Source organism: Methylobacter tundripaludum, assembly GCF_002934365.1.
Classification (GTDB): domain Bacteria; phylum Pseudomonadota; class Gammaproteobacteria; order Methylococcales; family Methylomonadaceae; genus Methylobacter_A; species Methylobacter_A tundripaludum_A.
Genome location: NZ_PTIY01000013.1, coordinates 1 through 57,341, shown reverse-complemented (window position 1 = coordinate 57,341; position 57,341 = coordinate 1). Strand labels below are relative to the sequence as shown.

At 50.2% G+C, this 57,341-nt stretch carries 54 protein-coding genes, 1 tRNA gene and 1 pseudogene (1 of these 56 running past the window's edge); 40 read left to right on the top strand and 16 right to left on the bottom strand.

Going from position 1 to position 57,341, the window contains the following annotated elements; translation table 11 throughout:
• On the top strand, window positions 1–1,022 hold the 3' portion of the coding sequence (gcvT, locus tag B0F88_RS15055; protein WP_104424757.1) for a glycine cleavage system aminomethyltransferase GcvT. Its footprint begins 82 nt before the window's first position; only the last 1,022 of its 1,104 coding nucleotides appear in the window; its start codon lies beyond the left edge, outside the window; the stop codon is at window positions 1,020–1,022.
• Window positions 1,023–1,219: 197 nt separating this feature from the next.
• The gene (gene gcvP / locus B0F88_RS15050) at window positions 1,220–4,117 is read left to right on the top strand and encodes an aminomethyl-transferring glycine dehydrogenase (RefSeq protein WP_104424756.1); all 2,898 of its coding nucleotides are present in this window, start codon (window positions 1,220–1,222) and stop codon (window positions 4,115–4,117) included.
• Between the two features lie 162 nt (window positions 4,118–4,279).
• On the opposite strand, the gene B0F88_RS15045 is transcribed toward gcvP, so the two are convergent.
• Together B0F88_RS15045 and B0F88_RS15040 are read right to left on the bottom strand one after the other, a co-directional pair.
• Window positions 4,280–4,717 (bottom strand): NUDIX domain-containing protein, encoded by a 438-nt coding sequence (locus tag B0F88_RS15045; protein WP_104424755.1) that lies wholly within the window; start codon window positions 4,715–4,717, stop codon window positions 4,280–4,282.
• Between the two features lie 101 nt (window positions 4,718–4,818).
• Window positions 4,819–5,118: a DUF2288 domain-containing protein gene (locus tag B0F88_RS15040; RefSeq protein WP_104424754.1), complete on the bottom strand. Its 300-nt coding sequence runs from the start codon at window positions 5,116–5,118 to the stop codon at window positions 4,819–4,821.
• Between the two features lie 120 nt (window positions 5,119–5,238).
• On the opposite strand from B0F88_RS15040, the gene B0F88_RS15035 reads away from it, so the two are divergent.
• Window positions 5,239–6,051 carry a TPR end-of-group domain-containing protein gene (locus tag B0F88_RS15035; protein WP_104424753.1) on the top strand — a complete coding sequence of 271 codons (813 nt, stop codon included), beginning with the start codon at window positions 5,239–5,241 and terminating at the stop codon, window positions 6,049–6,051.
• Window positions 6,052–6,055: 4 nt separating this feature from the next.
• Entirely contained in the window at window positions 6,056–6,478 is a 423-nt protein-coding gene (locus B0F88_RS15030; protein ID WP_258076687.1) for a lysozyme inhibitor LprI family protein, read from the top strand.
• Between the two features lies 1 nt (window position 6,479).
• On the opposite strand, the gene B0F88_RS15025 is transcribed toward B0F88_RS15030, so the two are convergent.
• Together B0F88_RS15025 and B0F88_RS15020 are read right to left on the bottom strand one after the other, a co-directional pair.
• A complete protein-coding gene (locus B0F88_RS15025; protein WP_104424752.1) occupies window positions 6,480–7,046 on the bottom strand; it encodes a DUF1415 domain-containing protein in 567 nt (188 codons plus the stop codon).
• Between the two features lie 71 nt (window positions 7,047–7,117).
• Entirely contained in the window at window positions 7,118–7,594 is a 477-nt protein-coding gene (locus B0F88_RS15020; protein ID WP_104424751.1) for a CBS domain-containing protein, read from the bottom strand.
• Between the two features lie 200 nt (window positions 7,595–7,794).
• On the opposite strand from B0F88_RS15020, the gene adk reads away from it, so the two are divergent.
• From adk to B0F88_RS15005, 3 genes are all read left to right on the top strand, one after another.
• Window positions 7,795–8,433: an adenylate kinase gene (gene adk, locus B0F88_RS15015; protein WP_104424750.1), complete on the top strand. Its 639-nt coding sequence runs from the start codon at window positions 7,795–7,797 to the stop codon at window positions 8,431–8,433.
• Between the two features lie 124 nt (window positions 8,434–8,557).
• Complete coding sequence (locus tag B0F88_RS15010) at window positions 8,558–9,580, top strand: aspartate-semialdehyde dehydrogenase (RefSeq protein ID WP_104424749.1); 1,023 nt, start codon at window positions 8,558–8,560, stop codon at window positions 9,578–9,580.
• A gap of 69 nt (window positions 9,581–9,649) precedes the next feature.
• Window positions 9,650–13,030 (top strand): FimV/HubP family polar landmark protein, encoded by a 3,381-nt coding sequence (locus tag B0F88_RS15005; RefSeq protein ID WP_258076686.1) that lies wholly within the window; start codon window positions 9,650–9,652, stop codon window positions 13,028–13,030.
• Window positions 13,031–13,081: 51 nt separating this feature from the next.
• Here the strand turns inward: B0F88_RS15005 and B0F88_RS19780 are convergent, their stop codons facing one another.
• On the bottom strand, window positions 13,082–14,026 hold the full coding sequence (locus B0F88_RS19780) for an Hpt domain-containing protein (protein ID WP_104424747.1): 945 nt from the start codon (window positions 14,024–14,026) through the stop codon (window positions 13,082–13,084).
• Window positions 14,027–14,158: 132 nt separating this feature from the next.
• On the opposite strand from B0F88_RS19780, the gene B0F88_RS14995 reads away from it, so the two are divergent.
• The 16 genes from B0F88_RS14995 (at window position 14,159) to B0F88_RS14925 (ending at window position 27,095) form a co-directional block, all read left to right on the top strand.
• On the top strand, window positions 14,159–14,656 hold the full coding sequence (locus B0F88_RS14995) for a flagellar basal body-associated FliL family protein (RefSeq protein ID WP_104424746.1): 498 nt from the start codon (window positions 14,159–14,161) through the stop codon (window positions 14,654–14,656).
• A gap of 3 nt (window positions 14,657–14,659) precedes the next feature.
• A complete protein-coding gene (gene fliM / locus B0F88_RS14990; RefSeq protein WP_104424745.1) occupies window positions 14,660–15,655 on the top strand; it encodes a flagellar motor switch protein FliM in 996 nt (331 codons plus the stop codon).
• A 55-nt stretch (window positions 15,656–15,710) separates the two neighbouring features.
• Window positions 15,711–16,091, top strand: a complete 381-nt coding sequence (gene fliN / locus B0F88_RS14985; protein WP_104424744.1) for a flagellar motor switch protein FliN — start codon at window positions 15,711–15,713, stop codon at window positions 16,089–16,091.
• The gene (fliO, locus tag B0F88_RS14980) at window positions 16,091–16,549 is read left to right on the top strand and encodes a flagellar biosynthetic protein FliO (RefSeq protein WP_104424743.1); all 459 of its coding nucleotides are present in this window, start codon (window positions 16,091–16,093) and stop codon (window positions 16,547–16,549) included. Before fliN ends, fliO begins: the two co-directional genes overlap by 1 nt.
• Window positions 16,542–17,300 carry a flagellar type III secretion system pore protein FliP gene (fliP, locus tag B0F88_RS14975; protein WP_104424742.1) on the top strand — a complete coding sequence of 253 codons (759 nt, stop codon included), beginning with the start codon at window positions 16,542–16,544 and terminating at the stop codon, window positions 17,298–17,300. The genes fliO and fliP overlap by 8 nt, the downstream gene beginning before the upstream one ends.
• Window positions 17,301–17,334: 34 nt before the next feature.
• Entirely contained in the window at window positions 17,335–17,604 is a 270-nt protein-coding gene (gene fliQ, locus B0F88_RS14970) for a flagellar biosynthesis protein FliQ (protein ID WP_104424741.1), read from the top strand.
• Window positions 17,605–17,607: 3 nt separating this feature from the next.
• Window positions 17,608–18,381 (top strand): flagellar biosynthetic protein FliR, encoded by a 774-nt coding sequence (gene fliR / locus B0F88_RS14965; RefSeq protein WP_104424740.1) that lies wholly within the window; start codon window positions 17,608–17,610, stop codon window positions 18,379–18,381.
• 3 nt (window positions 18,382–18,384) lie between these two features.
• On the top strand, window positions 18,385–19,515 hold the full coding sequence (gene flhB / locus B0F88_RS14960; RefSeq protein ID WP_104424739.1) for a flagellar biosynthesis protein FlhB: 1,131 nt from the start codon (window positions 18,385–18,387) through the stop codon (window positions 19,513–19,515).
• A gap of 6 nt (window positions 19,516–19,521) precedes the next feature.
• Window positions 19,522–21,621, top strand: a complete 2,100-nt coding sequence (gene flhA, locus B0F88_RS14955) for a flagellar biosynthesis protein FlhA (protein ID WP_104424738.1) — start codon at window positions 19,522–19,524, stop codon at window positions 21,619–21,621.
• Between the two features lie 16 nt (window positions 21,622–21,637).
• On the top strand, window positions 21,638–23,203 hold the full coding sequence (gene flhF / locus B0F88_RS14950; RefSeq protein ID WP_104424737.1) for a flagellar biosynthesis protein FlhF: 1,566 nt from the start codon (window positions 21,638–21,640) through the stop codon (window positions 23,201–23,203).
• A gap of 31 nt (window positions 23,204–23,234) precedes the next feature.
• The gene (locus B0F88_RS14945) at window positions 23,235–24,068 is read left to right on the top strand and encodes a MinD/ParA family protein (RefSeq protein WP_104424803.1); all 834 of its coding nucleotides are present in this window, start codon (window positions 23,235–23,237) and stop codon (window positions 24,066–24,068) included.
• On the top strand, window positions 24,065–24,793 hold the full coding sequence (locus tag B0F88_RS14940) for an RNA polymerase sigma factor FliA (RefSeq protein ID WP_104424736.1): 729 nt from the start codon (window positions 24,065–24,067) through the stop codon (window positions 24,791–24,793). Before B0F88_RS14945 ends, B0F88_RS14940 begins: the two co-directional genes overlap by 4 nt.
• A 31-nt stretch (window positions 24,794–24,824) precedes the next feature.
• Window positions 24,825–25,580, top strand: coding sequence for a flagellar motor protein (locus tag B0F88_RS14935; protein ID WP_104424735.1), 756 nt, complete (start codon window positions 24,825–24,827; stop codon window positions 25,578–25,580).
• Between the two features lie 3 nt (window positions 25,581–25,583).
• Window positions 25,584–26,435 carry a flagellar motor protein MotD gene (gene motD, locus B0F88_RS14930; protein ID WP_104424734.1) on the top strand — a complete coding sequence of 284 codons (852 nt, stop codon included), beginning with the start codon at window positions 25,584–25,586 and terminating at the stop codon, window positions 26,433–26,435.
• A gap of 76 nt (window positions 26,436–26,511) precedes the next feature.
• A complete protein-coding gene (locus B0F88_RS19410; protein ID WP_181049917.1) occupies window positions 26,512–26,676 on the top strand; it encodes a hypothetical protein in 165 nt (54 codons plus the stop codon).
• Window positions 26,676–27,095 carry a DUF2802 domain-containing protein gene (locus B0F88_RS14925; RefSeq protein WP_104424733.1) on the top strand — a complete coding sequence of 140 codons (420 nt, stop codon included), beginning with the start codon at window positions 26,676–26,678 and terminating at the stop codon, window positions 27,093–27,095. Before B0F88_RS19410 ends, B0F88_RS14925 begins: the two co-directional genes overlap by 1 nt.
• Window positions 27,096–27,170: 75 nt before the next feature.
• Here B0F88_RS14925 and B0F88_RS14920 read toward each other — a convergent pair whose 3' ends face one another.
• The gene (locus tag B0F88_RS14920) at window positions 27,171–27,839 is read right to left on the bottom strand and encodes a Bax inhibitor-1/YccA family protein (RefSeq protein ID WP_104424732.1); all 669 of its coding nucleotides are present in this window, start codon (window positions 27,837–27,839) and stop codon (window positions 27,171–27,173) included.
• A 139-nt stretch (window positions 27,840–27,978) separates the two neighbouring features.
• Here B0F88_RS14920 and B0F88_RS14915 point away from each other — a divergent pair, with 139 nt between their 5' ends.
• Window positions 27,979–28,374: a group II truncated hemoglobin gene (locus B0F88_RS14915; RefSeq protein ID WP_104424731.1), complete on the top strand. Its 396-nt coding sequence runs from the start codon at window positions 27,979–27,981 to the stop codon at window positions 28,372–28,374.
• A gap of 87 nt (window positions 28,375–28,461) precedes the next feature.
• Window positions 28,462–29,172 carry a M48 family metallopeptidase gene (locus tag B0F88_RS14910; protein ID WP_308555386.1) on the top strand — a complete coding sequence of 237 codons (711 nt, stop codon included), beginning with the start codon at window positions 28,462–28,464 and terminating at the stop codon, window positions 29,170–29,172.
• Between the two features lie 11 nt (window positions 29,173–29,183).
• Here B0F88_RS14910 and B0F88_RS14905 read toward each other — a convergent pair whose 3' ends face one another.
• Both B0F88_RS14905 and B0F88_RS14900 read right to left on the bottom strand, forming a co-directional pair.
• The gene (locus B0F88_RS14905; RefSeq protein ID WP_104424730.1) at window positions 29,184–29,858 is read right to left on the bottom strand and encodes a copper resistance protein B; all 675 of its coding nucleotides are present in this window, start codon (window positions 29,856–29,858) and stop codon (window positions 29,184–29,186) included.
• Window positions 29,851–31,479 (bottom strand): copper resistance system multicopper oxidase, encoded by a 1,629-nt coding sequence (locus B0F88_RS14900; protein ID WP_258076685.1) that lies wholly within the window; start codon window positions 31,477–31,479, stop codon window positions 29,851–29,853. The genes B0F88_RS14905 and B0F88_RS14900 overlap by 8 nt, the downstream gene beginning before the upstream one ends.
• Window positions 31,480–31,782: 303 nt before the next feature.
• Here B0F88_RS14900 and B0F88_RS14895 point away from each other — a divergent pair, with 303 nt between their 5' ends.
• Together B0F88_RS14895 and B0F88_RS14890 are read left to right on the top strand one after the other, a co-directional pair.
• Entirely contained in the window at window positions 31,783–33,219 is a 1,437-nt protein-coding gene (locus B0F88_RS14895) for a hypothetical protein (protein WP_104424728.1), read from the top strand.
• Between the two features lie 10 nt (window positions 33,220–33,229).
• A complete protein-coding gene (locus tag B0F88_RS14890) occupies window positions 33,230–34,699 on the top strand; it encodes a DUF1254 domain-containing protein (RefSeq protein ID WP_181049916.1) in 1,470 nt (489 codons plus the stop codon).
• Between the two features lie 92 nt (window positions 34,700–34,791).
• On the opposite strand, the gene nhaD is transcribed toward B0F88_RS14890, so the two are convergent.
• Window positions 34,792–36,405: a sodium:proton antiporter NhaD gene (nhaD, locus tag B0F88_RS14885; RefSeq protein ID WP_374953588.1), complete on the bottom strand. Its 1,614-nt coding sequence runs from the start codon at window positions 36,403–36,405 to the stop codon at window positions 34,792–34,794.
• Window positions 36,406–36,633: 228 nt separating this feature from the next.
• On the opposite strand from nhaD, the gene B0F88_RS14880 reads away from it, so the two are divergent.
• The 9 genes from B0F88_RS14880 to B0F88_RS14835 all read left to right on the top strand — a co-directional run bounded on the left by B0F88_RS14880 (window position 36,634) and on the right by B0F88_RS14835 (window position 46,275).
• Window positions 36,634–37,146, top strand: a complete 513-nt coding sequence (locus tag B0F88_RS14880) for a transcriptional repressor (RefSeq protein ID WP_104424726.1) — start codon at window positions 36,634–36,636, stop codon at window positions 37,144–37,146.
• Window positions 37,147–37,260: 114 nt separating this feature from the next.
• Entirely contained in the window at window positions 37,261–39,306 is a 2,046-nt protein-coding gene (locus tag B0F88_RS14875) for a TonB-dependent receptor (RefSeq protein WP_104424725.1), read from the top strand.
• Window positions 39,307–39,461: 155 nt separating this feature from the next.
• Window positions 39,462–40,670, top strand: coding sequence for a zinc metallochaperone GTPase ZigA (gene zigA / locus B0F88_RS14870; RefSeq protein ID WP_104424724.1), 1,209 nt, complete (start codon window positions 39,462–39,464; stop codon window positions 40,668–40,670).
• Complete coding sequence (locus B0F88_RS14865; protein WP_104424723.1) at window positions 40,657–40,863, top strand: hypothetical protein; 207 nt, start codon at window positions 40,657–40,659, stop codon at window positions 40,861–40,863. Before zigA ends, B0F88_RS14865 begins: the two co-directional genes overlap by 14 nt.
• A 226-nt stretch (window positions 40,864–41,089) precedes the next feature.
• Window positions 41,090–41,875, top strand: a complete 786-nt coding sequence (locus B0F88_RS14855) for a ZIP family metal transporter (RefSeq protein WP_104424721.1) — start codon at window positions 41,090–41,092, stop codon at window positions 41,873–41,875.
• Window positions 41,876–41,883: 8 nt separating this feature from the next.
• A complete protein-coding gene (locus tag B0F88_RS14850) occupies window positions 41,884–42,552 on the top strand; it encodes a DUF1826 domain-containing protein (RefSeq protein ID WP_104424720.1) in 669 nt (222 codons plus the stop codon).
• A gap of 45 nt (window positions 42,553–42,597) precedes the next feature.
• Window positions 42,598–43,587: a CobW family GTP-binding protein gene (locus B0F88_RS14845; RefSeq protein WP_104424719.1), complete on the top strand. Its 990-nt coding sequence runs from the start codon at window positions 42,598–42,600 to the stop codon at window positions 43,585–43,587.
• 1 nt (window position 43,588) lies between these two features.
• The gene (locus B0F88_RS14840; RefSeq protein WP_104424718.1) at window positions 43,589–45,283 is read left to right on the top strand and encodes a formylmethanofuran dehydrogenase subunit A; all 1,695 of its coding nucleotides are present in this window, start codon (window positions 43,589–43,591) and stop codon (window positions 45,281–45,283) included.
• Between the two features lie 5 nt (window positions 45,284–45,288).
• On the top strand, window positions 45,289–46,275 hold the full coding sequence (locus B0F88_RS14835; RefSeq protein WP_104424717.1) for a CobW family GTP-binding protein: 987 nt from the start codon (window positions 45,289–45,291) through the stop codon (window positions 46,273–46,275).
• Window positions 46,276–46,460: 185 nt separating this feature from the next.
• On the opposite strand, the gene B0F88_RS14830 is transcribed toward B0F88_RS14835, so the two are convergent.
• The 5 genes and pseudogenes from B0F88_RS14830 to B0F88_RS14810 all read right to left on the bottom strand — a co-directional run bounded on the left by B0F88_RS14830 (window position 46,461) and on the right by B0F88_RS14810 (window position 51,738).
• Entirely contained in the window at window positions 46,461–48,182 is a 1,722-nt protein-coding gene (locus B0F88_RS14830; RefSeq protein WP_104424716.1) for a bifunctional protein-serine/threonine kinase/phosphatase, read from the bottom strand.
• Window positions 48,183–48,225: 43 nt separating this feature from the next.
• Window positions 48,226–48,669 carry a cyanase gene (gene cynS, locus B0F88_RS14825; RefSeq protein WP_104424715.1) on the bottom strand — a complete coding sequence of 148 codons (444 nt, stop codon included), beginning with the start codon at window positions 48,667–48,669 and terminating at the stop codon, window positions 48,226–48,228.
• 86 nt (window positions 48,670–48,755) lie between these two features.
• Window positions 48,756–49,565: a formate/nitrite transporter family protein gene (locus B0F88_RS14820; protein ID WP_104424714.1), complete on the bottom strand. Its 810-nt coding sequence runs from the start codon at window positions 49,563–49,565 to the stop codon at window positions 48,756–48,758.
• Between the two features lie 419 nt (window positions 49,566–49,984).
• Window positions 49,985–50,137 (bottom strand): annotated as a pseudogene (locus B0F88_RS19775) (IS110 family transposase); the annotation flags it as partial.
• A 68-nt stretch (window positions 50,138–50,205) separates the two neighbouring features.
• A complete protein-coding gene (locus B0F88_RS14810) occupies window positions 50,206–51,738 on the bottom strand; it encodes a hypothetical protein (RefSeq protein WP_104424712.1) in 1,533 nt (510 codons plus the stop codon).
• Window positions 51,739–52,245: 507 nt separating this feature from the next.
• Between B0F88_RS14810 and B0F88_RS14805 the strand changes: the two genes are divergently transcribed.
• From B0F88_RS14805 to rsmA, 4 genes are all read left to right on the top strand, one after another.
• Entirely contained in the window at window positions 52,246–53,565 is a 1,320-nt protein-coding gene (locus tag B0F88_RS14805; RefSeq protein ID WP_219820874.1) for an esterase, read from the top strand.
• A gap of 194 nt (window positions 53,566–53,759) precedes the next feature.
• Window positions 53,760–53,836 (top strand) — tRNA-Asp (locus tag B0F88_RS14800).
• A gap of 116 nt (window positions 53,837–53,952) precedes the next feature.
• Window positions 53,953–54,942, top strand: a complete 990-nt coding sequence (gene pdxA, locus B0F88_RS14795; RefSeq protein ID WP_104424711.1) for a 4-hydroxythreonine-4-phosphate dehydrogenase PdxA — start codon at window positions 53,953–53,955, stop codon at window positions 54,940–54,942.
• The gene (gene rsmA, locus B0F88_RS14790) at window positions 54,943–55,722 is read left to right on the top strand and encodes a 16S rRNA (adenine(1518)-N(6)/adenine(1519)-N(6))-dimethyltransferase RsmA (protein WP_104424710.1); all 780 of its coding nucleotides are present in this window, start codon (window positions 54,943–54,945) and stop codon (window positions 55,720–55,722) included.
• Window positions 55,723–56,003: 281 nt separating this feature from the next.
• On the opposite strand, the gene B0F88_RS14785 is transcribed toward rsmA, so the two are convergent.
• On the bottom strand, window positions 56,004–56,558 hold the full coding sequence (locus tag B0F88_RS14785; protein ID WP_104424709.1) for a cytochrome b: 555 nt from the start codon (window positions 56,556–56,558) through the stop codon (window positions 56,004–56,006).
• A 182-nt stretch (window positions 56,559–56,740) separates the two neighbouring features.
• A complete protein-coding gene (locus B0F88_RS14780) occupies window positions 56,741–57,178 on the bottom strand; it encodes a GNAT family N-acetyltransferase (protein ID WP_104424708.1) in 438 nt (145 codons plus the stop codon).
• Window positions 57,179–57,341 lie beyond the last annotated feature (163 nt).

The following is a 57,341-nucleotide window of genomic DNA, read 5'->3' as shown; positions in this document are numbered from 1 at the left end:
TGCAATACGGTAAAGGCACGCTGCACGAACACCTGCACTGTCGCAGCCATGCCGGTTTTTTCGATATTTCCCATATGGGGCAGTGCCTGATTCTGGGCGACGAGGCGGTTCATGAAATTGGCCAACTGATAGTCAGCGACATTGCCGGGCTTAAAGCCGGAGAGCAGAAATATACGGTATTAACCAACAGCGATGGCGGGATTATCGATGATATCGTCATTACCCGTATCGATTCGGGCTTGATGATTATTGTAAATGCCGCTAGTAAAGACAAAGTCTTTAAGTATTTTTACAGCCATTTATCCGGCCGGTGTTGTTTTAACGAATTGACAGGGCAGTCTTTATTTGCCTTGCAAGGACCTGCCGCCGCAGCAGTCATGAAAAAATTTTCCGCACAAGTCGCTGAGCTTTCCTTTATGCAGGCCTGCGGCGCCTACATCGACGGCATAAAATGCAACGTCAGCCGTAACGGCTATACCGGCGAGGACGGTTTTGAGATTCTGGTAGGCAATCATTATGCCGAACAAGTTGCCCGCCTGCTGCTGGACGAAGACGAGGTTGAGCCTATAGGCTTGGCCGCCAGAAACACCTTGCGCCTGGAAGCCGGGCTATGCCTTTACGGTCACGAAATCGATGAATCGATTACGCCGGTAGAGGCGGGTCTCCATTGGCTGCTTAAAAAAAACCATGACCAATTTCCCGGGGCCGACAAGATTCTGGCTCAATTGCAATACGGCGCGGAAAAAATCCGCGTGGGTTTGCTGGTCGATAGCAAAATACCGGTGCGGGAAGGCAGTATCATTTGTAACAGCGAAGGTATCGGTGTAGGTTATGTGACCAGCGGCAGTTTTTCTCCCAGCTTGGGCTATCCGGTTGCTATGGCGCTGCTTGATCCGTATACCGTTGACTTGGGCAATCCGTTATATGCTCAAGTGCGTGATCATCGGATTGAAGTTGCCGTGACCCCGCTGCCTTTTGTCCCTCATCGCTATTACAGAAAGAATGGGGATGCTCCAGCATAGCCGGTTCCGCAATGGAACCTGGATGGCGGCGACCGACATGGCGGCCGGGGAAAGGCTTTATATTGGGGCTTGAAGCGGTGTGAGAAGCCGTCATTCATGCCGGGTTGCACATGCTCACCCGCTAACAGATTTTTTTCGTGCTTTTCGTGTCTTTCGTGGACAATGCTGTTTCCCAAACTGCTGAGTAGGTAAAAATCATGACCCCATTTCGTCCCAGCCTGGCCCAATTGGAAATGCGCGGTAATTTCATCAACCGCCACATCGGTCCCAATTCGCAGCAAATCCAAGAGATGCTGGCGGAGCTGGGCTTAAATGATCTGGAAGACATTATCGATCAGGCCATTCCGGCCGATATTCTGAACCATGAGCCGTTAAAGTTGACCGAAACGGTCAGCGAGCGCGCGGTGATCAAGCATCTGCGCAAAATGCGCGAACGCAATAATGTGTTCACTTCGATGATAGGCATGGGCTATTACGACACCGTCATGCCGGCGGTGATTAAGCGCAATGTGCTGGAAAATCCCGCCTGGTATACGGCGTATACGCCTTATCAGTCCGAAGTCAGCCAGGGGCGGCTGGAAGCATTGCTTAACTTTCAACAAGTCATTATCGACTTGACCGGCATGGCGCTTGCCAACGCCTCGCTGCTCGATGAAGCCACGGCGGCGGCGGAAGCCATGTCCATGTCGCGGCGCTTGTCCAAGAGCCGGGCCAACAGTATCTTCGTGGACCGGGACTGCCACCCGCAGACCATCGCGGTGATCAAGACCCGCGCCCGTTCCCTCGGGTATGAAGTTATCGTCGCCGATCCTTACCGGGAGCTGGAGCAACATGATTTTTTTGCGCTGCTGCTGCAATATCCCGGCTGCACCGGCGAAATAAGAGATTTAACGGAAGTCACCGCGATAGCCCAGGCCAAGTCGGCGCTGGTTACGGTCGCGGCGGATTTGCTGGCGCTGGTGCTGCTTAAACCGCCCGCCGAATTCGGCGTCGATATCGTCGTCGGCAATTCCCAGCGCTTTGGCGTGCCGATGGGGTATGGCGGGCCGCATGCCGCGTATTTTGCGACCAAGGACGAGTACAAGCGCTCGGTTCCCGGACGCATTATCGGCGTGTCCAAAGACAGTCACGGACAGATTGCGTTGCGCATGGCGCTGCAAACCCGCGAGCAACATATCCGCCGGGACAAGGCCACCAGCAATATCTGCACCTCCCAGGTGCTGCTTGCCGTAATAGCCGGATTTTACGCGATTTATCACGGTGCAAAAGGCTTGCGCCTGATTGCCGGCCGGGTGCATCGCTATACGCAGATCCTGGCGGCGGGCATCACCCAACTGGGCCATCAGGTGCTGAGCGAATGTTATTTCGATACCCTGGTTATCAGCGCCCCGAACCGGGCGAAACGCATCGCCGCCCAAGCCACGGAAGCCAATATCAACCTGCGTGTTATCGACGCGGATCATATCGGCATATCGCTGGACGAAACCACTACGCGGGAAAACTTAAGGGATGTCTGGCAGGTGTTTGCATCGGCCACGGCCGATCTCCCGGACATCAATGTGTTGGATGCCGCATTGGGCGAGTGCATCCCTGAAGCCTTATTGCGGAACGATCAAATCCTGCAACATCCGGTTTTCGACCGTTATCATTCCGAAACCGAAATGATGCGTTATATGCGCCGTCTGGCCAAGCGCGATATAGCGCTGGACCGCTCGATGATACCTCTGGGTTCATGCACGATGAAGCTGAACGCCGCGACCGAAATGCAGACCATTTCCTATTATGAATTTAACGCATTGCACCCGTTCGCGCCGCAGTACCAAACCCACGGCTACCAACAAATGTTTGCCGAGCTGGAAGATATGCTGTGCGACCTGACCGGTTTCGATGCTTTTTCGCTGCAACCCAATGCCGGTTCCCAGGGCGAATACACCGGCTTGTTAGTCATCCGCAAATATCATGAGGTCAGGGGCCAGGCGCAGCGCAACATCTGCCTGATACCCGCTTCCGCGCACGGCACCAATCCGGCCAGCGCCACGATGGCGGGGCTTAAGGTCGTGGTCGTCGCCTGCGACGAAAACGGCAACGTCAGTCTGGATGATTTGCGCGCGAAAACCGCCGAATATCGCGACACCCTGGCCGCGTTAATGATTACCTATCCGTCCACGCACGGCGTGTTCGAGCAGGCGTTCCGGGAAATCTGCGACCTGATCCACCGCCACGGCGGACAGGTTTACCTGGATGGCGCCAACTTCAATGCGTTGGTGGGTTTGAGCCGTCCCGGCAAAATCGGCGCCGACGTCGCCCATCTTAATCTGCATAAAACTTTCTGCATTCCGCATGGCGGCGGCGGTCCCGGCGTCGGTCCGATAGGCGTAGGGGCGCACCTGGCCCCTTTCCTGCCCGACCATCCGGTCGTCGAGGGCGTTAATCCTGCGAAGGGTGAGCACGGCACTATCGGCGCCGTGTCTGCCGCGCCTTGGGGTTCGGCCAGCATCTACACTATTTCCTGGGCCTATATCGCAATGATGGGCGCAGCCGGCTTGAAACGCGCAACCTTGACCGCGATCCTGAACGCCAACTACATCGCCAAACGGCTGGCGCCGTATTACCCGGTTTTATATACCGGCAAAAACGGCTGGGTCGCGCATGAATGTATTATCGATTGCCATGCGTTTAAAAAGACCTGCAACGTCACCGTGGAGGACATCGCCAAGCGATTGATCGATTACGGTTTTCATGCGCCAACGGTGTCGTTTCCGGTCGCCGACACCTTGATGATAGAACCGACGGAAAGCGAGGATAAGGCGGAGATCGACAGATTCTGCGCGGCACTGATCGCTATCCGCGAGGAAATCAGGGCCATAGAAACCGGCGAATCCGATGCGGAAAACAATCTGCTGCATCATGCGCCGCATACCCATCGCTTGTTATTGGAAGAATGGAATCTGCCTTACTCCAAGCAACAAGCCTTTTTTCCAAATAACGATCAGCATGACGATAAATATTGGCCGCCGGTCGGGCGTATCGATAATGTTTACGGCGACAGGCATGTGTTTTGCAGCTGTCCGCCGCCGGTGGTGGATGATGAATAACTGATGTTATGTAAACTAAAAAATTCACCACGAAGACACGAAGAGCTCGAAGTTTTTTACTCTATTTTCCTTCGCGTTCTTCGTGTTTCGACAACTGCTCCATGCGTTGCTCCACCTCCTGCATCCATGCAAGTCGTTCGTGGTGAATAATTTATCTCCCGATTACACCCGCAAGGGTGTAACTTTTCCTGTCATCCGGTAATTCCGGTAATCTTCGACAACCTGGGCATGGTCGAATGCCAGCACGACCGGAAGAGTGTCGAAGGTAAAAATACCGAAATTTTTGGCATCGTCGGCGGCCCGCGGCATTCCGGCCGCTTCGGCAATATAGACGGCGGTGACCGTATGGTTGCGGGAATCGCGTGCGGGATTGGAGTAGAGGCCGAGCAAAGCCGTCAGGGTAATATCCAAACAGATTTCTTCCTTGGCTTCTCGAATCGCGGCATGTTCTACGGTTTCGCCAATATCGACAAAACCGCCCGGTATGGCCCAGCCGTATGGCGGATAGGCGCGTTCGATCAACACGAACGGCCGCTCGGGCTGGTCGGTCAGCTCGATTAAAATATCGGCCGCCAATAAAGGGGTGACGGGTTTTGGCATGTTATCTCCTGAAAGCCGTGGGTGAGTGGTTGAAATTTCTGGCGGAGCTGAATGTGGAGCCATCTTGCGGGCTTTTCGCACCGATTCGCGCGGAGGGTCGTTTACTTCTGAACCAGTATCCAGGGTTTCACTACAACAGCCCATACATCGGCATCTTCCTCAAGCCAGGCAATGGCCTGTTGATCGGAGACCAGGGCAAGCTGATTGTTTTGCATCCATGATGCGACTTGGTCTTTATTGTCGATCGAAAACTGGTAGGCCACCTCGACCAAATCCAGGTCCGGGGCGACAAATACCGCCGAGCCGCTTGCAAAAAAGCGTTGCAATTCCTTCCAGGCGATTTGTGAGGTTTCCAGATTGACTTTTTCTCTGTCAATATCGCAAGTGTTTGATTCGTACATGACTTTCTCTTTATTGTCGGTCGGTAATGCGTTATTTACACATTTGAATGGTGTCGTTATCAGCTCAGCTGTTATTCTATAGCCTGCGATTATAAATTACTAAGTCAAGAGAGATAAATCATGTCGTTTTTTGAGTCAATAACAAAGAAATCCAAGTTGAAGGCCGCTATCAAGCAAACGATGGACGCACGCAGCAGCGAAGGCGGTACGGCCGACCAATTATTCAAAAAAGTCTATCAGGACTATGCCGAGGTTGTCGCTAACGAGCCGTTGATTGCCGAAGCCTTATATAACTGGGGGCTTGCGTTGCTGCACCAGGCGAGAACCAAATCGCGGGAGCAGGCGGCCAGTCTTTATCAGGATGCTATCGCCAAATTCTCTTTTTGCCTGACTATTGAGCCCGCCTATCTTGGCGCGGCATTGGATGGCGGTGTGGCTTATATGGAATTGGCCCGCGTTAAAGCGGTTGAACCCAATGACAGTCTATACGAAAGAGCCAAAAACTATTTTGAAAAGGCCAATGCGATTCAGGCCGGTTCGGCTTCTTATAATGTGGCTTGTATTTATGGTTTGCGGGGCGAAAAAGAGGCTTGCCTGAATGCGCTGGAAATTTCTAAAAACAAGGGTTATTTACCGGTTGTCGCCGATATTCTTGCCGACCCGGACCTTAATCGCGTTAAAGACCAGGATTGGTTTGCCGATTTTATAGAGTCGTTAAATAAAAAACCCGAGCCTGCTGCCGAAATTAGCGAGGCGGTTGCCGAAAGCGCCGCTGAATCTGGCGCCACAGATGAGCCTAAAAAGGCCGAAATAGAGCAGGGTTCTGTGGAAAATGCCGCTGTTGTTGCCGAACCCGAGGCCGTTGTTGAGCATAAAGCCCAAGCCGATGAAGACGCGGCTGAAGCGGATGCCGTAGCGGAAGGCGTTAAATAGTGGTATGACGGCAGGAAGAGAAATAGCGATGTTTTGCTTTAAATACGCGGTGGTTGCCGGGTTGATGGCGGGATTCGTTCAACCGGTTTTCGCGGCTGATGACGGCCTAAGTCAGACCTTTTCAAACTGCATGAATCAAGCCGGTGGCGGTACCCAATCAATGGTTGAGTGTATCGGCGCTGAAACGGAGCGGCAGGACCTCAGGTTGAATAACGCTTACAGGGATATTATGGCCGGACTTTCTGCTGAACGTAAGAAGCAGTTGCAGGAAGCCCAATGGTTATGGATTAAATACAGAAAGGCTAACTGCGACTTTTATTATGATCCCGAAGGGGGAACGATAGCCAGGGTCAATGCCAATGACTGTTTCATGTCCGCTACTGCGGCGCGGGCTAAGGAGTTGGAGGCTTTAAAACCCCAAGATTGAGTTATCGGTCAACCGGAAAACATGCCGCTAATAAGGCTTGCATTTTGGACAAGCCTAATTTTCGGGTTAACTCAATATTGTGTTGCGGGATGCTTTCCGGGTCGGGGTGGCTGGCTACGGCCTGAGCTATGCTGGTTTCCCGCAGCAGATGCAGCATGGGATAAGGTGAGCGGTTGGTGTAATTTGCCGCATCGTCCGCTTCCGCGCCTTGAAAACAGTAATCGGGATGGAAGCTCGCCAGCTGGTAGACGCCTTCATAGCCCTGTTCAGCCAACAGGGACTCGGCGATTTCAAGGAAATCCAGGTAGTCGTCAAATTCTGCAAAGGCATCGGCATAAATCAGTAGCGTGGTTTCAATGCCGGGTTCCGCATCCAGTCTATCGCATTCAAGCATCAGGTGTAGCAGGCATGGCTCTATTTTCGTATCGTGATTGACGCTGAAATAAACACTGCCTCGTTCCAGTTCGCGCTGTGCGAACGGGCAGATGCCGTATTCAATGATGACGGATTTTAACCAGGCTTGTGTCGCGGTTATAACGTTTTGGTCTGGAGGGGTTTTATCGGTCATGGTCGGTTGCCGGTTAAAACAAAAAAGCCCCGTTGTATGGGGGCTTTTGAAGGGCGCAAGTCTATATTATTTTATTTATGACTGGTGCCGGCTACGATTCTTTTCTCTCTTTCTTCGCTGGCTTTTTCGATCTTTGAAAAAACCCGGAGTATGTCGGTGGACGATAAAATGCCGAGCAGCTTGTTGTCTTTATCGACGACAGGTAATGCACCGATTTTATTGTCGGCCATTTTTGCCGCCGCTTCCGATGCGTAAGTTTCAGGGGTAACGGTTATCACGCCGCGGTGCATGATATGTTGTACTTTTTTCGGTACTACATGCAGTTCTGTCGCGCCTGTGCCGGTTGCCGCTTCAATTGCGTTAGAGTTGCTTTTAGGTCCGAGTGCTTTGTATAGGTCCCGGTCCGATACAATGCCGATAACTTTGCCTTTTTCAACGACGGGTAAGTGGCGGATTCTTTCGTAATGAATTAAGAAAAAGACACGATCAATCAAATCGTGTTGCTCGACTGTAAATACTTTTGAAGTCATTAAATCTTCAACACGCATTATTATTCTCCATGATTGTAAAAAACTGAGTAAGAATAGGGAAATAAACGTATTTTTACAAGAGATAAAATTTGATGTGTTATAAAATAATCGGTCACGGTTTTGTTTGGTTTTTGCAGGTCTGAGTATGTTGAATCGATCTGCACGAGTGTTATTTAGAGTCTAAATCTGTCTTAGCGACACACACAATGGAGTTAGTTATGCGCGTCATCCTGTTAGGAAGCCCCGGTTCCGGCAAAGGAACTCAAGCTCAATTTATTACTGAAAAGTACGCTATTCCGCAAATTTCAACGGGTGATATGTTGCGCGCCGCAGTGCGGGAAGGAACGCCGTTGGGCATTGAAGCAAAAAAAGTGATGGATGCCGGCGGCCTGGTTTCCGATGACATTATTTTAGGATTGATTAAGGAACGCATTGCCCAAGCCGATTGCGCCAACGGCTTTTTGCTGGACGGCTTTCCCCGCACGATTGCCCAGGCTGAAGGCCTGAACGAAATGGGCGTTATCATCGATACGGTTATTGAAATCGTCGTCGAGGATGAGGAAATTGTAAAACGGATGGCGGGCAGAAGAGTGCATTTGCAATCCGGCCGCACCTATCATGTCGATTTTAACCCGCCTAAAGCTGAAGGCGTCGATGACGTGACTGGCGAGCCGTTGATTCAGCGCGATGATGATAAAGAAGAAACCGTGCGTAAACGGCTCAGTGTTTATCATGAGCAGACTAAGCCGTTGGTAGGGTTTTATTCGGCGCCGGGACAAAAAGTCAAGTTCAGTTCGATAACGGGTGTCGGCAGTGTCGATGAAATCACCAAAAAAGTTTTTGCCGTTCTGGGATGATGGTTTTTTATTCCTCTCCCAAAGGCGTTTAAATTTCAGGATTACAGGTTTTTAAAATTCATGATAAAGAAAGTTGCAGTTTTACCGGCTGATAGTTATTTCGTTGTACGGAAGGGTGGCTAAGATGACCAAGTTATATAATGTTGCGGTGGTTGGCGCGACCGGTGCGGTAGGCGAGGCCATGCTGTCTATTCTGGAAGAGCGCGACTTCCCTGTCGGCGAGGTGTATGCCCTGGCCAGCAGCAATTCAGCCGGTAAAAGAATCCCTTTTAAAGGCGGCTCTTTAGTCGTACAGGATTTGGCTACGTTTGATTTTTCAAAGGCGCAAATCGGTTTGTTTTCGCCGGGCGCATCCGTTTCGGCGGAATATGCGCCCAAGGCTGCCGCGGCCGGCTGCGTTGTTATCGATAACACTTCGCAGTTTCGCTATGACGGTGATATTCCGTTGGTAGTGCCGGAGGTCAATCCTGAAAAAATCGCCGATTATAAAAATCGCGGCATCATCGCCAATCCGAATTGCTCAACTATCCAGATGCTGGTGGCGTTAAAGCCCATATACGATGCAGTCGGGATTGAGCGAATCAATGTCTGCACCTATCAGGCCGTTTCGGGGACCGGTAAGGAAGCGATAGAAGAGTTGGTTAAGCAAACGACCAGTCTGCTTAATATGCAGCCCATTATCACCAACGTCTATCCTAAACAGATCGCTTTTAATGTATTGCCGCAGATCGATGTGTTCATGGATAACGGTTATACCAAAGAAGAAATGAAGATGGTTTGGGAAACCCAAAAGATCTTGGGTGATGACAGCGTGTTGGTTAATGCGACCGCAGTACGGGTGCCGGTTTTTTACGGACACTCCGAGGCCGTGCATATCGAGACCCGTAAAAAAATTGATGTGGCTACAGTCAGGGCTTTGCTTGGGCAAGCGCCCGGTGTGACGCTGATGGACGAGCGCAAGGATGGCGGCTATCCGACGGCTGTGACCGAGTCGTCAGGCAACGACGATGTGTTTGTAGGGCGTATCCGGGAAGATATATCGCATCCCCGAGGCATAGATTTATGGGTGGTGGGCGACAATGTTCGGAAAGGCGCCGCGCTTAACAGTGTGCAAATAGCGGAAGTGCTAGTAAAAAAATACATCTAGGCTAAGCTTGTCTACATATTTGACTGGACGCGGTAAGAGATTGTGGGAACTATTGTGAAGAAAGGCAAGGTGCGACTGTTAACTAAAACGTTAGCAGTTGTGTCTTTGCTGGCGCCTGTTAGCGGCCATTCGTTAGGGATTGGCGATATTAAGTTACATTCGGCTCTTAATCAAAATCTGGATGCTGAAATTTCGTTATCACTGTCCGGCGAAAACGTATCCGACATCAAGGTCAATTTGGCTCCACCTGAAAAATTTAGTGAGGCAGGAGTATCATGGAACTATTTCCTGTCGAAAATTAAATTCGAAACGGTTACTCGTTCTAATGGCTCGGCAGTCATTAAGCTGACTTCGAAGGAAGCGTTAAAAGAACCTTTTTTGGATTTCCTGCTCGAAGTCAGCTGGCCTAAAGGCAGTTTGTACCGTGAATTTACCGTATTGGTGGACCCTCCATCAGTTTATAACCAGGCAAGCAGTCCCATTTCAACCAGTATTGACAGCTATGCGCAAACGCCGGTTGCCGCGCCTCAACGGCAAGCGTATACAAATGGGCAAAGTAGTGACGGAGAATATGGCCCTACACTTGGAAACGATACGCTTTGGAGCGTGGCCGAACGCGCAAGAGGACAGAGCGACGTTTCTGTGGAGCAAATGATGATGGCGATTTTTGAAGCCAATCCTCATGCCTTCTATAAGGGGAATGTTTATGCATTGACCACTGGAAAAATGCTCAAGATTCCTGAAAGAGAGGCCGTTCTAAAATTATCGCGAAACCAGGCATTAGAGGAGTTCAACCGACATACGAGAGCCTGGAAAACTCGCTCGGTTCCAGTCCAGGCGGAAACGGCAAAGAAAAAGCCGGTCTCGAGTCAAGTCGAAGAGCGCGTCCAGAGCAAAGCCGAAGAGATTGTCGATAATCAGTTAAAGCTGGTTGCCCCGGCCAAAGCGGTGGTCGCTGACCATGCCGTTGTCGCGCCGGTGAATGAGCAGGTAAGCGCCGAAAAGAAAACAGCCGATGCGTCGAAAGTAGTTAGTGGCAAGGCTGAAGGTGCGAGTGAAACCGCACCGGCAGATAGTGAGATACAAAGCAAGATAGCAGCGCTGGAAAAACAACTGGTGATGATGCAGGAGTTGATTGCGTTAAAAGATCAACAGCTGGCGGCTTTGCAGAACCAAGTCCAAGTTCAGGCAAATCCTGTTGTTCAAGAGCGGGTAGTGCCTGCCGAGGCGGTAGCCAAACCTGTAGATCAAGCTGCGGTCGCTTCCCAACAAGCGGTTCCTAAACCCGCTGAGCAAACGCAACAAACGCAACAAACGCAACAAACGCAACAAACGCAACAAACGCAACAAACGCAACAGGCGGCCCAACCGGGAGTGGACAGCTCATCTGACTTCTACTCGTTGGGCATGGGCGGCGCCGGAGCGATAGTTTTAACGCTGCTTGGCTGGCTTTGGTGGCGAAAACGTAAGGTCGATGAGGAAACGAATACCGAGAGTATGTTTGCCTCCACTCTGATTAAAATGCCTGAAGTCGATGAGCCTCTTACTGCACCGGTTGTCGAAGAGGGTGTGGTTCATAATGCGGGTACCGTCGGGGAAAGTTCTTTCTTAAGCGAATTTACACCGAGTGATTTTGATTCATTCGACACCGACCAGGGGGAAATCGATCCTATATCCGAAGCTGATGTGTATCTTGCTTATGGCCGTTATCAGCAAGCTGAGGAATTGATACGGCAGGCGATTAAAGATCAGCCGAATCGTGATGAATGTAAGCTGAAGTTACTGGAGATTTTTTACGCCAACGAAGACAAAGCCGCTTTTGACGCCTACGCCAATGAACTGGCGGAGGCGGGCAAACGAAATGAGGCCGAGTTTTGGGAGCAAGCGACCGAAATGGGGCGTGATATTTGTCCTGATTCGCCATTGTTTTCTTCCGGTGACGATCTATTTGCGGTGGCTGGCGATGCGGACCTTGAGCATGGCGATGGAGGTATCGTTGTCGAAGGCGTCAACAGGGAAGCTGCAAATACGGGAGCGGTTTCTTTTGAGACGTTAGTCAATGAGAATGTTGTTAAGGAAGCAGTCGATGTTGACCGAGTTAAACATGATTCTTTTGTTGACGATCAGAAAAATAATGACGGCATAGATTTTGATTCAAGTTTGTTTTTGGCGGGTCTTAAAGAAACAGATGAAGCGGAAAAGGGCGTCATCGCTTCCGCCCCGCAATCGCATGCCTCTTCAGTAGCGCAGGTAGAAAATATTGATTTTGACTTAAATTCGTTTTCGACGGGCGCTGACGTTGAAACTGCGGATGAAGCGGAAAAGGACGACACGGCTTTCAGTTCGCAGTTAGACGACCTCGATTTTGATTTGAGTTCGTTTTCGACGGACGTTAAAGCGGCGGATGAAGCGGAACAGGACGACACGGCTTTCAGTTCGCAGTTAGACGGCCTCGACTTTGATTTGAGTTCGTTTTCGACGGACGTTAAAGCGGCGGATGATGCGGAACAGGACGACACGGCTTTCAGTTCGCAGTTAGACGACCTCGACTTTGATTTGAGTTCGTTTTCGACGGACGTTAAAGCGGCGGATGAAGCGGAACAGGACGACACGGCTTTCAGTTCGCAGTTAGACGACCTCGACTTTGATTTGAGTTCGTTTTCGACGGACGTTAAAGCGGCGGATGAAGCGGAACAGGACGACACGGCTTTCAGTTCGCAGTTAGACGACCTCGACTTTGATTTGAGTTCGTTTTCGACGGACGTTAAAGCGGCGGATGAAGCGGAACAGGACGACACGGCTTTCAGTTCGCAGTTAGACGGCCTCGACTTTGATTTGAGTTCGTTTTCGACGGACGCTGAAACTGCGGATGACGCGGAAAAGGGCGGCGCAGCTTCCAGCATGCAGATAGACGGCATTGATTTTGATTTAAGTTCATTTTCGAGTGGTGCTCAGGAAGCGGATGAGAAGACCGATAAAGATATTAATGCATCCGGTGGATTGTCGGGTATCACCTCGGTAGAAACAAACCCGGCCAACAAGAAGCAGGCGTTTGAATCGTATGAGTTTGATTTCAGTCCCAATCATGAAAGCGACGGCCTTGATTTCAGTGCTTTGGAATCTGGCGATAAGAGCAGCAAGAATGTTGACTTTGATGCGGATAGAATCTTAGATTTTAATGATGATTTGGAAGGGGTGGGCGGCTTTGACTTTGATTTTGACTTGGACCTGCCTCTAACAACAAAAGGGAAGGATTCCAATCAATATGACGCCTTTGGCGTTTCCGATCTTACCGATATGGACGAGTTGGAAACCAAACTGGACTTGGCTAAAGCGTATATCGATATGGGGGATGCGGATGCCGCCAAAGATGTTGCTAGAGAAGTGCTTGAGCGGGGCACGGCCGAACAGAAAAAGACGGCCCAAGGATTACTTGACGAGTTGGATTAGTTGGATTTTGTTTCCCACAAAAAAAGCCCTAGAAGGGCTTTTTTTGTGGGACTAGGATTGGCCGAGAATACTCAGGATGGCTTTTTGGTGGCGAGTGAAATTTAAGATGCATTGCTGCAGCGTTAAAAAGTGCTGATGAGTGTCGGCATAATTGTTGTTTAACAGGCGGATTTCCAGATCGTTTGCCGGCTGTCGAATCTCGAGTAAGCCGCAAAAACTTACAGATCCGTTCAGTTTATGGGTAACTTCCCGGGCAAGATCATATTGACTGTTTTCCAGTGCATCTTTAATTTGAATAAGTTGTAGCGGTAATTCCTCGAACAGTTTTTCAAAAATGGTTAAAGCAAGATGAGGGTTGTTTTTGGTTTTGCCCAGGATTATTTGGGTATAATTAAAAACCGAAGCCTTTGTTTGCCAAATATCCAGGATCTCGTTAAGTCGTTCTTCCGTTATCGGTTTAATCAGCCAATCATCAAACTCCACTGGATATTGCTTCTCGTTTTGGGGCTTTTCCTTCCGATCAATGATAGCTATGATCGGTGTCTTGCTGTTTATACCGAGTGGATCTTTGAGGTAATCGATAAGCTCAGACTGCCTGGAGTGGCCATTTACAGTCAAGTCCAGCAGTATCAGGTCGAATTGAGTCGTTGCAATGAGTCTTAAAATGTCATCATGTTCGTTGGCGACAATAATGTTTTGATTGTGGCGTTTTAATGGCGAGCGGACCGTGTCGCCGGTTAGCAAGGCAATAAATTGTCCAGGCTGCTTGGTTTTTAAAGGCATTTTTATGTTTCCTGATAGAGGTGTCGGTTTTATGACGCTTTCATATTTTAAGATTGTGCCTCTTGCTGAATTTATTTGCTTAACTATTCGATACTTATAGATGACGCTGAATGTAGTTAATTGTTGACATTTACAAGCATTCCTATCCTGTTCTTTTAAAAGGATCTTTTTTCTTGTATGATTTGGTTTTCTGATGTGGATCCATGATAGCATTCAACTGTTAATTAATGTTAGCGCAGGGATGAGCAGATTGAAGTTGCAATATAAATAATTGTTTATATATGTGTTATTGTTTTATGGTCTTTAAATTGCGTATTTATGGATTAAAATCGGAGGGGTTGCAACATGGCTGAACTTGAGCAAGAAGACGGAGAGGAAAAGAAATCTCCTAAAAAACTTATCATTATAATTGCCGCCGCATTGATTTTATTGATTGCCGGGGGCGGTGTCACTTTCTTTCTTATGAAAGGGGATTCGTCTAAAGGGGAAAAAGTTGCACATGAAGACGGGGCCGCAGTTCATCCAGAAAAGCTCTATTTTGATATGAGTAAGCCCATTATTGTTGATTTTCCCTCCGGTTCAGCAGTCAAACATGGGAGGATTACGGTTTCCATGTTGGTTGAAGGCGCCGAAACTATTGATGTTCTGAAGAAAAATGAACCCATGATACAAAACAATTTGTTGATGTTGATTGGCGCGAAGGACAGCAGTGTGCTAAATACCGCTGAAGGCAAAGAGATGTTGCGTAAAGCCATATTAGATGATGTGACCGCCGTTTTAGTAAAAATGTCAGGGAAGGGCAAGGTTGATGAAATATTTTTTACTTCGTTTGTAATGAAATAACTTATGAGTGATTTACTCTCACAGGCGGAAATTGATGCGTTGCTGAACGGTGTCAGCGACGGAGACATCGAAACAGAGGATGAGTCCGAGTTTTATTCTGAAGCGGATGACGAAGAATTTCATGAAAAAGGCGTTGTCAGGGAATATGACTTTGCCAGCCAGGAAAGAATTGTTCGCGGGCGTATGCCGACCTTGGAAATGGTTAACGAACGGTTTGCCAGGTTTATCCGTATTTCATTATTTAATTTCTTGCGCCGTTCGGCGGAAATTTTTATATCGGGCATTCAGGTTCAAAAGTTTTCCGAATATATACAAGGGTTGCTGGTTCCCACCAATCTGACGATTGTCCGGTTTAACCCCTTGCGCGGCAAGGCGTTGATCGTCATCGATCCGCGACTGGTTTTTACGGTGGTGGACAATTTTTTTGGCGGCGCAGGACAATTTTATAACCAGACCGAAGGCAGGGAGTTTACGCCGACCGAGATGCGTGTGGTCAGAATTATCATTGATATGATTTTCAAAGACTTGAAGGAAGCTTGGAAGCCGGTTATGGAGCTCGATTTTGAATATGTGGGCGCAGAAATCAATCCGCGGTTTGCCAATATTATCGGCCCTGGTGAGATTATTGTAATTTCCACTATTCATGTCGAGTTGGAAGGCGGAGGCGGCGATGTCAACATTGCTATGCCTTATGCGATGCTGGAACCGATCCGGGAATTGCTGGATGCCATCAGTAGCGACAGTGGCGAGGTTGACGGCAGCTGGCAGGCTGCTTTGCGCGGCGAAGTGCTGAGAGCGGAAGTGAGTATAAACAGTCTTCTGGTCGAAAAAAACATGACCATAAGAGACGTTATGCGGTTAAAAAAAGGCGATGTAATACCTATCGATATGCCGGAAACGGTGACTCTGAAAGCGGAAGGAATTCCCGTTTTTGAAGGCAAGGTTGGTATATCGGACGGCAATTATGCAATACAGATTATTGATAAGGTAAGATCTTGAATCAACCCGATGCACGCCGGGGTTTGATGGTAACAATATTAAATTGGGAAATAAGATGAGCGAATATCCAAATGCACCTGATGATGGGGAAACGGTTGATGATTTTGAGGCCGCCGCATTTCAGGAATTTAATAACCAGTTTGAAGATAAAAGATCGTCCTCGGTCTCAAGTGATGAAGTTAACCTGGATGTGATTTTGGACGTTCCGGTTACGATTTCGATGGAAATAGGCCGGACCCAGATTAACATCAGGAATCTTTTGCAGTTAAATCAAGGCTCTGTGGTTGAATTGGAGCGTTTCGCCGGGGAGCCGCTTGATGTGTTGGTAAACGGCACTCTGATTGCGCACGGTGAAGTGGTGGTGATCAATGATAAATTCGGTATTCGCTTAACCGATGTTATAAGCCCGTCGGAACGGGTTAAAAGATTAGCCTGATGCCTGGAAAAAAGTGCGTCGCTTGGTTGTTGTTCTTGTGGTTTTCTCCCAGCTTTGCCGCACCGGGCGCTGATGTACCGAAGCAAACCGTCAGGACAATTTCTTCCGGGGACATGCTCCATTGGGGGATTGGCCTGCTGATAGTTTTAGGCATTTTTTTTCTTTGTGTTTGGAGTATGCGCAAGTTAAGCGGGATTACCGCCTACGGCGCGGGAAAAATGCGTATTATCGGCAGCCTGTCGTTGGGTGTACGGGAAAGAGTTATTTTGCTCCAGATTGGAAAGAAACAGCTCGTTTTAGGCGTGACGCCGGGGCGTATAGACGCCTTGCATGTGCTGGAGGGCGACGATTGCCTGAGCACCTCTGCCGGAATGCAGGAGGCATCTCCATCTGCCGGCATAGACAACGGATTTGCGCAAAAATTGATGCAAGCAATGAAAGGACGGTCTGATGGCTAAAAACATTTTATTTCGCTTGCTGCTTATAGGCATTGCTTTTCTGTTTATCGAAACCCCCGCTTTCGCCGCCGCAGGGATTGAAGCGGTCACCGTGACTACAGGCAAGCAAGGCGCACAGACCTATACGGTAACAATCCAGATTCTGGCGTTAATGACCCTGTTAACGGTGTTGCCGGCGCTGTTGTTGACCATGACCTCGTTTACCCGGATCATGATTGTGCTGAGTTTGCTGCGAACAGCTCTAGGAACCGGGCAGGCGCCGAGCAATCAGGTGTTGTTAGGTTTGTCCATGTTTTTGACTATTTTCATCATGATGCCGGTCCTTGACAAGGTGAATGCAGAAGCCGTCCAGCCTTATCTTGAAGAGAAAATTGACGTGACTGTCGCCATGGAAAAGGCTTCAGAGCCATTTCGGCAATTTATGCTGAAACAGACCCGAGAGGCCGATCTGGAATTATTTATCAGGATTTCCGGCAATGATGAGTTGCAGTCAGCCGAAAATGTGCCGTTTTCGTTATTGCTGCCGGCTTTTGTAACCAGTGAATTGAAAACGGCATTCCAGATAGGTTTTCTGATTTTCCTGCCTTTTTTGATCATCGATCTGGTGGTCGCCAGCGTACTGATGTCCATGGGTATGATGATGTTGTCGCCGATGGTTATTTCCCTGCCGTTTAAAATCATGTTGTTTGTTCTTGCTGATGGCTGGTCTTTGATCATGGAAATGCTGGCGGCGAGTTTTTATGTTGTGTAGGGACGGCCGGCTGGCCGCCCATTCGAGGTAGTTTATGGCGCCGGAAACTGTTTATATGGTTGGGCAGGAAGCGATGATTGTTGCGGTCAAGCTGACTGCGCCGGTGTTGATTCCATCTTTGGCAGTAGGCCTGATTATCGCGATGTTTCAGGCGGCCACCCAGATTAATGAGTCGACGCTGACGTTTGTACCCAAGTTAATCGTTATAGCGATAGTTTTGATGCTGATGGGGCCGTCGATGCTGCAAATGTTCCTTGATTATTTTCAAGAATTGATCAGGGACATTCCACATTTGATTGGTTAAACATTGAACTTCACCGAAGAGCAGATTCTCGGTCAAACGGCGTCATTTATCTGGCCGTTAATGCGCATCAGTGCGATGTTTGTGTCCGTGCCGTTGTTTAGCATTCAGTCCGTGCCGGCCCGGGTCAGGCTGGTGCTTTCGGTGGCGATAACACTGGTCGTCATACCGTTGCTTCCGCCTTTGCCGACTGTCGAAATGTTCAGTTACACCGGATTGATGATGGCTATTGCCCAGGTCATGATCGGATTAACCAGCGGTTTTATTTTACAGCTGGCTTTTGCGGCGGTCGTTTTTGCCGGTCAAGGCATAGCATTAAGCATGGGCCTGGGCTTTTCGATGATGGTCGACCCGCAAAGCGGACAACAGGTGCCGGTAGTTGCGCAACTTTACACCGTCACCGCCACGTTAATTTTTATCAGTTTGAACGGACACTTGGTGTTGATACAAATGCTGCTGGACAGTTTTAAAACTTTGCCCATTAGCGTCGAGGGTATCAATGCGACCGGTATTTGGTCAATTATCGTTTGGAGCAGCCAGATGTTCTCCGGCGGGTTGTTGTTGTCCATGCCTATCGTCGCCAGCCTGTTGTTGGTTAATGTCATTTTTGGGGTTGCGGCCAGAGCGGCTCCGCAATTACAAATTTTTTCGGTAGGCTTCCCGGTGACGTTGATGCTGGGATTGCTGTTGGTTTGGAAAACGTTGCCTGATGTGCTGGATCAGTTTTCCGGAATGTTAACGGATGCCTACGAGTTGATCGGGCAGTTGTTGAGGTTGTAAGTTGTGGCTGAAGATTCTGATGAAGATAAAACCGAAGAACCCACCGGTAAGCGTTTAGAAGACGCTAAGAAAAAAGGTCAGATTGCCCGCTCCAGGGAGCTTAATACCTTTGCGATGATGATAGTAAGCGCCTCATTATTGCTTATGCAGGGAGAGAAAATCGGCCATGAACTGTTGGCAATGATGCGGACGGAGTTTCAATTGAGCCGTGCAAGTATTTTCGATCCGGCCACAATCATTGTGCATTTTAAACAAACGATGATTGACGGCGTCGTGATGTTTGCGCCGTTTTTTGCGCTAATGATTGTTGTCGCCATTATTGCCCCCATATCGATGGGCGGGTGGCTATTTAGCTGGGATGCGGTTTCACCGAAGTTCGGCAAAATGGATCCCATTAAGGGCATACCCCGGCTGTTTGCGATGCGGGGACAGATAGAGATGCTGAAAGCGATGTTGAAGATTTTATTGGTTTTTGGCGTCGCGGTTGCTTTGTACAGGTCCTATATAACCGAGTTGCTTGGCTTGGATGCCGAGCCGCTGGAACAATCGGTCGGCCATGCGCTAAATATCATCGGCATGTGTTTTTTACTGCTCAGCGCCTCGTTGGTCGTGATTGCGATGGTTGATGTGCCTTATCAGTTGTGGGATCACAATAAGAAACTGAAAATGACCTTGCAGGAAATCAAGGATGAGCATAAAGAATCCGAGGGCAGTCCCGAGGTGAAGGGACGGCAGCGCAGAATGCAAATGGATATGGCGCAAAACCGGATGATGGCGGAGGTGCCGAAAGCCGATGTTATTGTGACCAATCCCAGCCATTATGCGGTGGCCTTAAAGTATGACCAAAGTTCCAATAGTGCGCCGAAGCTGGTTGCCAAAGGTGTTGATTTGATAGCCGCGCAAATCCGTAATGTCGCTATAGGCGCCGATGTGCCGTTGGTGGCGTCGCCGCCTTTAGCCCGAGCCTTGTATTATTCAACCGAGCTGGACAGAGAGATACCGCAGGGGCTTTATTTGGCGGTAGCTCAAATACTCGCCTACGTTTATCAGTTAAAAGCGGCGCAGAAAAATGACTGGAGAGCACCATTGCCGCCGGAAGACATTAACGTGCCTGACGAATTTAAACGGGATTAACAGGGTATGGATTTTACTAAATTAAAAGCAGCATTGGGGGTATTGGGTAAGGCTGAGTTGGGCGCCCCATTAGTTATCGTGATGGTTTTGTCGATGTTGATAATTCCGTTGCCGGCGTTTGTGCTCGATCTGTTTTTTACCTTTAATATCGCCTTTTCGTTAATCATCCTGTTGGTTGTTGTTTATACGCTTAAACCGCTGGAGTTTGCATCATTTCCAACCGTTATTCTGCTGGCAACGATATTGCGCCTGGCGTTGAACGTGGCTTCGACGCGTGTCGTATTGATGGAAGGGCATAAGGGCGGCGACGCGGCCGGTAAGGTGATTGAGGCTTTCGGCGCTTTTGTTATCGGCGGCAACTTTGCCGTGGGTCTGGTGGTTTTTGCGATCCTCGTAATCATCAATTTCATGGTCGTTACCAAAGGCGCCGGGCGGATTGCGGAAGTCGGGGCTCGGTTTACGCTGGATGCGATGCCGGGCAAGCAAATGGCTATTGATGCGGATTTGAATGCCGGGTTGCTGACTCAGGACGAAGCCCGCGAGCGGCGCGCCGAAGTGGCGACCGAAGCGGATTTCTACGGTTCTATGGACGGTGCGAGCAAATTTGTCCGGGGCGATGCGATTGCCGGGATTATTATTTTATTTGTCAATATGATCGGCGGTTTGGCCATCGGCGTGCTTCAACACGATTTGAGTTTTGCCGAGGCTGGAAAAATTTATGTCTTACTGTCTATCGGTGACGGTTTAGTCGCTCAAATCCCTTCCTTGTTATTGTCGGTGGCATCGGCTTTGGTTGTGACCAAGGTCGGCAGCACCGGTGAGAATATCGGTCAGCAAGTTACCGCGCAGCTATTTGCGAATCCCAAGGCTTTGACGGTGACCGCGGCAGTGGTCGGCGCGTTGGGTATTATTCCGGGCATGCCTAATTTGGTTTTTATCTTGCTGGCTGGGGCTTTAGCCGGCGCCGCCTATTTAATTGAAAAGAAACAGAAAGACGCTGAATTGGTTACTCTTGATTATCCTCAGGAGATGACTCAGAACCTGCCTCCCCCTGAAACCAAGGAACTGGGCTGGGATGATGTAATGCCGGTTGATGTGGTCGGCCTGGAAGTGGGTTATCGGCTGATTCCGTTGGTGGACAAGAATCAGGGCGGGCAACTGATGGTCCGTATCAAAGGCGTAAGGAAAAAACTGTCCCAGGAATTGGGTTTTTTAATTCCGTCGGTGCATATTCGCGACAACCTTGACTTGAGTCCGACAGCCTACAGGATTTCTCTGATGGGCGTGACCGTAGGTGAAGCCGAAATCATGCCGGACATGGAAATGGCGATTAATCCGGGGCGTGTTTTCGGCACCTTAAAAGGCAGGGAGTGTCGGGATCCGGCTTTTGGCCTGGATGCGGTGTGGATAGAACCCAACCAGAAAGATCATGCGCAAACCCTGGGTTATACGGTGGTTGATCCCGGAACAGTGGTGGCGACCCATTTGAGTCATCTTTTGCAGTCGCATGCTCATGAGTTGTTCGGTTACGAAGAGGCACATAAAATACTCGACAATCTGGCTAAGTCAGCTCCCAAGCTGGTAGAGGATCTGGTGCCGAAAACATTACCGCTGGGTGTGGTGGTCAAGGTATTGCAAAACCTGCTACAAGAGCATGTGCCCATTAGGGATATGCGCAGCATAGTCGAAACTTTGGCGGAGTACGGGCTTAGAAGTCAAGATCCCGACATCTTGACGTCGGCGGTACGCTCGGCATTAGGCCGGTTAATTATTCATGAAATCAGTGGGATGCAGGATGAATTGCCGGTTATTACATTGGATCACGAGTTGGAACAGTTGTTGCATAAATCTCTGCAAACGGCAGGTGAAAGCGGTGTTGGGATCGAGCCGGGGTTAGCAGAACAAATGCATACGTCATTGCAGGAAAGTATGCAAAAAATGGAAATGGAGGGACAGACGGCGGTGTTGCTGGTTTCTTCATATATCCGTCCGTGGTTATCCCGGTTCGTTCGCCACTCCATTCCCGGATTACATGTCTTGGCATACAATGAAATACCGGCGGATCGGCAGATCAAAGTAGTTTCAACAGTCGGACGACGAACATAGCACATGGGGCTAAATTATGAAGATTAAACGTTTTTTTGCAGCGGATATACGCCAAGCCATGCGAATGGTAAAAGAGGAGCTGGGCGCGGATGCAGTCATCATGTCAAACAAGTCTGTCGACGGCGGTGTTGAGATCGTTGCAGCGCGAGACTTTGATGAGCAACTGATTCAGAGCAAGTTGCAAAAACAGGCCGCAGAGCAACAGCCTCCTGCTCCTGCTCGGTCGTATCGCGATGCTTCCAGTCATGAAACTAGAAAACTCGATTTGCCTGATTTTGAAACGGAAAAAAATCATTTGCATGTGTTAAGCAGTCAAAGAAAACAAAGCGCGGAAGGATTCGTGCCCGAGCGCGCTCCGGTGCGGCAGCAACAACGATTCTCTAGCGATCACGAAACTTCATCCCTCCATAGCAACCGGGCGAATCGATTCCTTGCCGACTCCAATACTTCCAGCATTGCTAGTGGCCGCCGGAATATTGACGAATATGTGGGTTATGCGGAAAAAGTACATCTACGCGGCGCCTCTGAAACAGCAAGAGTCTCCAAACCGGTTGCGCCTGTTGCAAAAGAAAGGCCTATTCAACCTGCCAAGGCTGCGGCTCAGGCCTCTCGCGTGTCTTCTGTAGCGGAAGCAACCGAAAAACAGAACACTCTGGCGGATAACTTGTTAATGGAAATGAGCAAGGAACTGAAATCTTTAAGATCCGCGATGGATTCCAAATTGTCCAACGTCAGCTGGGCCGCCATGTCTCAAGCCAACCCGGTCAGGGCTGATTTGCTACAGCGTTTGGCCGGCATGAGTATTTCGAGAAAATTGAGTGTCAAAATCGCCAATCGCTTTGCCAACCACACCGACGCCGAACTGGTTTTTAGCCAAGCTCAAGAGCTGCTGGCTAAAGTATTGCCGGTGGCTGACGACGACTTGCTTCAGCACGGCGGTATTGCCGCGCTGGTAGGGCCTACCGGCGTCGGAAAAACCACAACGATCGCCAAACTGGCCGCCAAGTTCATTTTGAAACACGGACCAAGACAGGTTGCATTGATAACCACCGATAACTACCGTATCGGCGCTCATGAGCAATTGAGCACCTATGGACGTATACTTGACGTTCCGGTTCGGGTGGCGTCCAGCGCTGCGGAGTTACGCAATCTTATCGATGGTTTTGCAGACAAACGTCTTATTTTGATCGATACTGCCGGTATGAGCCAACGCAATATGAAGCTGGCCGAGCAGATTAATACCTTGCAACAAAGCGGACAACCTATTAGATCTTATCTGGTGATGTCGGCTGCGACTGAATACAAAGCTATGAATGAAATTATCAAAGCCTTCGAGGTTTTTGAGCCGCAAGCCAGTATTTTGACTAAACTTGACGAAGCGGCAACGATTGGCTCGGCGGTTTCTTCAATAATAGAGAATAACCTGCCGTTGTCGTTTATTGCCGACGGCCAGCAAGTGCCTGAAGATATGCACAGCCCTTGTGCCCGGACTTTAGTCGCGCGATGTGCGGCTGAGCTGGATGAGGAAAGCGATTATAACGATGAAAATAACGAAGCTTGGGTGGCGCAAGGCTATGCATAATCCACCTGACCAAGCAGCCGGAATAAGAAAAATGAATAAAATAAAACCTGTCCGAGTCATCGCAGTCACCAGCGGCAAAGGTGGAGTGGGCAAAACAAATCTATCGGTTAACGTCGGTATAGCGCTGTCTCAAATGGGGCAGAATGTAGTGTTAATGGATGCCGACATGGGTTTGGCTAATGTTGATATTCTGTTAGGCGTGTACCCCCAGTTCAACCTTTCCCATGTGCTGTCAGGCGAGAAAACATTAAATGAAATCATGATGGAAGGGCCGGCAGGTTTGAGAGTGATCCCCGGCGCTTCGGGCATTCAGAAAATGTCTGAGCTGACCACAATCGAACAAGCCTCAGTGATTCATGCGTTTAGCGAAATCGATCAAAATATCGACGTATTGATTGTCGATACCGCGGCCGGTATATCGGCAAGCGTGGTCAATTTTGCCCGCGCCTGCCAGGAAATTATCGTGGTTGTCTGCGATGAACCGACGTCGTTAACCGATGCTTATGCGTTCATTAAACTGCTTAACCGGGATTACGGTTTGTCCCATTTTCATGTGATAACCAATATGGTTCAAAGCGTTCAGCAAGGGCATGCGTTATTTCAAAAATTAAGCAAAGTAACCGATCGTTATCTCGATGTTACGCTGAAGTTTGCCGGTGCGGTGCCTTACGACGAATATTTGCGTAAGGCCGTTCAAAAACAAATGCCCGTAGTAATGGGCTTTCCCAGAAGCAAGGCCGCGCTTGCGCTGAAAACGATAGCCGCAAGAATTGACAGCTGGCCGCTGAAATCCCAGGCGGGCGGTTACATTGAGTTTTTTATTGAGAGAATGATTCAATACGGTTCCCAAAAGGATGTCGCATGAGCGGTGTGGCAATGTACACAGCGGTGCAAGCTGGAGGCACGGATGAACGTGTCATGCAGCATGCACCGTTAGTCAAGCGCATTGCCTACCACTTATTGAGCAGACTGCCTGATTCGGTCCAAGTCGATGACTTGATTCAGGCCGGGATGCTCGGCTTGCTGGAAGCCATCAAGAATTATGATGTTTCGCAGGGAGCCAGTTTTGACACCTATGCCGGTATCCGTATTCGGGGTGCTATGCTGGATGAGGTCAGGCGCAGCGACTGGACGCCTCGTTCCGTGCATAAAAAATCACGCATGGTTTCGGAGGCCATACGCACCATCGAGAACAGCACCGGCCGCGAGGCCAGAGACGCCGACGTGGCTGAGCATTTAGGCATAGCCATCGATGAATATAACCGCATACTCCAGGATTCAAGCAGCTGCCGCGTGTTCAGCGTCGAAGAATTGGCGCAAGATGGAGACCATTATCTCGATGAAGCCGTGGATCATGAAGAAGGTCTCGCGGACGCTTTAAGCCGTGAAGGTTTTGAGCAGGCGTTGGCAAACGCGATCGCAAGTTTGCCCGAACGTGAGCGTCTGGTTATATCGTTGTATTATGATGAAGAACTTAATTTGCGCGAAATCGGCGAAGTTTTGAATATTAGCGAATCCAGAGTCAGCCAAATCAGCACCCAGGCCGTACTGAGGCTGCGTTCAAGAATGTCCGAATGGACAAGCGATTAATGGTCTTCAGTCGCTCATCTGAAAACTAAAAATGGATATTTTAAGTATTGCCGGCATCTTGGTCGGTGTCGGCGCAATTCTGTTGGGAATCATACTGGATGGCGGCGACATCGATTCGTTGGTGAACGTGCCCGCGCTTATCATTGTGTTTGGCGGCACATTGGGGGCGACGCTGTTGCAATTTCCACCGGCTGTTTTTGTCAGAAGCGTCAAGATGCTGTCGTGGGTGTTAATCTCAAAACAAGTCGATCTGTCGGCGCAAATTGACAAGGTCATTTACTGGAGTCATCTGGCGCGCAAGGAAGGCTTGTTAGGTCTTGAAAATGCGATACCCGATGAGAAGGACCCGTTTATAAAAAAAAGTTTGCAGTTGCTGGTTGATGGAAATGAGTCCGACGCCATCCGCAACATATTGGATCTGGATATAGACGCCAAGGAAAGCACAGCCTTACAGGCGGTAGGATTGTACGAGGCGATGGGCGGCTATGCGCCGACCATCGGTATTCTCGGCGCGGTGATGGGCTTAATCCATGTGATGCAGAACTTGACCAACCCGGAGCTTTTAGGGGAAGGAATAGCCACGGCTTTTGTCGCGACAATCTATGGCGTGGGTTCGGCCAATCTTGTTTTTTTGCCGATCGCCAACAAATTAAAAAGCCATGTATTTGCATTGACCCAAGCCAAGGAAATGTTGGCAGAGGGTATTATTTCCATTGCAGAAGGCGAAAATCCCAGGAACATCAAGTTGAAACTGGGCGGCTATCTGAATGGCGCCTATAAAGACTAGGCTATGACTAGGCGCAGGAAGAGACATAGAGAGAACACTAATAATCATGACCGCTGGATGGTGTCATATGCAGATTTCATCACCTTGCTGTTTGCGTTTTTTGTGGTCATGTACGCAATCTCTTCGGTCAATGAAGGGAAATATAAAACGCTGTCCGATTCATTAGGCCATGCATTCTCGAATAACGGGCAGCAGGGCGATGAGATCGATCCTATTCAGATAGGGACTTTGCCGACGACGATAGATCCCATTCCATTGGAAAACCCTGCGACGGCAGACGTTGAAAAAAGACGGGAGCTGAGTGATGAAATTCTAAAAGAAAGACAGCAGTTGAGCCAGGTGTCCGATCAATTCGAGCAGGTTTTAACGCCCTTTATCGATGAAAAGCTGGTTTCAGTCAAGAAGCACGACTATTGGATAGAGTTGGAAATGAATAGCGAAATGTTATTCTTGAGCGGTGAGGCGGAATTATCCAAAAAAGCGATACCCGTGCTGAAGAAGATTGCCGAGGTGATTAATCCATTACCCAATATGGTTAATATTGAAGGTCATACCGATAATGTTCCTATCGATAACCTGAAGTTCAGGTCGAACTGGGATTTGTCATCGGCCCGTGCGACCAGCGTTGTGCATGAGTTGGTTAAGGAGGGAATTGTTCCTCCCCGTTTGTCGGCAATCGGTTATGGAGAATTTCATCCTATTGGCGATAACAAGACAGAGGAAGGGCGATTTAAAAACAGGCGGGTAGTTTTGGTGTTAATGGCTCAAGCTTTTGCCCGTTATGGCGCTAACGATGAAGAGCGCGCCAAGTTATTGAATTTGGCGCCGACAGTGGAGACTACCGTTCAGCCATGATACTGAATGTCTTAACAATAAAGTAAAAAGCCTGCTAATATTACGATTCACGCAATGTCAGTTACGGGAGGCCGATATGCTAGAAATACAACCGGTATTACCCTCTTTATCCGTCGTAAAGTCCCACAAGATTAAAAGGGATGATAGTTACCCTGAGAAACAACAGCCGCGTAGAAAAAAACAAGAAGTGGAAGAACTGGATGATGCAGAACCCATGCAACATATTGACGAGATTGTTTAATGAATAATCTTTTGATGATTGCCCTTATCGTTGAGGGCGCGGCGATTGCGATCATGCTGGTTGCGCTTTTCTGGCTGGCGCGTACCCTGCTGAAACTCAAGCACGACTATCACGTTCTTAATGATATTGTCCACGGCAACACCAATGATATTGCGGGTTTGTGTTCCGCTGCTTTGACCGTGGACAGCCGAATAGCCACAGTGGACAGCAAAATAGCCGTTGCGGACGAACATCTCGACGATCTGGCGGCAAAGATTGCGGAAGTCGGGCAACATGACCAGTCCTCTCACCCTTACAGCGGAGACATCCGCAAAGTAAGAAGCGGGGCCAGTGTCGACGAATTGATGCAAAATTCGGGATTAAGCCATGATGAAGCGGCTTTATTGATCCGTTTGCATGGTTCTAAAACCAAGCCGTGAAAAGACAGCACATAAAAAAGCCCGGCTAACTTGGTTAGCCGGGCTTTTTTATGTGGGATGGGCAAAATAACTATTTTAGTCTTCGCCGCTGAATACGCCCAGCAACTGCAACAAGCTCAGGAACAGGTTGTAGATAGACACGTATAACGAAACAGTCGCCAAAATGTAGTTGGTTTCGCCGCCGTGGATGATTTCACTGGTTTGGAATAGGATCATGCCGGACATCAGCAGAATAAACATGGCCGATACAGCCAGCGATAAAGCCGGGATAGCGAAAAACATCGCACCAAGACCCGCCAGAAACGCCACCAGAACGCCGACCATCAGGAAGCCGCCCATAAAGCTGAAATCTTTGCGCGTTGTTAAGGCGTAGCCGGAAAGTCCCAGGAATATCACGCCAGTGCCGCCTAATGCGGTCATAATCAGTTCGTGACCGTTACTGAATGCGGCAACGTACATGGATAAAATAGGGCCCAGCGTTAACCCCATAAAACCGGTCAAAGCAAAAACAAAAACCAGTCCCAAGCTGCTGTTGCTGAATTTGGTCGTCAAGAACAGCAGGCCGAAATAACCCACCAGCGTAATGATCGGGCCAAAATGCGGCAGATTCAGGACCATTGCAGCGCCTGCCGTCATCGCGCTGAAAAGCAATGTCATCGACAACAACAGGTAAGTGTTTCTCAATACTTTATTGGTAGCCAGAACACTGGCTTCCGAGCGTGGAATGGCGGTATTTAGTCTCATTTTATATGGACTCCTAAAAAATAAACGGTTAACAAAAAAGATACGGACCTTTAAATCTTACAAGAGTTTGCCCGTATCGGTAAGAATATTTAGTAGAATAGCATATTACTGACAAAATGATTTTTCACAACGACGGATTATGACAGAAAATAGACAAATAACGCCTTATCAAGCGATAGGCGGTGAGGCCGCGATACTTGGCCTGGTGGACCGGTTTTATTTCTTTATGGACGCTTTGCCCGAAGCCGCCGGTATTCGCGCCATGCATGCGGCGGATTTGTCGGGCGCGCGCACCAAGCTGTTCAAGTTTTTGTCGGGCTGGCTGGGCGGTCCCGACTTGTTTGTGCAGGAATTCGGACATCCAAGGTTACGGCAGCGGCATTTCCCCTTTGCGATTGACGAGTCGGCAAGAGACCAATGGATGTTGTGCATGAATAAAGCCTTAGATGAAATGCCCATGGATGCGAATTTCAGGGAAAATGTACGCCAGGCATTGCAGCAACTGGCGACGCACATGATTAATCAGGATGAATAGGGCGCGTGACACAATAAACCAACGTTGTTTATATCAGAGCAAATACTATTTCTTACCCCAGTCACATAGAGAGCCGTCATTTCTAACTTGCCATTCTCTTATCAAATCCGGCGCAGTCAGCGGGCCACGCAGACGCGCATCATCGTGACGCCCGGCAAAGTCGAAGTCGTCGCACCGGTAAAAGTTGCCGAACATAAAATTCATCAATTCGTTCAGTCCAAGCAGCAGTGGATAGTCCAGGCGATGGATAAAATCGCAGCTAAAACTCATCAACATAAAACCTTAGCGCCCACTGTTTACGGGCATGGCGCCGACATTCCTTATCAGGGGGAATCATATAAATTGGCGGTGCGGCCGACAAAATTAAAAAGGATAAAAATAGAATTTAGCCGGGAATTTATTGCCCACGTTCCCGACGCCTTGATGATTCAAGACCACAGCGCCGAGATAAAGGATGCGCTTATCCGCTGGATGAAAAAGGAATCGAAAATCCAGGTGGAGCAGCTGGTAAACCGTCATGCGGAAAGAAAGCAGCTATTTCCGCAGACCATTAAAATCAAGACCCAAAAAAGCCGGTGGGGCAGTTGCGGCATTCATAACGACATCAACATCAATTGGCTGTTAATCATAGCTCCGCCCGAAGTATTGGAATACGTCGTGGTACACGAGCTTTGCCATATCAAAGTCAGGAACCATTCCGCCCATTTCTGGGCCTTGGTTGCCGAACATTTGCCGGACTACCAAAGCCGCAGGCATTGGCTGAAAAAGCATGGCGGCAGTTTGATGATGGGCTTGTGATGAGCGGGGCGTTAATACCAAATCCTCATTCCCACCACGCCGCGCAAACTGTGATGATGTTCGCGCAGCGATTCTTCCTCGACATAATCGAAACCGATATACGGCGCGAACTCACGCTCGATCTCGTAACGTAAGCGCATGCCGGCTTCAAGTTCGGTGACGCCCGCCTTTACGCCGCGAATTTCCAAATCCGATGCCGCGACATTGACCTCAAATCTCGGTGCAAGAATCAGGCGTTGCGTCAACAACAGTTCGTAGCCCAAACTCAAGCGGCCCAATACATTGCCGGTATCGGTTATAAACATGGCGCTGTCGACCTCGATGAAGTACGGCGCCAAACCTTGAAAGCCGATCACTGCGTCAAACGTCCGCTCAGGTTCAAACGCCCGCCGCGCGCCGATCTGGAAATCCCAAAAGGTATCGACATTACGGCTGTACAGCATTTGCAAATCGGCGCGGCCGAAAATGTCCTGGTCGCCGGAATAGTCGCCCTCGGTTTTCAGCCACAGCTTGTGGTCGTCGTTACCGATCCAGTGCTGCACGTCCCATTTGAACAGGTGCAGATCCTGGTTGCCCTCGTATTCCAGGCGCTCGGCCTTGAAATGACTGAAAATTTCGTCATCGCCGTGCGCGTATGCTTGGCTATGCCAGAATACCCACAGTAGGCATAACCAGACTTTATTCATGACCGGACTCCGCTTTCTCGACGATCAGTTTACGGAACATGCCGGTATCCATGTGATACAGCAAATGGCAATGAAACGCCCATTCGCCCTCGGCGTCGGCCGGCACATCGACGCTCACCGTTTCGCCGGGCTTGACGTTGACCACATGTTTCTTCGGGTTGTACATGCCGTTGCCGTTATCCAGGTATTGCCAAAGGCCGTGGATGTGAATCGGATGGTTCATCATGGTTTCGTTGACGTAATGAAAACGAATCCGCTCGCCCAGTTTGACTCGGATCGGTTCGGCGTCGGAATATTTAACATCGTCGAACGACCAGATGTAGCGGTTCATGTTGCCGGTCAAGCGCAACGTGATTTCCCGGTCCGGCGCTCCCATCAGTCCATGCTCAGGCGTTGCGGATTTTAAATGCCGATAGTTTAAGACCGGGTAAGATGCGGCGGGCGTTTCAGTTTCAGCCATCGCTTGATGCGACAGATGCCCGGCATGTGGATCATGCGCCGGTTGCGGGTTGTCGGCCGCCGGCTGGTCATGGCCTTGATGCGAGCCGTGGCCGCCGTGCGCGCCGCCCATCTCGGCCAGCGTCAATAGTTTCAACGGGCGTAACGGCGGAACCGCCGCCGTCAAATCCTCGCGCGGCGTCAGCGAAGCATGGGCATAACCGCTGCGATCCAACGCTTCGGCGAAAATACTGTAAGCCTGCTCGCTTTGCGGCTCGACTATTACGTCGTAAGTTTCGGCAACCGCAATGCGGAACTCCTCGACCTCGATTGGCGATACCGCTTGACCGTCTGCGGCGATCACTCGCATTTTTAAACCCGGTATGCGCAGATCGAAATGGGTCATCGCCGAGGCATTGATAAAACGCAGGCGCAGCTTTTCGCCGGGCCGGAACAGATACGTTTTATGCCTGTCCGGCGTCCGGCCGTTGATCAAAAAATGATAAGTCGCGCCGGTCACATCGGCCAGATCGGTTGGCTCCATGCGCATTTGTCCCCAGGCCAGCCGGTCGGCGACGGTGTCCGAAAATCCCAATCGTTGGATGTCGGTAAAAAAGTCGCCGACGGTACGTTTTTGAAAGTTGTAATAATCGCTCTGCATTTTCAGTCGCGACAAGGTGCGGTGCGGGTCCGCTTCGGGCCAATCGGAAAGCATCACCACATAATCTCTATCGGCAGGTTGATGGTCATGCTTGGGGTCGATGACGATGGCGCCGAAGAGCCCCTGTTGTTCCTGAAACCCGGAATGTCCGTGATACCAGTAAGTGCCGCTTTGCTTGACTTGAAATCGATAGGTAAAGGTCCGGCCGGGCGCAATGCCGCCGAAACTGATGCCCGGCACGCCGTCCATTTGATACGGCAACACGATGCCGTGCCAGTGGATTGAAGTCTGTTCTTTCAAGTTATTGGTGACCTGCAAAGTCACCTGTTCGCCTTCCCGCCAATGCAAGGTCGGCGCCGGCAAGCTGTCGCCGGCAACGACCGCCTGTTGCGGTAGGCCGATCAAATTGACGGATTTTTCATCAATCTGGAGATGGTAAGCATCGGCAGACGCACAATGCCAGCTGTTTAAGAAGCCGATCACGGCAACTTTCAAAAGGAGCGGATATTTGAGTTTTGCCATAGTGGTTACATGCAGTTTATTGCGGATAGGGAAGCCAGGCTTAAACATTGATGTTGGATTATACCCCGCAGCCCGCGCAGGTGCTTACCAAATGGATAAGCGTTAGACTTCACAGCTTCAGTTTTTAGGATCGACAGTTAGACCGGCTTCAGTTGCGGGTATCGAATGCGTAATATATTGCAGAACATTCGGTAAGTTAGACATAAATGTAGGCCATGATGGTTGAGTATGTGATAATGCGGCGACTCAGCGATCTAGTCCGCCTCTTAATTACGGCCCGAACCACCTATCACAGACCAGTATATGTTTCATAATTCCCGTTCAAGTCACCTAAATATTCCAAGCTCGAGTTGGCTAAGCTTTATTGGCGCAAGCGCCCTTATTGTTGCAAGCGTCTTTGCGCCAAGCGCGGCTCATGCCTTTTCCGAAGACATCTGCTTTCATTATGTCGATCCGCAGGCGAAATCGGGGGATGTTATCCCGTATGCATTTAATTGTTGGAATGTTCAATGCACCGACAGCCCCAAGCCGGAAAACGCACCGGCAGGCTGCGTGGTAAAAGGCACGGGAAGATACCTCAAGGCCACGATAGAAAAAGGCCTGCATGCCAGAAACACCTTGCATTTTGACTCGCTTTTTTTGTTTTCCAGAATGCTGGGACTGAGCTTCGACGATGCTTTCGATACCGCAGCCTATTCTGAGGCCACCGATCTGGTGGGGGGCTATGTGAATACCGATCAGTATGGCAAGGCGATGACGGCTCGGAAAACCGACAATTTACAGGGAATTACCCGCTTAAATACCCAAACAGGGGGCTATTCCTATCATTTCGTGCCTTGGCTGCGCACCGAAGATCATGCACTCAGCACGTCTTTGACCTATGACAAGGCCTACCTGCGGCACGGGCAGACATCGCCCTACGCCAACAGCGAAGCATTGATCAACCACCTGCGCGTATGGGCCTTCGGAAGACGGCAGACCCTGTGCGATTTTGGGCTGATCAAAGACCAGAACAATCCTTTGTCGGCCTGCTTTAGCGAAGATGACAAGAAAACGATTTTTGTCTCGATCCCCTATGTTTTCATCGATTGCGACAAATGCAGAGGCGAAAACACCTTCAAGGTCGCCTGGCAAAAAATATCACCCACCAATGCCGGCGCTTGTACCGACATCGACAGCGACAATACTGCGGAAGTCTGCGTTTACGATCCCGACTACGCGGCCAAAATCCACGGCACACCCAAAAGTCTGGGCATCTACCTGCATGTGATGGCGGATCGATTGTCCCACGATCACTGCACAAACCCCGCCTTCATTACCGAGGGCTGGGACAGAAAACAGCCGATGCCGGAGAAGATGGCGGCCGGTACCGACTATTCCGTCTGGTTCCCGGACTCATGCGGCACGATCAACCACATGGAGAAGCATTATCCTGAGACCGGACACAAGAAATTGCCCCTGCGATCAGTAAAAACACTGGCTTTTAGCTATCTTGAAATTCAGGATTGGGTCAAGGCAAGCAAGTACTTTGCAAGCCACCCGCAACAAAGAGCCGCGACGCCCAGACCCGGCTACCCAAAACTGCATGAAACCCAAAAAATTGTTCAAATGGTCGGCAATGCGTTAAAGCAGGCTGATGCTGGCGATCGTAACAAGGCGCTTTGCGAAATTGCGCTAAACGGCTATGGCGTCACGCCTTGGCATGACGGCAGTACGGATTGCAAATATCCCGCTAAATAAGGAGCTAACAATGACTGACTATTCAAGAACCGAGGACGAGAGCAATTTTTGCCTTGATTTGCCGCAAAGGACATTGCCCCAAAGCAGTGACTGGGAAGAGGAATATGCTTATTCGCTTGGGATACAAGCCTATATATATGGCTTCCCGTGGATTTACAATACCCAATTGCGCTGGCTGTGGGCCAGCCTCGGCGGCAAAAAGCTGAGCGAAGAAAAGGGCTTGCCGGATCTATATGCACCGATCAACTCGTTTCACCATGTAAGCAAACTTGCAAGCCCGGCTAGTCAAACGGGCGGCTGTCCCAATTGCGATACGCTGTATTCGACGGCATGGCTGGATGTGGCGCAGGATCCTATTGTGATTTCTGTGCCGATGGTTACAGATCGTTTTTATTGCATCGAAATGGTGTGTATGGACGCAGACAATTTTGCCTATGTGGGTACCCGTTCCACGGGGGTGCAGGCCGGCAATTTTTTGATCGCAGGTCCCGGCTGGAACGGTCAGGCGCCGGAAGGTGTATTCGATGTCCTGCCGCGTTCACGCACGGCGGGCATTCTGTTGATGGGACGAACCGGCGTCAACAACACCACACAGGAGGATTTGGACAAAGCCTGCGCCATACAGGAGCAATATCTTTTGACGCCGCTGTCCGATTGGCCTAACCTCCCATCGCCACAGCCAACGAAGGTAATGGCGCCCTATGGGGTTGATTACAATAACACCGCCGGCGCATGGAAAACGATGAACAAGGCAATGACAGAAAATCCGCCCGGATTGCCGCCCGGCATTAACCAGGAGCAGATGCTCAAACTGTTTGCGACCATAGGCATAGGCCCCAACCAGAGCCTGGATGACCAGTCCAATGCGACGCGCGCCGGACTTCAGCGCGCCGCCAAGGATGGCCTGTCGATGCTCCAAAAAATGACCAAAGGCCGGGGGAAAACGGTCAATGGCTGGACATATCCGCCGACCGACATCGGTCGTGCGGGGCAGCACAGCGATTTTATCACCCGCGCAGCGCTGCAATCATTGGCCGGCATTTGCGCTAATGACCCGGCTGAGGCGGTTTACATCAATGTTTTTACCGACAATGAAAATATAACGCTGACTGGACAGTCCAGCTATACCTTGACTTTCAAGGCGGGCGAATTTCCGCCGTTTGATGCAACAAAGCATGGTTTTTGGTCGGTCACGATGTACAACTCCACCTACAATCTTATTCCCGGCTCCAGCAGTTACAGCATCAATAGTTATTATCCTGAGTATCAAGGCCGGGATTCGTTGGGAGGTATGACTATTCTGATTCAAAGCGAGCAGCCGGAGGAACTTCCAGAAGGAAGCTATTGGCTACAATCGCCTAGCGGCACCGATGACGACACGTTCTTTTTGTTTCTCCGGGTGTATGTTCCTGAACCGTCGATAAGCGTCACGCAATCCTGGACGCCACCGAAGATTGTGCGCAACGATACAGCTCAATAAAGCTGTAGCCGGTGTCGATAGCGAAGCGTGTGCGGGCATGGTTTATGCCGGTTCCCAGGCAGGGGCTTTGGAACCGGCATAAACAGCTGATCCTAAAAATACCGGCCGTTAATCAGAAAGTGCACGGCGATACTGCCGAAGTAACCCAGAACGATGACCGGCGTCCATTTCAAGTGGCTGGTGAAGGTATAAATCCCTTTAGCCTGTCCCATCAAGCCGACTCCCGCTGCGGAACCGACCGCCAACATGCTGCCGCCGACACCGGCGGTCAATGTCACCAGCAGCCATTGGCCTTGAGAAATATCCGGCGCCATAGTCAGTACGGACAGCATGATGGTGCCGTTATCCACGAACGCTGAGGCGATGCCGACCAGAATGTTGGCTACAGTGGGATCGATGCTGTCATATAAATGATGGGACGCCACTTCCATATAGCCGATGAAACTCAAGCCGCCGACGCCCACCATGACGCCGTAAAAAAACAGCAAGGTGTCCCATTCCAGGTTGGCGACTTTCTGGAAAATGTCGAAAGGCAGTTCTTTTGCAATCTGTTGATTTACCTCGGCTTGCGGATTGTTCATATATTTCATCGGTGCAAAATGATCGATTTTGGCATCGGTCAAATCGACTGGAATCAATATTGAATGGGAATCGCGGGTTTTTTGCAGGTAATAACTGAAAAATTTCAAATAGGTCAGGCCCATCATCATTCCGGCAGCGGGAGGCAGGCCCAGGAAGTTTTCAAAGCAAGCCGAGGTAATAATGGTCAATACGAACAGAAAGATGATTATCCAGCCGCCCCGTTTCATGTCCTGGGCTTCCATTACCGCCGCGGGTCTTTGTTGCGGAATAAAGAAATGCATGATCGCTGCGGGTATTGCGAAGTTGACGATGGCCGGAATCAGCAGGGAAAAGAAGTCGGCGAAAGGCACTACGCCTTTTTGCCAGACCAATAATGTGGTGATGTCGCCAAAGGGACTGAAGGAGCCGCCCGCATTGGAGGCGACCACGACATTGATGCAGGATAAGGTGACAAAGCGCGGGCATTCTTTACCCATAGCCAGAATAACCGAACCCATCAGCAAGGCGGTAGTAAGGTTATTGCAGCCGGACGAGATAAAGAACGCCTGAAAGCCGGTAATCCAGAATAGTTGCCGATAGCTGAAATTCTTGCTCAGCAGCCAGACCCGCAGGCTGTCGAATACGCCCCGGTCTTCCATCGCATTCAAGTAAGTCATCGACACCATGATGAACAAAAACAGCTCGCCGTAACTTTCAAGAGTGGTGCGGAACGCTATCCCGACTTGTTCGCTCATCCCGCCGCTGGTATAAACGGCGGCAATAAAGATCCAGATAAGGCTCGCCGCAAACACCATCGGCTTCGATTTTTTTAACTCAGTCACCTCCTCGGTCATCGCGAGAATATAGGCAATCGCGAACACTATCAGGGCCGTATAGCCCGCCCAGTGCTGGGTCAAATCCATTGGGCTGGAGCCGGCCGCGTCTTCGGCGGCCGTTGACAGGGAAGGGAAGAACAGGGCGAGCAACAGGGGGCCATATAACTTAAAAGGCCGATAAGCTTTACGCGCAGTGTCGCCATGTCTACCTGGTACGTTTAACAGTGGCTGCGTTTTGCTGGGCAAGAGTGCACCATTTAAGGCAATCATCATTAAGGTAAAAATGGAAAGAAACACTTCAAATTGCATAGACGACTCACAAGAATATAGAAGATTAGTTGAGGAGGAAATCCAGACCAATTTAATAAGATTATTATATTTGAAATAGCCGGGACATGGGGGAAAGTATTTAGTGGGATAGAGATCAAGAGTGGCTAGTGGGGATGCGGCGTATTTGTTGTCTAAGTGGAGAGTGATTGCAAAGCTTTAGCGGATGTTATAATATAACATTCGATTTCAAGTAAACGGTTTTTTCCAATGAATACATCAGCCGAAGCAAGCCACAACCATTCCCATCCTTTAGGGCACGATCATAAAAAATGCGTCAGCGAGGCATTGGGCACCGCCGCTCAGCTATGCGTGGTGCGCGGCGTGCAATTGACGCCTATACGCCAGCAAGTGCTGGAGCTGATCTGGGAAAGTCACAAAGCGGTTAAGGCTTACGAGCTGTTGGATCGGATCAAACCTCTGATGGATGCGGCAAAGCCCGCGACGATTTACCGCGCGCTGGATTTTCTAATCGAGCAGGGCTTGATTCACCGGGTCGAGAGCCTCAACGCATTTGTCGGTTGCAATTGCTCCGCTCATCAGCATGAACAGTTATTGCTGATCTGCAATAACTGCCAGGAAGTGGAAGAGCGGCCGGCCCCGGAAGTCATGCAGGCGCTGTCGGAAGAAATCAAGCAGGCCGACTTTATCGTTCACAGCAAAGCCATCGAAATTCATGGCGTTTGCGCACAATGCGCGGAAACGATGGGCGATCAAAACTGATACCGTTATTTTTTTGGCAGGCAGGAAGGCTTACCGGGTGTTACGTTATAACATTATATAGCTGCGTCTTGAGCCAAGTCCATGTCTCACATTTTTAAACAATAAATAAAAACCATGAATAAAAAACTCACTGTTATTTTCTTATCGACAAGTGCGATAGCAACCAATGCCCATGCGGCTGATAATGACGCCCACAAACTGGAGGACATCGTCGTCATCAGTACCGGCATCAAGCAGTCCACCGCCAAATCGGCCAAGCCGGTAACGGTGCTGACGGGAGACCAGTTGCGGATGAAAACGGGGACAACCATCGGCGACACGCTGAAGAATGAACTCGGCATTACCAGCCAGTCGTTCGGCGCGGGTGTTGGTTCGCCGGTCATCCGCGGGCAATCGGGGCCTCGGGTACGGGTCATGCAGAACAGCCTGGGCAATAATGATGTCTCGTCATTAAGCCCGGATCATGCCAACGGCGTGGAACCGATTCTGGCGGAACGGATTGAAGTGTTGCGCGGGCCGTCGACGCTGTTGTACGGAAACGGCGCCATCGGCGGCGTGGTCAACGTGATCGACAACCGGATTCCCGAGCAGGTGCCGGACAAGCTGCTCGGCGGCGCCGGCGAGCAGCGCTATGATTCGGCAACCAACGAGACCTCCAGCGCCGTCAAGCTGGAAGGCGGAAAAAGCGGCGTGGCCTATCATGTCGACGGTTTTTACCGCGATCAGGGCAACACCCATATCGGCGGCTCTGCGATAGACGAGGATGCCGCCCGCTCTATCGATTCCAGTCTGAATATTGTGAACAATCCCAACGGCCTGATTGACAATTCAAAGGCGAGATCGCGCGGCGGCTCGGTCGGCATCTCTAAAATCGGCGATGCGGGCTTAGTCGGCGTTTCGATCAACAGCCTGGAGAAAAACTACGGCATCCCGCCGGACGGCAGCGGCGGCGCGCCGGTGACTATCGATCTGAATCAAACCAAGTACGATTTTAAAGGCCAGCTCAACCGGCCGTTCGCGCTGGCGGAAAAGCTGCGGATAAAATTCGGCTATACCGACTACAAGCATGTCGAAATGGACAACGGCACCCCGGCCACGACTTTCTTGAACAAATCCTACGAAAGCCGCGTGGAGCTTGAACATAAGCCCATCGGTTTATTAAACGGCGTGATGGGTTTTCAGTCGGTCAACAGCCAGTTTTCCGCGATCGGCGCAGAAGCGTTGGTGCCGCGTACCGACCTTAATTCCTACGGCTTGTTTGACGTCGAATCGTTCAAAATCGGCGATGTGACCTATGAGCTGGGCGCGCGCGGCGAATGGCAAACCATAACGCCGGAAAACGGCAACAGCCTGACTTATAAACCGCTCAGCGGCTCGGCTTCCGCATTGTGGGACATTACCGACCAGCATCAGGTTAGTCTGGCATTCACCCATTCGCAGCGCGCGCCGCAGATACAGGAATTGTTTTCCAACGGCGTTCATGAGGCCACGCACAGCTATGAATTGGGTAACGCCGGCCTCAATAAGGAGTTGTCCAATAACCTGGATTTGGGCTATCGCTACAATGCCGATTGGATGGCAGCGGAGCTGAATCTTTTCCACAATTGGGTCAACGACTACATTTATCAGCAACGAACCGGCTCGTTGTTTAACGAAGACGCCGAAGCATTTGAGGATGTTTGCTCTGGAACTTGTATTCCGGTATTGGAAAGCCGGCAGGCCGCGGCCACCTTCAAAGGCTTTGAAGCCAAAACCGTGTTTCCGCTGATGGAAAACCGTTACGGCGCGGTCGATCTGACTTTGTTCGGCGACTATACCCGAGGCACCTTTGAGCAGGGCGGCAACGTGCCCCGAATGCCGCCGCTACGCTATGGGCTGCAACTGAGCTACGAGAAAAACGATTGGTCAACCAATGCCCGGTTAACCCGTGGCGAAGCGCAAAATCATGCGGGCGAGCATGACTCCAACACCCCCGGCTATCTGTTGCTGGATTTGGGTGCGCAATACCGCTTGGCGAGTTTTGGCGGTTCCGAAATGCTGCTGTTTGCAAAAGGCAAGAACATGCTGAACGAGAACATCCGCAATTCGACATCGTATCTGCGTAATTTCGCCCCGGAACCGGGCCGCAGCGCCGAGATAGGTATTAGGGTGAGTTACTGATGAAAATGTCGAGAATCCATCAAGCCAGTGTAATTCCTGAGCACAAAAAGAATACTTGGGCCGCACCTTATACGGTATCGCTATTAATAAAGCGGGCCGGCTATTTAGCGTTGCTCGAGCAAAATCAACCAACAACAGCGTGAGCGCGCATAGTGATGACTGAAAAACGCTTACCGGTAACCGTATTGTCCGGCTTTTTAGGCGCGGGCAAAACCACGCTGCTCAATCACATTCTCGCCAACCGCGAGGGCTTAAAAATAGCCGTGATCGTTAATGACATGAGCGAGATCAACATTGACGCGGCGCTCGTTAAAAACGAAGTCACCCTTAATCGCGCCGAAGAAAAACTCGTGGAAATGAGCAATGGCTGCATCTGCTGCACATTACGCGAAGACTTGCTGGTGGAAGTCGGGCAACTGGCCAAGGAAGGCCGATTCGATTATCTGTTGATTGAATCGACCGGTATCGCGGAACCCATGCCGATTGCAGAAACCTTTGCCTTTAGGGATGAAGACGGCGTTAGTTTGTCGGATATTTCCAAACTGGATACCCTGGTGACGGTGGTCGATGCGGTCAACTTCATGCGGGATTACCTGGAAGCTCAATCGCTGAAAGACATCCATGCCGAACTGGGCGAGGAGGATGAACGCAATATCGCCGATTTGCTGGTGGAGCAGGTGGAATTCAGTAACGTGATTCTGATTTCAAAAGCGGATTTGGTGTGCAGTGACGAGCTGGCTAACCTGACCGCCATTTTGCACACCCTGAATCGCGATGCCGAGATCATCCCGATGGTCATGGGGCAAGCGCCTCTTCGTAAAATCATCAATACCGGACGCTTCAATTTCGAACAGGCGGAACAGGCGCCGGGCTGGCTGCAAGAAATGCGCGGTACGCATAAGCCCGAAACCGAGGAATACGGCATCGCCAGTTTCGTTTACGCCGCCCGTAAGCCGTTTCATCCCGAGCGTTTTTACGATTATCTGCATCGCGACGATTGGAACAACGGCACCTTGCTGCGTTCCAAAGGCTTTTTCTGGCTGGCCTCGCGGCCCGAATGGGTCGGCAACTGGTCGCAAGCCGGCGGCACCCTACAACATGGCTGCGCCGGACGCTGGTGGGCGTCGGTGCCTGAATCGGAATGGCCTGAAGATTACGTCGCGGATATTCGCGCTAACTGGCAAGCCCCTTTTGGCGATTGCCGGCAAGAACTGGTCTTTATCGGTCAAAACATCGATGCCGATAAAGCATGCCGGGAATTGGACCTGTGTTTGTTGAACGATGAGGAATTATCGGCCGGTAAGGGCGCATGGCAAACCTACCGGGATAATTTCCCGGAATGGTTGACCGATGAGCAGTCTTGATCGCACTGTTCATGCCATTGGCGCGGGCCTGTTAATAAGCTTGGGCTTGTTGTCGCCGTGGCTTAAGGACAAACGTTTAAAACGCATTGCGTCGAATTTAATCGCTGTAGTGGGTGGCGTGTTATTGGCGGATGCGGTATTGCATCTGCTGCCGAATGCCATTGCCGAATTCATTTACGGCTCACACCGGTAAGGATATGGCCGGTAATAACTTCTCGACATGGAACGGTGAAGTTTTTCCGTTCGCCCTGAGCTTGTCGAAGGGTGAGCGGAAAAATTTCGGGCCTACCGCGTCAAGCCGCTCATGCTTCGACAGGTTCAGCACGAACGGCTTGATGGCCGAAAATAGCGATTTCGGGAAGTTATTTTTAACCAAATCCTAAATTTATCCCAAAAGAATTTCCGAATAATGAATAACGATGAATCTTTCATTTGAAATAGTTGCGAGCGCTATCGGCGCAAGTTTTCTGGTCAGCCTGACCTCAATGAGCGGCATGTTCGCCTTATGGGTCGAGGCGGAACAATTAAAACGGATAATTCCTTATCTGGTCGCCTTGGCGGTCGGCGTGTTATTGGGCGACGCCTTTATTCATTTGATTCCCGATGCGGTAAACCGGCAGGGTTCGGTCTCCACGGTTTGTTTGCTAACCCTCGCAGGCGTGTTTATCTTTTTTATACTGGAAAAAGTGGTGCGTTGGCGACATGACCATCACATTGATATATCGGAACAATCCGGGTACATCAAACCCATCGCAAAGATGAACTTAATGGGCGACGCCATCCATAACTTTGTCGATGGCATTTTGATTGCGGGCAGTTTTTTAGTGGATCCGGTATTAGGCTTTACCACGACCCTGGCGATCATTGCCCATGAAATTCCCCAGGAAATCGGCGATGTCGGCGCACTGGTTTATGGCGGGTACCCACCGGCCAAAGCGGTTCTTTATAACTTTTATTGTTCGCTGACGGTTGTCGCCGGCGCGGTATTTACCCTGTTGTTCAGTCAAGTGGCGGAATCGTCCTTGGTATTTTTACTACCAATTGCGGCAGGCGGATTTATCTATATTGCCGCCACCGACATGATTCCCGCTTTACACGAACATTCAACGTTGCCCCATCTGTTTGGGCAAACGACAATTTTCGCATTCGGTATCGGCTTCATGCAGTCGATTATTATTCTGGAACGTTTTTTATTCAATCAATGAGGACAAACATGGTTGTTGCCGCGCAGCATTTAACAAAGCCGCTTTATTCTCAAGCTTACCTGTCTGACGACGTGGCCGATTTGGCCCAAATCTATCAACCCGGCATCAATCTTTGCCTGATAGAGCGACAGGTTGATAACGAGCTGAGCCGCTTTGTCGAGCATGTGTTAAGACTTCCCAATCCAATCGTTTTTGTTGAAAGCATTGACTTTGCGTCATTCGATTTCTTTAGCCTACAGCCTCGGGCAGCACATTTACCGGGTTACCGGGCATTTTGCAACGATGTGGCCGCTTTAACCGCGCTTTATTGCGATTTATTCGAGTTGAAGCGTGTCGGCTTGCGTTTGAATACCTTGGATCATGCCATGTGTCCCAAATTTCATGTCGATTCGGTGACCTGCCGTTTGGTGTGTACTTACGGCGGCATCGGCACCGAATGGCTGGAAGATGCTTATGCCGACCGGCGCAAATTGGGCCGTGGTTCCGGCGGCTTAAGCGACGAACTCTCAGGCCTGATTTTGGACACTAACGCGATCCACAATATGCCGCCTTATGCTATCGGTTTGCTGAAAGGCGGTTTATGGGAAGGCAACGAACAGCATGGCGCGATACATCGCTCGCCAAAATTGACGCTCAATTCCCCCCGGCGCTTGTTATTGACGCTGGATTTTGGCTGAGTTTGTCACGCAAACTTTATTTCTTTACAACCGATAGGATAATCCATGTCTGATTCTAACCGCTCCACACCTGTTCCGGTCACCATTCTGACCGGTTTTTTAGGCGCAGGAAAAACGACGCTTTTAAATCGTATCCTGTCCGAGGAACATGGCCGCCGCATTGCAGTCATCGAAAATGAATTCGGCGAAGCCGGTATCGATAACGACCTACTGATTCAAGGGGAGGAGCAAATCGTTGAAATGAACAACGGCTGTATTTGCTGCACCGTGCGCGGCGACTTGGTGCGGATTTTGGGCGAGTTGGCCGAAAAACGGGAGAACGGTTTGCTGCACTTTGAGCGGGTCGTTATCGAAACCACCGGACTGGCGGACCCCGCGCCTGTCGCGCAAACGTTTTTTGTCGAGCAGGATATTGGTGAATATTATCTGCTCGATGCGATTATTACCGTCGTTGATGCCAAACACGCACTTAAACAACTTGCTGAATGCCATGAAGCGGAAGAGCAGGTCGGCTTTGCAGACCGCTTGTTGTTATCCAAAACCGACTTGATAACGCCGGAACAACTGGCCGCATTGGAAGCGCGGTTACGCGCAATCAACGCCCGCGCGCCTATCGCTCATGCCCATTTTGGCGAAACCGACATCGGTGAAATTCTCGACATACGCGGTTTCAATCTCAATGCCATTCTGGAAATTGAACCCGATTTTCTGGAAGACGTCAGCCATGAACACGATGGCGGTATCGCGTCTTTCGTATACCGCACCGACAAGGCTTTCGATGCGGCCAAAATGATCGCCTTTATCGATGTCATGGTCAGGGATTACGGCAACGATTTATTGCGCTATAAAGGCATCGTCCATATAGCGGGCTGCGACCGCAAGGTGATTTACCAGGGCGTACACATGCTGTTGGCAGACAGTATCGGCGTGCCTTGGGCGGCCGATGAAATCCGTCGGTCAACCTTGGTCTTTATCGGGCGTAACCTGCCCAAACAGGCCATACACGAGGCGCTGGACAGTTGCAGGATCATTTGAGATGTTGACGCGTTTAACAGGCGGGCAGCTGTTCGATCCCGCCCAAGGCCTGAACGGCACCGTTCAAGATCTGTTTATCCGGGATGGCGTGATTATTTCCGAGCTCGATTCAGGCGTAGCGATTGATGCCGATTATGACGTCTCCGGCAAAATCGTCATGGCCGGGGCGGTTGATATTCATAGCCACATTGCCGGCGGCAACGTTAACACCGCGCGCTTGTTGCTGCCCGAACAGCACCGCAACTACATGGCCCGCAAGCTGGGTCACGCGTTCAGCACCGCGCGCTGGTCAACCACCGAAACCGGCTATCGCTACGCGCAAATGGGTTACACGACCGTCGTTGAACCGGCGGTATTGCCCGCTAACGCGCTGGATGCCCACTTGCAAATGGCCGACATTCCGATCATCGATACCGCGGGTTTGGCCATTCTCGGTAACGATGATTTCCTGTTGCGGCTGCTGCGCGCTAAGGCTAGTCAAAACCAGGTCAACGATTATGTGGCCTGGACCTTACAGGCGACCCGCTGTTTGGGATTAAAGGTGATTAATGCCGGCGGCGCCAATGCTTTTAAATCGAATGTGCGCAGTTTTGCGTTGGATGATGTGGTGCCGGATTACGGCGTGAGTTCCCGGCAGATTTTGCAAACGCTGCAACGCGCGGCGTGCGACATTCAACTGCCGCACCCTGTACATGTGCATTGCAATAACTTGGGTCTCCCCGGCAATGTCGATACCGCTATCGCCACCATGGAAGCCGCGCAAGGCTTGCCGATGCATTTGGCGCATATCCAGTTTTACGGCTATGGCAACGAAGGCGGCCGGGGCTTTTCATCGGCGGCGGCCAAATTAATCGACGGATTTAATCAACATCGCAATATCACGATGGACGTCGGTCAGGTGTTGTTTGGCCAGACCGTGACTATTTCCGGCGATGTGATTGCCCAATACAGCCGCCGTAACGATGCGACGCCCAACAAATGGGTTATGTGGGATGCCGAATGCGAAGGCAGCGGCGGCGCTGTTCCGTACCGTTATCAGCAAAAAAGTTTTGTTAACAGCTTGCAATGGTTGATCGGCTTGGAAATATTTTTGCTGGCCGAAGACCCGTGGCGCTTGTTTTTTACTACCGATCATCCCAACGGCGGCCCGTTTACGCGCTATCCGCATTTGATCCGGCTGTTAATGGATTACGATTTTCGTTTGGAATGCATGGCCGAACTGAATCAGGAAGCGGTCGCGATGAGTTTATTAAAGGAGCTGAAAAAAGAGTTTTCGTTGTATGAAATCGCCGTTATGACCCGTACCGCAGCGGCGCGTATGCTAGGCTTAAAGGATAGAGGCCATTTAATGCCCGGCGCCATTGCCGATATTGCGGTGTACACCCCGGAAGCCGATAAGGAGGCCATGTTCAGCGCTGCCGACCTGGTCTTTAAAAACGGGGAATTGGCGGTAAAAAACGGCGTTGTACAGCAGCGCCGTAACGGCGCCACGCAAATGATTCAGTTGCCTTTTGATCGGCAAATCAAACGCGAACTACAGGCCTACTACGACCGCTTTTATAACCTGAGCCTGGATAATTTTAAGGTGGAGGATGTCAGTTTCAGGCAGGCCGATAGTGAACGCTTTGTCAGCCATGATGCCGGACAGCCTTATTCGGCCTGTCGGGAAGCCGCCGCAAATACCATTTATCAATAAATCACATGAATAATTACAGTCTAGCCAGGTCATCCAACGTTATTGAACGCATACCCGTATTCATTATCAGCGGTTTTCTCGGCAGCGGGAAAACCACGTTACTGAATCGTTTATTGAGCCATGCGCCCCAATCCGCCGTGATTATCAATGAGTTCGGCGCCACCCCGATCGACCAACAATTGCTGCGCGAGCACAAAGTACCGTTATCGACCTTGGTCGGCGGCTGCTTGTGCTGTCAGGTGATAGGTTCGTTAACGCCCTTGCTTAAAAACCTGCGCATGGCCTGGGATTCCGGGGACAGGCCTTTCGAGCGGGTGATCATCGAAACCAGCGGCGTCGCCAATCCTGAACCGGTGCTGGACATTTTGTTAAGGGAACGTTGGCTGGCTGCGCGGTACAGCTTGCAAGGCGTTATCGCCACCGTTTCGGCGAGCATGGATACCGATCATTTCGACTATTTTCCCGAAGCCCAGGCCCAAATCGCTTGGGCGGATACGGTGGTCATGACGCAAACCGACTTGGCGACAGCGGAAGCGATTGCCAAACTGGATGCGCGCTTGTCGGTCTTGGCTCCCGCCGCAACCCGTCTGACCGCAGTGCAAGGCGAGCTTGACCACAATGCGCTGCTCAATTTGCCGAACAAATTCAGGCGGCTGCGTAATACCGAACTGCCCGAGTTACCGGATCACGGTTTCAGCAGCATCACCTTGCAGCTTGAGCATCCGTTACCGTGGGAGCGGATGCAAAAAACATTGGAATACCTGATTGCCCATTACCCTAAACAGCTGGTCCGCGTAAAAGGTATGGTTTACACGCCAGGGCAAAACCAACCCTTGCTGGTGCAAGGGGGTGCCGGAAGGCTTTATCCGGCAACGCGGCTGCCGGTAAGAACGTCCGATGACGGCGTTGGACGGCTGGTTATTATTACCCAAGGTGAAGTAAAGGGTTTGGCTGAAGAGCTGATGACGCAATTGCGCAGTCATAATGTGTGAATGAATTCTTCGCTAATTGCAAATTTGTTAGCTGGAAGCCTGAAATCTGGCTGATAGTAGCCGGACAATAAATACGCAATAGCAGGTTCTGGATTTGCACGGCGCGCTACGCCGCGAATTGAGTGCTTTCTACCCGCTCGATCCATGCAGCGCGGCAAACAGGACAAAACTATCTGTGCGTAACATCAGTTATTCAATAATACTATGATGATAAGCGCGAGGATAAAAGAAACACCTTTCCAGAAAGCCAATGGGTTTCGTTCCAAAAGTGGTTGACGGGTCTTGTTCAGAAACGCCTGATTCGGATGACGCAGATCGAAAATGAATTCGGTCAGGTCCTCGTAGCGTTTGTAAGGATTCGGATGCGCCGCCTTCCTGATCGCATCGTCAACCCAGGCTGGAATTTCGCGATTCTCATAACGCAAAGAGTCATACATTAATTTGTTTTGCGCGGCTTTGGTCTTGCATTTGGCTACTTCAGCGCCATAGGGCAGCTTGCCGGTCAACATTTGATAGGCAATCACGGACAGGGAAAACATATCCGAACGTTCGGAACCCTGTTCCCCGAGAAAATACTCCGGCGCGGTATATTGGGCGGTACCCAGTATGTCGTCGCGCCTGATCGGCGTGGTCATTTCGATAATGCCCGCGACCCTCGTTGAACCAAAATCAATAATCTTCACGGTGCCGGTGCTGTCGATCATGATGTTGGCGGGTCTCAAATCCTGATGCAGCATTTCCAGCCGGTGAAAAGCTCTCAAGCCTTTCGCTATTTGCTCGACAATCCCTCGCACGGTTTCCAGGTCCGGTTTCGGATTGTCGATCATCCACTGCGTCAAGGTCTGTCCGTCAATGAATTCGGTGACCACGTATAAAAAATTGCGCTTGCGCGTCTGCGCGCATGGTTTGAGCACATGCGCATTATTGATGCGCCGGGCGATCCAGTCTTCCATCAGGAAGCGTTCCAAATAAGCCGGATCGCCCCGAAGGTCGATAGACGGGGTTTTTATAACGACCTGAGCGTTAGTTTCGTTATATACCGCCAGATAAATGTGGCTGCGGCTGCTGGCGTGTAATTTCCTGACAATGGTATAGCCGTCAAACAGCATCCGCGCTTCCAATACCGGCGGGAACGGCAGCTCGGTTAACGACTGGTAAAGCTCGTTAGCGCTCTGTTTGGGTAAGTTTTCGACTCTGACGATCTGAACGGTGAGGTTATCCGTACTGCCTTGCAGGTAAGCTTGATCGACGATCGCTTTGGCTGTGGAATCGAGATTCCCCCCGGCTTTGCTGATGGCGTCGACGATGAATTCCGGGCCGGCAAATTCGTAAACGCCATCGGTCGCGAACAAGAAAATATCGCCTTTTGCCACGGGCAGGGCTTTATGATCGATTTCAAGATGGGAATCCATTCCCAAGGCGCGGCTTAGATAGCTTTTATCCTGCGAAATCCAAAGCCGATGATCGTTGGTGAGCTGTTCCAGGTCATGGTCGCGCAATCGGTAAATCCGTGAATCGCCCACATGGAAAATATGCGCGGTAGTGGATTTGATCACCATCGCGCTTAAGGTACAGACATAGCCTCTGTCCATATCGTAACAATACCGGCTTTGCCGGGTTTGCGCATGCAACCATGAGTTGCTTGCTATCAAAACCCGCTGTACCGACTTTTTTACCGACCAAGCTTCCGAAGTGCAAAAATAATCCTCCAAAAAGCCGGTCACGGCGGCTTGACTGGCAATGTGACTGACATCGCTGCTGCTGATCCCGTCGGCCAGGGCAATAGCAACGCCTTTCGAACTCAACTGCGGTTCTTTCGGGATATAAACGCCGTGGAAATCCTGGTTGATTTCCTTACGGCCTTTGTCCGAGCATTGGCCTACGGAGATTTTTAATCGGCTGGACATTTTTTATGGCGAGCGGCCGCAGTCATTCACAGGGCTCAGACCTTCAATAACTTTTATAAGGAAGAAATTTACCGCTCATCACGATCTTGACACGGTCTCCTTTGGGATCGGGTTCACGTTGAAGATCCATGCTGAAATCGATGGCGCTCATAATGCCGTCACCGAACTCTTCGTGAATCAGCGCTTTAAAGGTAGTGCCGTAGACGCTGACCAGCTCGTAGAAACGATAAATCAACGGATCGGTCGGCACTGCGGAGGGCAGGGAACCCTTGTAGGGAACAACTTGCAATTGTTCGATAGCCTCGGCGGGCAACTCCAGCATGGCGCCGATCTTGGCGGCCTGTTCGGCGTTAAGCGTCATCTGTCCCAACAGGGCGGCTGTCGTCCACTCCTTGCTCTGACCGATGGCGTCGGCCAGTTGAGGCCATGTCAGTTGTTTGCGCAGTTTGTGCGTGATGATCAATTCGGTAACTTCGTTGCGTGTCATGATGAGCCCTTTTACAAAGTAAACAGTGATTGTTAATCAGCCTCAGACACTGATGGGCTGAGGCTTTCTTGTATCATTCGGATCAATTATAAGGCGCGTTTAGGCGCGGTTTTTATATGCGTGGAATAGAGGGTCAACCCGGTAAACGCAAGCCCGCCGATCAGATTGCCCAAAACGGTCGGAATCTCATTCCAGATAAAGTAATCCATAATCGAAAAATTTCCTCCCATGATCAAACCGGCCGGAAACAGAAACATGTTGACGACCGAGTGCTCGAAGGCCATGCCAAAGAACAGCATGATCGGCATCCACATGGCGATCACCTTGCCGCTAACGGACGTGGAAATCATCGCCCCGACCACACCGGTGGATACCATCCAGTTACACAGCATGCCCCTGATAAAGATCGTAAACCAGCCGGCCACGCCATATTTTGCATAGCCCAGCGTCCGCGCTTCACCGATGCCTGCCAGCTTTTTGCCCACATCATTAGGTTCAACGGAAAAACCGTAGGTGTAGACAATCGACATCATAACCGCTACCGTTAAGGCCCCAAGAAAATTACCTGCAAAGACTAAGCCCCAGTTCCTGAAAATACCGTCGATGGTTACGCCTGGACGTTTATCAATCAGTGCCAGCGGCGTCAAAACAAAAACACCGGTCAGAAGGTCGAAACCTAGCAAATACAGCATGCAAAAACCAACCGGGAATAAAATCGCACCAAAAATCGGCGAATTCGTTTGCACAGCAACAGCGACCGCAAATACCGCAGCCAACGCCAGAATCGCTCCGGCCATATAAGCCCTGATCAAAGTATCTCTGGTTGACATGAAGATTTTGGATTCACCTGCGTCGACCATCTTTGTGACAAATTCTGAAGGAATCAGATAGGACATAACTCACCTTTAAAAAATTAGATACACAATGAATTGAGGTGTCGGATAAGACACTTTCATTCGTTTGATTAAGCTTGTTTTCGCAAGCTGTTGATACCCTTGGAAACGAGCGTTCTTTTACTCGTTTGCGGATAACCAATTAAAAAGGCATAAACAATAGACGAGTAAAATTATCGCCGCCTGTTTAAAACAAGCGACTTTTCAACGCCATTGTTGAAGGGAAGATGCGCCATTGCACCACATTGCTAAATAAAGCATAGATTGTGCCAATCATATTAATCCAACCGTTTAGCGTGACGAGTGAGGCTTTAGCTAAAACCGCGGGACATTCTTTGCACCGAAATGAATGGTGTATGCACCAAAACGGGAAGATGAGGCCGGAAACTTCCATGAGCCTAGAAAAACAGTTGAGCATTTAGCCGCGTTCGCCCTGGGCTCCGCCGGAGCCTGTCGAATTCGTTGTTGCCAGGACAAACCCCGGCCCAAGGCCGGTTGGCGGGTGAGCCAAAAGCGCCGATGTCATCACCGATTTCGACTGATAACATAGCGGCACTGATGAGGCCAATGGCGGGGGGCTGCGAACAGCGCAAAATCTATCGGCGGATTCCTTTGCGGAGCTTAATGACACGGGAGGGAATAGCTAATTATTTGTCCTCGCCGTTTTGAAGCTGGCTGACGCTCCCAACAAGCCGACCATGAAGAAAGCCGTGCCGACCAGGGTGAAACGCAGATTCGTTTCCTGGATGGACATGTCGCCGGTCGCATAAAGCATGATGATGACGGAGACTAATCCCCAGCCAAGAAAACGCAACACCGCGGCCATGACCAGTTTGCCTAGCGCTTCCGATTCGCTGACCGGCGTGTCCATACGGTAAGCCACAAAACCGCACATCAGTGCCGGCAGAATTCCCCAGCGCATATGTTGTATGAAGCTTTCCAGAAACTTGAAGTGATCTTTGTAGTAAGTTAACTCGAGTATAAGCGCCGATGCGGAGGTGCTGACAATGAAGCCCATCACCATCATTGCCATATAGAAGCCATAGTATCGATCGGATTGCTCCCGTTGATGCCTGAAGGCAAGCGTCCGGGAAATAAAAACCAGCGCTATCGGAAGAATATAGATCGGGATGGCGTAGGCGACCCAGCGGAGCGTATTGTAATCAAAGTGCGCCAGCGGTTGACCGGGAAACAGGAAAACATTGTGCAGCCAGACTGAAATCTCCCGGCCCAACATGGCCCCGGCGGCGGTGGCCGCCGTAAACAGCAGGATGTATTTATAGGTGTGTTTAAGGCGGGCCTCGTGGACGTTGCCGCCGAGCTGCTTCACGGTTGCCCATATCTCATTTTCGCTTGCGCTGCCGAATACGACCAGAGAGGCGAGCAAGCGGCAGAGCAGGCCGGTCAGGTGGTCCAGTTCCTTCAGCAGGTTGACCGTTTTGGTATAGTGCGGTTCGGCTTCTTTCCAGACGGCCACTTTTTCCGACATCGCATTGTAGGAGATGCAGATTTCCCCCCATTTCAGGGACGGTTCGTTAAAAAAACGGCGATAGGACTGTTGGTTGGCGTAGTTTTGTATACGGTCGAAAAGAAGGCAATTATGAGCCCATTTATACTCGACCGTGGCGCTGGATTTATCGAAATCGCCGGGGTCGATGCTCGGCACCAGCAGGCGGTTGTTGATTTGTGCTTTTAGCGTGTCATCGACCGCCGACAATCTCGATGTGATCAACGCGTTATAGACCTCTACCGCCTTGGTCGGAATTGCGAAAGCGTCATGGATGCTGTCCCTTAGAATAAGTAAAGGATTGAACCCGCTTTCCCAGGCGATAAAAAACAGGAACAGCCCGGCGGCAATCAAAGGTATGATCGTGTTTCCGCCCAAGCCATTCAGAAGATTCACTAATTCGCCTGAACGCAGGTTCTTTACGATCAGCGTCACCAGCGGTTCCAAGGACAGCCACTGCCAAGTAAGCAGCCAATAAAGCGCGGACATAAGCGTACAGTACGATGCGATCCCTATCCAGTAGATGCTTCTGCGGCTAAAGTATTGGGGTAGCGTCGGTTCGGCGCCTAGCTGAATTCGGCGTTTCTGGAAGGATCGATAGGCGAGAAAGAATGCGGCGACGGTTCCAAGAGATTGCACCGCAAAGTTAATCAAGAGTTCGACAGTCATGGTGCGGTTGCTCCTAGGTACTTTTCACAGGTTTTGAGTTTAGGGAAAATGTTCAAGTTCCGCCCGATTATAAACGGGCTTAGGGTATGTTCGTTAATAACTTAACGAAACTTTAATTTTCATCGTTCCCCCGCTCCGCGTGGTAATGCAAAGTGAACCGCAGAGCGGGGGAACTTTAAAATTAACCGGCTGAATGATCAAAAAAGCGGTGGCGCGGACAGACATACGCTCTGAAATCCCCGCATCCTGTCGATTCTGCCGGAAGCAGCATGTCAAAAGTAGGGCGACATGGAGCAGTTGCCGAGAATTATACCGGAGAACATGATTCAATATCTGTTGTTGAATCTGGAGGCGATACCTCTTGGCGGCTCTAAATTAATGGCGTTCGCTGTTATCTGCGTGTACTATCAAAATTGACGGTGTAATGACCTTTGCCGTTATAAAATTTGACCCGTCAATATCCGGTGGTCGCTGTATTTGATCGAAGTACAAGGGGAAGGTGATTGTATGTCTAATAAAAATTATATTTTGCTTATAACAACGCTACTGTCTGTATTGTTCCTCACCGGTTGTGCGCAAAACGCCGCATACCGTACCGATTATCAGCCTTGCGTATACGCCCAGTCCGGCGATTGTGCGAAACACGCCATACAGCATCATGCGCCAGGGCGGCCCGATGAATATTATCTGTCTTTTATCGAGTTTGATGATCAAGGCCAGTTATGGGAGCGCGAGCAGATGCGAAAAGTGTTGGATAGTTACCTTCCCATAGCCGGTGTCGACGATGTGCTGCTCGTCGCGTATATCCACGGCTGGCATCACAACGCCGATCCTGAAGACGGCAATATTAAAGACTTCCGGCGGCTGCTGACTAAACTGTCCCAGGCTGAATCCCACGGCGGCACAGGACGTAAAGTGTTAGGGGTTTACATCGGATGGCGCGGAGACTCCATTACCATCCCGGTGATTAACGCCGCGACTTTCTGGGATCGAAAAAATACCGCCCAGAAAGTGGGCCAGCAAGGCGTCACCGAAGTCTTGCTGAGGCTGGAAGAAATAGTCAATGTCAAAGCCGGTATGGAAACAGCAAAACCCCAGCCGTTTAACAGTCGATTGGTTACCATTGGGCACAGCTTCGGCGGGGCCGTGCTTTATACCGCCTTGCAGCAAATTCTTGAAGACCGTTTTATCGACAGCCGAAAAAATAAAACATTTACGGGCGATGCAAATGGTTTGGGCGATCTGGTGGTATTGATGAACCCGGCGTTTGAAGCTTTGCGTTATTCGACCCTGTACGACATCTCGCAGGACTATTGCCGCAGCTATTTTTCCAGTCAATTACCCAAACTGGCGATTCTCACTTCGGAAACTGACCGGGCTACCGGCTGGGCCTTCCCTATAGGACGGTTTTTTTCAACTTTTTTCGAAACCCATACAACGCTTGACCGGCATAATTGTAAGGGTGTGGGCAAAATAAGCCCGATGGAAATTGCAGAGGGCGAAGCCGACCGGCATACCGTCGGCCACTTTGATCCCTATCTCACGCACCGCCTCAATCCTTTAACAAGCACTGAAGAACGCAGCGTAAATTTCAATTATCACGCTTTACAAAGTCGCTGGTCACAACAAAAAGTGCTCGGTTCGTTTGCATTTGAAAGCACAGAGCTGATTCATCTGGGGAAAACAGTCCCCAATAATCCTTATCTCAACATCGAGGTGGATCAGCATTTGATTGAGGGACACAGTGATATTTGGCATGATGAAATCGTTAGTTTCCTGCGTGACCTGATCATGATATCGACCTCGCCGGGACAGTCAGTGCAATAAAGATAATTCTGCCAAAGGTGGACAAGTAACAAGATGTTTACCCACCTTTTTGCTGCTCAGCATTAAATTAAAACGGTTCAATTAGAAGCATTAGGCGCTTCAAGCCGGGTTGAATAAATTGCGATAATCGATCAGGCCAAGCCTTAACGCTTGACAGATTAGGGTAATCTTATAGAATACGCGCCTCGAACTGCGGAGCGGTAGTTCAGTTGGTTAGAATACCGGCCTGTCACGCCGGTGGTCGCGGGTTCGAGCCCCGTCCGCTCCGCCATCCAAACAGCGCATAAAATCAGCTATCAAACGACTCTCTTATCGTTCAAACCGGTGTTTTTTAAATAATCCCGGTAGTTATGCTGTAAAATCACTCTTTTTTATCCCAGCTCTCAGATGACAATCAGGCTACCCGTACCGCGTATCGCATTAACTCCCGGAGAACCCGCAGGCATCGGGCCCGACCTTTGCATTCAGCTTGCACAGCAGAATTTACCTTGCGAAATCGTCGTTATAGCCAGTCCGCAATTGCTGGAAGAACGCGCCAGACAGCTAGGCCTGCCGCTGCAAATAAAAGAGTTCGACAGCGCGCTGCCTGCCGCCGCCCAGACTGCCGGATGCATGACCGTATTGCCGGTGGAGCTGGCCGAACCGGTTCAGTGCGGCCAGCTCCACCCGGCCAACAGCCGCTATGTGTTAAAAACCATCACCAAAGCGACCAAAGGCTGCATGGATGGGGTTTTTGACGCGATGGTCACCGCGCCTGTACACAAGGGCGTTATCAACGATGCGGGCCTGTCTTTTAGCGGCCATACCGAATTTATTGCGGACATTACCGGCGGTCACCCGGTGATGATGCTGGCGACGCCGGACTTGCGGGTGGCGCTGGTGACGACGCACCTGCCGCTGTCGGAAGTCAGCAAGGCCATTACCCATACCCGGCTACGCACGGTTATTCGGATACTGGAGCAGGATTTGCGCTCGCGCTTTGACATAGCCTACCCGAAAATACTGGTGTGCGGGCTTAATCCCCATGCCGGAGAAAACGGCCATCTGGGCAGGGAAGAGATCGACATTATTGAACCCGTACTCAACACTTTTCGTAAACAGGGCATGAACCTGCGCGGGCCGCTGCCGGCCGATACGCTGTTTACCGCCAAGTACCTGGATTCGGCGGATGCGGTATTGGCGATGTACCACGACCAGGGTCTGCCGGTGCTTAAGCATATCGGCTTTGGCCGGGCCGTCAATATCACGTTGGGATTGCCTATCGTCCGCACTTCGGTTGACCACGGCACGGCTTTGGACCTTGCCGGCAGCGGTAAGGCCGATTTAGGCAGCCTGCAATTCGCACTGCAAACCGCATTAACAATGGCTGCACACTAAATGGCACATACTCCGCGCAAGCGCTTCGGTCAGAATTTTCTTCATGATCACAACATTATTTACAACATTATCTCCAGCATCCAGGCCGAGCCCGGTCAGCATTGGGTTGAGATAGGGCCGGGGCAGGGCGCATTGACCGAGCCATTGCTGAACGAAGGCGTGCGTCTGGACGTGGTCGAGCTGGACCGGGATCTGGTGGTTTTGCTTAGGGAGAAATTCAAGCAATACCCCGACCTGAACATTCACAGCGCCGATGCGTTAAGGTTCGATTTTTCGTCGCTGGCGGATGGGGGGAAACTGCGCGTTATCGGTAATTTGCCTTATAACATTTCAACGCCGCTGATGTTCCATCTGCTGGATAACGCCTATTGCATCGAAGACATGCATTTCATGCTGCAAAAAGAAGTGGTCGACAGGATTTGCGCGGTTCCGGGCAGCAAAAAATACGGTAGGCTCAGCGTGATGATGCAATATTATTGCCAGCCTGAGCTGTTATTCGAGGTTCCGCCGGAAAGCTTCGATCCGATTCCGCAGGTGATGTCGGCTATCGTAAGGCTGGTGCCGCACCGGCAACCGCCGGTTGCGGTTAATGATGTGAGCAAACTCAACCGAGTTGTGACTCAGGCGTTTTCGCAACGGCGAAAAACCTTGCGAAATTCGCTGAAAAAACTGATCACTGAGGAAGAAATCACCGCTTTGGGCATAGACCCGACATTGAGGGCTGAAAACATATCGTTGGTTGAGTTTGCGAGTTTAAGTAATCTGTTGCAGGAAGAGTAGGGGGCGCTGTGCGTACCTTTTCAAAGCGTTCGGGGTAAAATCAGGCTCGAAAAAGGTAAGCGATGCATACCTGGCTGATTTCACCGGCGGTTTGATTGGCAGGGTTCGGCCATCAAGAGACGGTCATATCATTCTTTTGTACGACCGGTCTTCCTACAAACCAGCCATTCAACGTAAAAGTAAGGGCGCGCCGGTTGGCACAGGATAAAAAACCTGTGAGCTTGGACAAACTAATAAACTCAACAATTGCTAACGGTCGGCGCGTCCCAATGACTGCAATGTTATATTTTTTTACCGAGCATTCTCAGTAATGTTGAATCTTTGTAAATTAAATGATGCTTGAGTGCTCCCGCAATGTGTAGAACAATAGCCAAAATAAGCAGGTAGCCGAGATATTCATGGGAAATTTCCCCGAAATAACCCCAGAACTGGCTTAAAGGGATGGTTTTTTCTGGGTTAGAGGGGTCTATATTTTCATGAAGAATTTCAAAGCCAAAGATACCAAAGCCATGTCCGGTAGCACCAGAGAAGATCATTCCTGTAATCGGCATCAGCACAGTACTAACGATAAGCACCCAATGTACAATTTTGGCGAGCAGCATCTCACGTTTATCATAGTTTGAAATCGGCACAGGCCAGCCTTGCTTTATGCGCCTAGCCACTCTAAGCACAATAAGGCTGACCAGGATAATACCGATGGACTTGTGCGTATCATAATAGTCATACAGCTCGAAATTGGTCATACACAATCCCAAGCCAATAAGCCCAATAATCGTGAAAGCGATAATCCAGTGTAAAATAAGGGTAAGCCAACTCAGGCTATTTTTAGTATCCATTTAATTTTCCCAGAAATTATGTGCGCTAATATTTTCTATTCCAGAGTTTCCAAAGCTAATGATCCACATTAATAAGCTTTCGTGAATTCAAATTACCAGCGCATAACCCACAATTTGTTTCATCGAACTAACGTGGAGCTAAGGGGCGGTCGCGATAGCGACCGTCCCCCTTGAGCGTAGTGTTATGAGTGCCACTGCATCTTATAAAATGAATCATCTTCATCATACTGGCAAAAACCTAATTTTAAATAGAATGGTCTGACCAGATTGGCTTTGATAATACTAAGCCGTAATGGTAAAGATTTTTCTTTTGCGATGCTCTGGATGTAAGTCAGAACCCGCCGCCCTACGCCTTTTTGTTGGTACTCTGGTTTGATAATAATCATTTCTAGCCAAAGATGGTCGTTACTTTCCTTTAAAACGAATCCGCCAATTCTTTCGAGACCATTTTTAATTATTTTCCAGTCAGTGGGCTTCAAGTTATTATCAAAGCCATTGCTTTGAAATTCCTCATTCCAACCCCAAGTGGCTTTAATACATGGCTTCATCGCGTTTTGGTAGAGATTGTAAAGCCATTCTTTATCAGACGTTTTACCATCCATTAACTGAAACTCTTTCATGCCTTCACTAACTCATAACGTGGAGCTAAGGGGCTGCGCACTTTTGCGCAGTCCCGCTTGAGCGTAGGGTTGGACGAAGCCGCTACCGCGGAGAACACCCCGCTGAACAGCCCCCGATAAAACAATTAAAATTTAACCTCAAGCCCTCATCAGAGGGATCGTT

What these genes read in the sequence shown, in the direction of transcription:
- rsmA (WP_104424710.1), top strand. Translation starts at nt 54,943, where the DNA reads ATGGCACATACTCCGCGCAAGCGCTTCGGTCAGAATTTTCTTCATGAT.
- B0F88_RS14785 (WP_104424709.1), bottom strand. Translation starts at nt 56,558, where the DNA reads ATGGATACTAAAAATAGCCTGAGTTGGCTTACCCTTATTTTACACTGG.
- B0F88_RS14890 (WP_181049916.1), top strand. Translation starts at nt 33,230, where the DNA reads ATGACTGACTATTCAAGAACCGAGGACGAGAGCAATTTTTGCCTTGAT.
- B0F88_RS14925 (WP_104424733.1), top strand. Translation starts at nt 26,676, where the DNA reads ATGAATAATCTTTTGATGATTGCCCTTATCGTTGAGGGCGCGGCGATT.
- zigA (WP_104424724.1), top strand. Translation starts at nt 39,462, where the DNA reads ATGACTGAAAAACGCTTACCGGTAACCGTATTGTCCGGCTTTTTAGGC.
- B0F88_RS14945 (WP_104424803.1), top strand. Translation starts at nt 23,235, where the DNA reads ATGAATAAAATAAAACCTGTCCGAGTCATCGCAGTCACCAGCGGCAAA.
- B0F88_RS14995 (WP_104424746.1), top strand. Translation starts at nt 14,159, where the DNA reads ATGGCTGAACTTGAGCAAGAAGACGGAGAGGAAAAGAAATCTCCTAAA.
- adk (WP_104424750.1), top strand. Translation starts at nt 7,795, where the DNA reads ATGCGCGTCATCCTGTTAGGAAGCCCCGGTTCCGGCAAAGGAACTCAA.
- B0F88_RS14845 (WP_104424719.1), top strand. Translation starts at nt 42,598, where the DNA reads ATGTCTGATTCTAACCGCTCCACACCTGTTCCGGTCACCATTCTGACC.
- B0F88_RS14875 (WP_104424725.1), top strand. Translation starts at nt 37,261, where the DNA reads ATGAATAAAAAACTCACTGTTATTTTCTTATCGACAAGTGCGATAGCA.
- B0F88_RS14895 (WP_104424728.1), top strand. Translation starts at nt 31,783, where the DNA reads ATGTTTCATAATTCCCGTTCAAGTCACCTAAATATTCCAAGCTCGAGT.
- B0F88_RS15020 (WP_104424751.1), bottom strand. Translation starts at nt 7,594, where the DNA reads ATGCGTGTTGAAGATTTAATGACTTCAAAAGTATTTACAGTCGAGCAA.
- motD (WP_104424734.1), top strand. Translation starts at nt 25,584, where the DNA reads ATGACTAGGCGCAGGAAGAGACATAGAGAGAACACTAATAATCATGAC.
- B0F88_RS14935 (WP_104424735.1), top strand. Translation starts at nt 24,825, where the DNA reads ATGGATATTTTAAGTATTGCCGGCATCTTGGTCGGTGTCGGCGCAATT.
- pdxA (WP_104424711.1), top strand. Translation starts at nt 53,953, where the DNA reads ATGACAATCAGGCTACCCGTACCGCGTATCGCATTAACTCCCGGAGAA.
- flhA (WP_104424738.1), top strand. Translation starts at nt 19,522, where the DNA reads ATGGATTTTACTAAATTAAAAGCAGCATTGGGGGTATTGGGTAAGGCT.
- B0F88_RS14855 (WP_104424721.1), top strand. Translation starts at nt 41,090, where the DNA reads ATGAATCTTTCATTTGAAATAGTTGCGAGCGCTATCGGCGCAAGTTTT.
- flhF (WP_104424737.1), top strand. Translation starts at nt 21,638, where the DNA reads ATGAAGATTAAACGTTTTTTTGCAGCGGATATACGCCAAGCCATGCGA.
- B0F88_RS14810 (WP_104424712.1), bottom strand. Translation starts at nt 51,738, where the DNA reads ATGACTGTCGAACTCTTGATTAACTTTGCGGTGCAATCTCTTGGAACC.
- B0F88_RS14850 (WP_104424720.1), top strand. Translation starts at nt 41,884, where the DNA reads ATGGTTGTTGCCGCGCAGCATTTAACAAAGCCGCTTTATTCTCAAGCT.
- B0F88_RS14900 (WP_258076685.1), bottom strand. Translation starts at nt 31,479, where the DNA reads ATGGCAAAACTCAAATATCCGCTCCTTTTGAAAGTTGCCGTGATCGGC.
- B0F88_RS19410 (WP_181049917.1), top strand. Translation starts at nt 26,512, where the DNA reads ATGCTAGAAATACAACCGGTATTACCCTCTTTATCCGTCGTAAAGTCC.
- B0F88_RS15030 (WP_258076687.1), top strand. Translation starts at nt 6,056, where the DNA reads ATGACGGCAGGAAGAGAAATAGCGATGTTTTGCTTTAAATACGCGGTG.
- B0F88_RS14920 (WP_104424732.1), bottom strand. Translation starts at nt 27,839, where the DNA reads ATGAGACTAAATACCGCCATTCCACGCTCGGAAGCCAGTGTTCTGGCT.
- B0F88_RS14940 (WP_104424736.1), top strand. Translation starts at nt 24,065, where the DNA reads ATGAGCGGTGTGGCAATGTACACAGCGGTGCAAGCTGGAGGCACGGAT.
- cynS (WP_104424715.1), bottom strand. Translation starts at nt 48,669, where the DNA reads ATGACACGCAACGAAGTTACCGAATTGATCATCACGCACAAACTGCGC.
- B0F88_RS14820 (WP_104424714.1), bottom strand. Translation starts at nt 49,565, where the DNA reads ATGTCCTATCTGATTCCTTCAGAATTTGTCACAAAGATGGTCGACGCA.
- B0F88_RS14805 (WP_219820874.1), top strand. Translation starts at nt 52,246, where the DNA reads ATGTCTAATAAAAATTATATTTTGCTTATAACAACGCTACTGTCTGTA.
- B0F88_RS15035 (WP_104424753.1), top strand. Translation starts at nt 5,239, where the DNA reads ATGTCGTTTTTTGAGTCAATAACAAAGAAATCCAAGTTGAAGGCCGCT.
- B0F88_RS14880 (WP_104424726.1), top strand. Translation starts at nt 36,634, where the DNA reads ATGAATACATCAGCCGAAGCAAGCCACAACCATTCCCATCCTTTAGGG.
- B0F88_RS15045 (WP_104424755.1), bottom strand. Translation starts at nt 4,717, where the DNA reads ATGCCAAAACCCGTCACCCCTTTATTGGCGGCCGATATTTTAATCGAG.
- fliM (WP_104424745.1), top strand. Translation starts at nt 14,660, where the DNA reads ATGAGTGATTTACTCTCACAGGCGGAAATTGATGCGTTGCTGAACGGT.
- B0F88_RS14780 (WP_104424708.1), bottom strand. Translation starts at nt 57,178, where the DNA reads ATGAAAGAGTTTCAGTTAATGGATGGTAAAACGTCTGATAAAGAATGG.
- fliN (WP_104424744.1), top strand. Translation starts at nt 15,711, where the DNA reads ATGAGCGAATATCCAAATGCACCTGATGATGGGGAAACGGTTGATGAT.
- B0F88_RS14865 (WP_104424723.1), top strand. Translation starts at nt 40,657, where the DNA reads ATGAGCAGTCTTGATCGCACTGTTCATGCCATTGGCGCGGGCCTGTTA.
- B0F88_RS14915 (WP_104424731.1), top strand. Translation starts at nt 27,979, where the DNA reads ATGACAGAAAATAGACAAATAACGCCTTATCAAGCGATAGGCGGTGAG.
- B0F88_RS14840 (WP_104424718.1), top strand. Translation starts at nt 43,589, where the DNA reads ATGTTGACGCGTTTAACAGGCGGGCAGCTGTTCGATCCCGCCCAAGGC.
- B0F88_RS15040 (WP_104424754.1), bottom strand. Translation starts at nt 5,118, where the DNA reads ATGTACGAATCAAACACTTGCGATATTGACAGAGAAAAAGTCAATCTG.
- B0F88_RS15025 (WP_104424752.1), bottom strand. Translation starts at nt 7,046, where the DNA reads ATGACCGATAAAACCCCTCCAGACCAAAACGTTATAACCGCGACACAA.
- B0F88_RS19780 (WP_104424747.1), bottom strand. Translation starts at nt 14,026, where the DNA reads ATGCTATCATGGATCCACATCAGAAAACCAAATCATACAAGAAAAAAG.
- B0F88_RS14905 (WP_104424730.1), bottom strand. Translation starts at nt 29,858, where the DNA reads ATGAATAAAGTCTGGTTATGCCTACTGTGGGTATTCTGGCATAGCCAA.
- B0F88_RS15010 (WP_104424749.1), top strand. Translation starts at nt 8,558, where the DNA reads ATGACCAAGTTATATAATGTTGCGGTGGTTGGCGCGACCGGTGCGGTA.
- B0F88_RS14835 (WP_104424717.1), top strand. Translation starts at nt 45,289, where the DNA reads ATGAATAATTACAGTCTAGCCAGGTCATCCAACGTTATTGAACGCATA.
- gcvP (WP_104424756.1), top strand. Translation starts at nt 1,220, where the DNA reads ATGACCCCATTTCGTCCCAGCCTGGCCCAATTGGAAATGCGCGGTAAT.
- fliP (WP_104424742.1), top strand. Translation starts at nt 16,542, where the DNA reads ATGGCTAAAAACATTTTATTTCGCTTGCTGCTTATAGGCATTGCTTTT.
- fliO (WP_104424743.1), top strand. Translation starts at nt 16,091, where the DNA reads ATGCCTGGAAAAAAGTGCGTCGCTTGGTTGTTGTTCTTGTGGTTTTCT.
- nhaD (WP_374953588.1), bottom strand. Translation starts at nt 36,405, where the DNA reads ATGCAATTTGAAGTGTTTCTTTCCATTTTTACCTTAATGATGATTGCC.
- fliQ (WP_104424741.1), top strand. Translation starts at nt 17,335, where the DNA reads ATGGCGCCGGAAACTGTTTATATGGTTGGGCAGGAAGCGATGATTGTT.
- B0F88_RS14830 (WP_104424716.1), bottom strand. Translation starts at nt 48,182, where the DNA reads ATGTCCAGCCGATTAAAAATCTCCGTAGGCCAATGCTCGGACAAAGGC.